General features: G+C 72.4%; 47 protein-coding genes (1 of these 47 running past the window's edge). 15 read left to right on the forward strand and 32 right to left on the reverse strand.

The window, feature by feature from the left end:
- Window positions 1-135 precede the first annotated feature (135 nt).
- The 3 genes from proC to IEY56_RS22045 form a co-directional block, all read right to left on the reverse strand.
- Window positions 136-945: a pyrroline-5-carboxylate reductase gene (proC, locus tag IEY56_RS22035; RefSeq protein WP_189039023.1), complete on the reverse strand. Its 810-nt coding sequence runs from the start codon at window positions 943-945 to the stop codon at window positions 136-138.
- 112 nt (window positions 946-1,057) lie between these two features.
- Window positions 1,058-1,795 (reverse strand): ABC transporter permease, encoded by a 738-nt coding sequence (locus IEY56_RS22040; RefSeq protein ID WP_189039024.1) that lies wholly within the window; start codon window positions 1,793-1,795, stop codon window positions 1,058-1,060.
- A 67-nt stretch (window positions 1,796-1,862) separates the two neighbouring features.
- Window positions 1,863-2,672, reverse strand: a complete 810-nt coding sequence (locus IEY56_RS22045) for an ABC transporter ATP-binding protein (RefSeq protein ID WP_189039025.1) — start codon at window positions 2,670-2,672, stop codon at window positions 1,863-1,865.
- A 724-nt stretch (window positions 2,673-3,396) separates the two neighbouring features.
- Between IEY56_RS22045 and IEY56_RS22050 the strand changes: the two genes are divergently transcribed.
- Entirely contained in the window at window positions 3,397-4,911 is a 1,515-nt protein-coding gene (locus IEY56_RS22050) for a SulP family inorganic anion transporter (protein ID WP_229712108.1), read from the forward strand.
- Between the two features lie 56 nt (window positions 4,912-4,967).
- Here the strand turns inward: IEY56_RS22050 and IEY56_RS22055 are convergent, their stop codons facing one another.
- From IEY56_RS22055 to IEY56_RS22075, 5 genes are all read right to left on the reverse strand, one after another.
- Complete coding sequence (locus IEY56_RS22055; protein ID WP_189039147.1) at window positions 4,968-5,219, reverse strand: hypothetical protein; 252 nt, start codon at window positions 5,217-5,219, stop codon at window positions 4,968-4,970.
- A 254-nt stretch (window positions 5,220-5,473) separates the two neighbouring features.
- Window positions 5,474-7,318, reverse strand: coding sequence for a dihydroxy-acid dehydratase (gene ilvD / locus IEY56_RS22060; RefSeq protein WP_189039028.1), 1,845 nt, complete (start codon window positions 7,316-7,318; stop codon window positions 5,474-5,476).
- A gap of 262 nt (window positions 7,319-7,580) precedes the next feature.
- Entirely contained in the window at window positions 7,581-8,195 is a 615-nt protein-coding gene (locus IEY56_RS22065; RefSeq protein ID WP_189039030.1) for a TetR/AcrR family transcriptional regulator, read from the reverse strand.
- Window positions 8,192-9,037 carry a sugar phosphate isomerase/epimerase family protein gene (locus IEY56_RS22070; protein ID WP_189039032.1) on the reverse strand — a complete coding sequence of 282 codons (846 nt, stop codon included), beginning with the start codon at window positions 9,035-9,037 and terminating at the stop codon, window positions 8,192-8,194. The genes IEY56_RS22065 and IEY56_RS22070 overlap by 4 nt, the downstream gene beginning before the upstream one ends.
- Before the next feature lie 157 nt (window positions 9,038-9,194).
- Complete coding sequence (locus IEY56_RS22075) at window positions 9,195-10,127, reverse strand: Ppx/GppA family phosphatase (protein ID WP_189039033.1); 933 nt, start codon at window positions 10,125-10,127, stop codon at window positions 9,195-9,197.
- Between the two features lie 49 nt (window positions 10,128-10,176).
- Between IEY56_RS22075 and IEY56_RS28650 the strand changes: the two genes are divergently transcribed.
- The gene (locus tag IEY56_RS28650; protein WP_229712109.1) at window positions 10,177-11,310 is read left to right on the forward strand and encodes a DUF3109 family protein; all 1,134 of its coding nucleotides are present in this window, start codon (window positions 10,177-10,179) and stop codon (window positions 11,308-11,310) included.
- Window positions 11,311-11,328: 18 nt separating this feature from the next.
- Here the strand turns inward: IEY56_RS28650 and IEY56_RS22090 are convergent, their stop codons facing one another.
- Window positions 11,329-13,281 carry an RNA polymerase sigma factor gene (locus IEY56_RS22090; RefSeq protein ID WP_189039034.1) on the reverse strand — a complete coding sequence of 651 codons (1,953 nt, stop codon included), beginning with the start codon at window positions 13,279-13,281 and terminating at the stop codon, window positions 11,329-11,331.
- 272 nt (window positions 13,282-13,553) lie between these two features.
- Between IEY56_RS22090 and radA the strand changes: the two genes are divergently transcribed.
- Both radA and disA read left to right on the forward strand, forming a co-directional pair.
- Window positions 13,554-14,975 carry a DNA repair protein RadA gene (gene radA / locus IEY56_RS22095; RefSeq protein ID WP_189039035.1) on the forward strand — a complete coding sequence of 474 codons (1,422 nt, stop codon included), beginning with the start codon at window positions 13,554-13,556 and terminating at the stop codon, window positions 14,973-14,975.
- 70 nt (window positions 14,976-15,045) lie between these two features.
- A complete protein-coding gene (gene disA / locus IEY56_RS22100; protein ID WP_189039036.1) occupies window positions 15,046-16,170 on the forward strand; it encodes a DNA integrity scanning diadenylate cyclase DisA in 1,125 nt (374 codons plus the stop codon).
- Between the two features lie 114 nt (window positions 16,171-16,284).
- Here disA and IEY56_RS22105 read toward each other — a convergent pair whose 3' ends face one another.
- Window positions 16,285-17,133, reverse strand: coding sequence for a hypothetical protein (locus IEY56_RS22105; RefSeq protein ID WP_189039037.1), 849 nt, complete (start codon window positions 17,131-17,133; stop codon window positions 16,285-16,287).
- A 390-nt stretch (window positions 17,134-17,523) separates the two neighbouring features.
- Here IEY56_RS22105 and IEY56_RS22110 point away from each other — a divergent pair, with 390 nt between their 5' ends.
- The gene (locus IEY56_RS22110) at window positions 17,524-18,477 is read left to right on the forward strand and encodes an iron-sulfur binding domain-containing protein (protein WP_189039038.1); all 954 of its coding nucleotides are present in this window, start codon (window positions 17,524-17,526) and stop codon (window positions 18,475-18,477) included.
- Here IEY56_RS22110 and IEY56_RS22115 read toward each other — a convergent pair.
- From IEY56_RS22115 to IEY56_RS22125, 3 genes are all read right to left on the reverse strand, one after another.
- The gene (locus IEY56_RS22115) at window positions 18,470-18,979 is read right to left on the reverse strand and encodes a VOC family protein (protein WP_189039039.1); all 510 of its coding nucleotides are present in this window, start codon (window positions 18,977-18,979) and stop codon (window positions 18,470-18,472) included. The genes IEY56_RS22110 and IEY56_RS22115 overlap by 8 nt on opposite strands.
- 73 nt (window positions 18,980-19,052) lie before the next feature.
- On the reverse strand, window positions 19,053-19,577 hold the full coding sequence (locus IEY56_RS22120; protein WP_308424171.1) for a helix-turn-helix domain-containing protein: 525 nt from the start codon (window positions 19,575-19,577) through the stop codon (window positions 19,053-19,055).
- A 13-nt stretch (window positions 19,578-19,590) separates the two neighbouring features.
- On the reverse strand, window positions 19,591-21,246 hold the full coding sequence (locus tag IEY56_RS22125; RefSeq protein ID WP_189039040.1) for an MDR family MFS transporter: 1,656 nt from the start codon (window positions 21,244-21,246) through the stop codon (window positions 19,591-19,593).
- 111 nt (window positions 21,247-21,357) lie between these two features.
- Between IEY56_RS22125 and IEY56_RS22130 the strand changes: the two genes are divergently transcribed.
- Window positions 21,358-21,921, forward strand: a complete 564-nt coding sequence (locus tag IEY56_RS22130) for a TetR/AcrR family transcriptional regulator (RefSeq protein ID WP_189039041.1) — start codon at window positions 21,358-21,360, stop codon at window positions 21,919-21,921.
- 58 nt (window positions 21,922-21,979) lie between these two features.
- On the opposite strand, the gene IEY56_RS22135 is transcribed toward IEY56_RS22130, so the two are convergent.
- Entirely contained in the window at window positions 21,980-22,702 is a 723-nt protein-coding gene (locus tag IEY56_RS22135; protein WP_189039043.1) for a M23 family metallopeptidase, read from the reverse strand.
- Window positions 22,703-23,070: 368 nt separating this feature from the next.
- Between IEY56_RS22135 and IEY56_RS22140 the strand changes: the two genes are divergently transcribed.
- A complete protein-coding gene (locus IEY56_RS22140) occupies window positions 23,071-25,785 on the forward strand; it encodes an NACHT domain-containing protein (RefSeq protein ID WP_229712110.1) in 2,715 nt (904 codons plus the stop codon).
- 281 nt (window positions 25,786-26,066) lie between these two features.
- Window positions 26,067-28,739 (forward strand): NACHT domain-containing protein, encoded by a 2,673-nt coding sequence (locus IEY56_RS22145; protein WP_189039044.1) that lies wholly within the window; start codon window positions 26,067-26,069, stop codon window positions 28,737-28,739.
- 156 nt (window positions 28,740-28,895) lie between these two features.
- Here the strand turns inward: IEY56_RS22145 and IEY56_RS22150 are convergent, their stop codons facing one another.
- The 10 genes from IEY56_RS22150 to IEY56_RS22195 form a co-directional block, all read right to left on the reverse strand.
- Window positions 28,896-31,424 (reverse strand): ATP-dependent Clp protease ATP-binding subunit, encoded by a 2,529-nt coding sequence (locus tag IEY56_RS22150; protein WP_189039045.1) that lies wholly within the window; start codon window positions 31,422-31,424, stop codon window positions 28,896-28,898.
- A gap of 930 nt (window positions 31,425-32,354) precedes the next feature.
- Window positions 32,355-32,693: a histone-like nucleoid-structuring protein Lsr2 gene (locus tag IEY56_RS22155; RefSeq protein WP_189039047.1), complete on the reverse strand. Its 339-nt coding sequence runs from the start codon at window positions 32,691-32,693 to the stop codon at window positions 32,355-32,357.
- Window positions 32,694-32,875: 182 nt separating this feature from the next.
- Window positions 32,876-33,403 carry an amino-acid N-acetyltransferase gene (locus IEY56_RS22160; RefSeq protein WP_189039049.1) on the reverse strand — a complete coding sequence of 176 codons (528 nt, stop codon included), beginning with the start codon at window positions 33,401-33,403 and terminating at the stop codon, window positions 32,876-32,878.
- A 327-nt stretch (window positions 33,404-33,730) separates the two neighbouring features.
- A complete protein-coding gene (locus tag IEY56_RS22165) occupies window positions 33,731-34,150 on the reverse strand; it encodes a BlaI/MecI/CopY family transcriptional regulator (RefSeq protein ID WP_189039051.1) in 420 nt (139 codons plus the stop codon).
- A gap of 51 nt (window positions 34,151-34,201) precedes the next feature.
- Entirely contained in the window at window positions 34,202-34,372 is a 171-nt protein-coding gene (locus tag IEY56_RS22170; RefSeq protein WP_189039053.1) for a hypothetical protein, read from the reverse strand.
- 258 nt (window positions 34,373-34,630) lie between these two features.
- Complete coding sequence (locus IEY56_RS22175; RefSeq protein ID WP_189039055.1) at window positions 34,631-35,428, reverse strand: type III pantothenate kinase; 798 nt, start codon at window positions 35,426-35,428, stop codon at window positions 34,631-34,633.
- Complete coding sequence (gene nadC, locus IEY56_RS22180; RefSeq protein WP_229712111.1) at window positions 35,428-36,573, reverse strand: carboxylating nicotinate-nucleotide diphosphorylase; 1,146 nt, start codon at window positions 36,571-36,573, stop codon at window positions 35,428-35,430. The genes IEY56_RS22175 and nadC overlap by 1 nt, the downstream gene beginning before the upstream one ends.
- Before the next feature lie 10 nt (window positions 36,574-36,583).
- The gene (locus tag IEY56_RS22185) at window positions 36,584-38,449 is read right to left on the reverse strand and encodes an L-aspartate oxidase (protein ID WP_189039152.1); all 1,866 of its coding nucleotides are present in this window, start codon (window positions 38,447-38,449) and stop codon (window positions 36,584-36,586) included.
- A 56-nt stretch (window positions 38,450-38,505) separates the two neighbouring features.
- Complete coding sequence (gene panC, locus IEY56_RS22190; RefSeq protein WP_229712127.1) at window positions 38,506-39,441, reverse strand: pantoate--beta-alanine ligase; 936 nt, start codon at window positions 39,439-39,441, stop codon at window positions 38,506-38,508.
- A 122-nt stretch (window positions 39,442-39,563) separates the two neighbouring features.
- A complete protein-coding gene (locus IEY56_RS22195) occupies window positions 39,564-40,505 on the reverse strand; it encodes a Rossmann-like and DUF2520 domain-containing protein (RefSeq protein WP_189039057.1) in 942 nt (313 codons plus the stop codon).
- A gap of 257 nt (window positions 40,506-40,762) precedes the next feature.
- Here IEY56_RS22195 and IEY56_RS22200 point away from each other — a divergent pair, with 257 nt between their 5' ends.
- Complete coding sequence (locus IEY56_RS22200) at window positions 40,763-41,932, forward strand: threonine aldolase family protein (RefSeq protein WP_189039059.1); 1,170 nt, start codon at window positions 40,763-40,765, stop codon at window positions 41,930-41,932.
- 168 nt (window positions 41,933-42,100) lie between these two features.
- On the opposite strand, the gene IEY56_RS22205 is transcribed toward IEY56_RS22200, so the two are convergent.
- Together IEY56_RS22205 and IEY56_RS22210 are read right to left on the reverse strand one after the other, a co-directional pair.
- Window positions 42,101-42,787: a response regulator gene (locus tag IEY56_RS22205; protein ID WP_189039060.1), complete on the reverse strand. Its 687-nt coding sequence runs from the start codon at window positions 42,785-42,787 to the stop codon at window positions 42,101-42,103.
- Between the two features lie 89 nt (window positions 42,788-42,876).
- A complete protein-coding gene (locus IEY56_RS22210; protein ID WP_189039061.1) occupies window positions 42,877-44,121 on the reverse strand; it encodes a sensor histidine kinase in 1,245 nt (414 codons plus the stop codon).
- 533 nt (window positions 44,122-44,654) lie between these two features.
- On the opposite strand from IEY56_RS22210, the gene IEY56_RS22215 reads away from it, so the two are divergent.
- Window positions 44,655-45,950, forward strand: a complete 1,296-nt coding sequence (locus IEY56_RS22215; RefSeq protein WP_373292161.1) for an SAM-dependent methyltransferase — start codon at window positions 44,655-44,657, stop codon at window positions 45,948-45,950.
- A gap of 110 nt (window positions 45,951-46,060) precedes the next feature.
- Here the strand turns inward: IEY56_RS22215 and IEY56_RS22220 are convergent, their stop codons facing one another.
- Together IEY56_RS22220 and IEY56_RS22225 are read right to left on the reverse strand one after the other, a co-directional pair.
- Window positions 46,061-47,458, reverse strand: a complete 1,398-nt coding sequence (locus IEY56_RS22220) for a PH domain-containing protein (RefSeq protein ID WP_189039062.1) — start codon at window positions 47,456-47,458, stop codon at window positions 46,061-46,063.
- Window positions 47,459-47,463: 5 nt separating this feature from the next.
- Complete coding sequence (locus IEY56_RS22225) at window positions 47,464-48,081, reverse strand: PH domain-containing protein (RefSeq protein ID WP_189039063.1); 618 nt, start codon at window positions 48,079-48,081, stop codon at window positions 47,464-47,466.
- Window positions 48,082-48,196: 115 nt separating this feature from the next.
- Here IEY56_RS22225 and IEY56_RS22230 point away from each other — a divergent pair, with 115 nt between their 5' ends.
- On the forward strand, window positions 48,197-49,390 hold the full coding sequence (locus tag IEY56_RS22230; RefSeq protein WP_189039064.1) for an NADH-quinone oxidoreductase subunit D: 1,194 nt from the start codon (window positions 48,197-48,199) through the stop codon (window positions 49,388-49,390).
- A 145-nt stretch (window positions 49,391-49,535) separates the two neighbouring features.
- On the opposite strand, the gene IEY56_RS22235 is transcribed toward IEY56_RS22230, so the two are convergent.
- From IEY56_RS22235 to IEY56_RS22250, 4 genes are all read right to left on the reverse strand, one after another.
- Window positions 49,536-51,410 (reverse strand): hypothetical protein, encoded by a 1,875-nt coding sequence (locus IEY56_RS22235; protein WP_189039065.1) that lies wholly within the window; start codon window positions 51,408-51,410, stop codon window positions 49,536-49,538.
- A 122-nt stretch (window positions 51,411-51,532) separates the two neighbouring features.
- Window positions 51,533-52,543 carry an ABC transporter substrate-binding protein gene (locus tag IEY56_RS22240; protein WP_189039066.1) on the reverse strand — a complete coding sequence of 337 codons (1,011 nt, stop codon included), beginning with the start codon at window positions 52,541-52,543 and terminating at the stop codon, window positions 51,533-51,535.
- Between the two features lie 70 nt (window positions 52,544-52,613).
- Window positions 52,614-53,393 carry an ABC transporter permease gene (locus tag IEY56_RS22245; RefSeq protein WP_189039154.1) on the reverse strand — a complete coding sequence of 260 codons (780 nt, stop codon included), beginning with the start codon at window positions 53,391-53,393 and terminating at the stop codon, window positions 52,614-52,616.
- Between the two features lie 2 nt (window positions 53,394-53,395).
- On the reverse strand, window positions 53,396-54,223 hold the full coding sequence (locus IEY56_RS22250; protein WP_229712129.1) for an ABC transporter permease: 828 nt from the start codon (window positions 54,221-54,223) through the stop codon (window positions 53,396-53,398).
- A 252-nt stretch (window positions 54,224-54,475) separates the two neighbouring features.
- Here IEY56_RS22250 and IEY56_RS22255 point away from each other — a divergent pair, with 252 nt between their 5' ends.
- From IEY56_RS22255 to folP, 4 genes are all read left to right on the forward strand, one after another.
- Window positions 54,476-55,684 (forward strand): ABC transporter ATP-binding protein, encoded by a 1,209-nt coding sequence (locus tag IEY56_RS22255; RefSeq protein WP_189039067.1) that lies wholly within the window; start codon window positions 54,476-54,478, stop codon window positions 55,682-55,684.
- A gap of 281 nt (window positions 55,685-55,965) precedes the next feature.
- Window positions 55,966-56,568: a cupin domain-containing protein gene (locus IEY56_RS22260; RefSeq protein ID WP_189039068.1), complete on the forward strand. Its 603-nt coding sequence runs from the start codon at window positions 55,966-55,968 to the stop codon at window positions 56,566-56,568.
- Window positions 56,565-57,047, forward strand: a complete 483-nt coding sequence (locus tag IEY56_RS22265) for a rhodanese-like domain-containing protein (protein WP_189039069.1) — start codon at window positions 56,565-56,567, stop codon at window positions 57,045-57,047. Before IEY56_RS22260 ends, IEY56_RS22265 begins: the two co-directional genes overlap by 4 nt.
- On the forward strand, window positions 57,044-57,671 hold the 5' portion of the coding sequence (gene folP / locus IEY56_RS22270) for a dihydropteroate synthase (protein ID WP_189039070.1). Its footprint extends 311 nt past the window's final position; only the first 628 of its 939 coding nucleotides appear in the window; it begins with the start codon at window positions 57,044-57,046; its stop codon lies off the right edge, out of view. The genes IEY56_RS22265 and folP overlap by 4 nt, the downstream gene beginning before the upstream one ends.

The raw sequence follows: 57,671 nt of genomic DNA on the forward strand, positions 1-57,671 counted from the left end.
CCGGGGAGACAAACAAACCCAGAGACTGCCGACGAACGGCAAGAGCGTCACCACAAGCACCACGGCTTCGCGGCAACTGTTCGAGCTTACACCACGGCTGGAGGCGCCCCAAAACAGAGTCCGGTGCCCCCGCTCTCAGCCCTTCCCGGACGCGAGTTCCCTGCTCCGGTCGCGTGCGGCCTCGAGGGCGTCCAGGACGGCGGCCCGCACGCGGTGGTTCTCCAGCTCCCGGATGGCGTTGATCGTCGTGCCCGCGGGGGACGTGACGTTCTCGCGCAGCGTGACGGGGTGGTCTCCGCTGTCGCGCAGCATCGTCGCGGCACCGACGGCGGCCTGCACGATCAGGTCGTGGGCCTTGTCCCGCGGGAGTCCGAGGAGGATGCCGGCGTCCGTCATCGCCTCCACCAGGAAGTAGAAGTACGCCGGGCCGGAGCCGGAGAGGGCGGTGGCGGCGTCCTGCTGGCTCTCGGGGACGCGGAGGGTCTTGCCCACGCCGTTGAAGATCTCCTCGGTCAGCGCCAGATGTGCGTCCGTGGCGTGGGTGCCCGCGGAGACGACGGACATGGCCTCGTCGACCAGCGCGGGAGTGTTCGTCATGACCCGGACGACCGGCGTGCCGGGCTGGAAGCGCTCCTCGAAGAGGGAGGTGGGGATGCCGGCGGCACCGCTGATGATCAGGCGCTCCGCGGGGGTGTGCGGGGCCAGTTCGTCGAGCAGGGGGCGCATGTCCTGCGGTTTGACCGTGAGGATGAGGGTGTCCGCGTTCTTGGCGGCCTCGGTGTTGCTGACGGCCTCGACGCCGTAGCGGTCGCGGAGCTCCTCCGCGCGTTCGGGTCGGCGTGCGGTGACCATGAGACGGGAGGGTGACCAGCCGCCCCGGAGCATGCCGGAGAGCAGTGCCTCACCGATCTTCCCGGTGCCGAGGACGGCGACTTTCTGGGTCATGGAGCGGTTCACCTCGTCCAGTGCGTACACGTGCTCCGTTCATCCTCGCACCGGAGCGGGGGCCGCGGCCGGAGCGTCCGGCTGGTGGATGCCGGCCCCGCCCCGGCCGGGGTCATGCCGTGCGGCGGCGGAGGGTGGCCGCTCCGAGGCAGAGGACGAGGAGGGCCGATCCGCCCACGATGGTGGCGTCGCGTACGAAGTCGCCGGTGGGGTCCGAGTGCTGGAGGACTTCGTTCATGCCCTCGACGGCGTAGGACATCGGAAGCACGTCGGACACGTACTCCAGGACGGGCTGCATGGTCTCGCGCGGCGCGAAGAGGCCGCACAGCAGGATCTGCGGGAAGATCACCGCGGGCATGAACTGGACGACCTGGAACTCCGAGGCCGCGAAGGCGCTGACGAAGAGCCCGAGCGCCGTGCCGAGGATCGCGTCGAGCAGGGCGACGAGGAGCAGCAGCCAGGGTGACCCCGCGAAGTCGAGGTCCAGCAGCCAGACGGCTACGGCCGTCGCGACAGACGCCTGGACGACGGCGAGTACGCCGAAGGCGAGCGCGTAGCCCGCGATCAGGTCGCCCTTGCCGAGCGGCATCGACAGCAGGCGCTCCAGCGTGCCGGACGTGCGTTCGCGCAGGGTCGCGATCGAGGTGACGAGGAACATCGTCACCAGCGGGAAGATGCCGAGCAGGGAGGCCCCGATGCCGTCGAAGGCGCGGCGGTCGGCGTCGAAGACGAAGTAGAGGAGTACGAGGAGCAGTACGGGGACCAGCAGCAGCAGAGCGACGGTGCGGGGGTCGTGGCTGAGCTGGCGGAGTACGCGCCGGGTGGTGGCGAGGGTGCGGGAGAGCTTCATGGCTGGGCTCCGGGCGGAAGGGATCGGGGGAGGGCGGGCAGTGGCCGCGGGCGGCTGGGGCCGCCGGTCACGGGGTGGCGCCTTCGGCCTCGCGGGCCGCGTCGACGAGGTGCAGGAAGGCGTCCTCGACCGAGCCGGTGTGCGTACGGGCGCGCAGGGCGCCGGGGGAATCGGCGGCGAGGAGGCGTCCGGCGCGCATGAGCAGGAGGTTCTGGCAGCGGTCGGCCTCGTCCATGACGTGGGACGAGATCAGGAGGGTGGTGCCCCGTTCGCCTGCGAGGCGGTGGAAGAGGTTCCACAGGTCGCGGCGGAGGACGGGGTCCAGGCCGACGGTGGGTTCGTCGAGGACGAGCAGTTCGGGTGAGCCGAGGAGCGCGACCGCGAGGGAGACGCGGGAGTGCTGGCCGCCGGAGAGGTTGCCGGTGAGGGAGTCGGCGTGCCCGAGCAGGTCGACGTCACGGAGGGCCCGCGTGACCTGCTCGGCCCGTTCGCGGCGGGGGATGCCGAGGACGGCCGCGTAGTAGTCGAGGTTCTGCCGGGCTGTCAGGTCCCCGTAGACCGAGGGGTTCTGGGTGACGTAGCCGACGCGGGAGCGCAGCTGCCTGGCGCCGGCGGGGCGGCCCAGCACGTCGAGGGTGCCGTCGACGTTGGCCTGGGTGCCGACGATCGCACGCATGAGCGTGGACTTGCCGCAGCCGGACGGGCCGAGCAGTCCGGTGACGGTGGCGGGCGCGACTTCGAAGGACAGGTCGTCGATCACTGTGCGGCCGCCACGGACGACGTTGAGGCCGTCTGCCCGGATGGCCGGGCCCTTCTCGGCGGGTGGAGGGGAGGAGCCGGGCGTGCCGGCGGGCCCGGGCCGCTTGTTATTCATCATGTGATGAATTGTGGGGCCGCGACGCGTGGACCGTCAAGAGAGAGGGGCGCCGGCTCGGCGGCAAGACCTGGCCGGTCACGGCGAGGCATGGCGTGAATCCGCCTTCGAGGCATCGCTTTTCACTCACGGTGCATGTGCCGACTTGCAAACGCACCTCGCCGACTGGACACAATGAGGCTTCCTGTACAGCGAGCTCGCCGAGGGAGCTTCGATGCGGCCGAGCAGGCACGCCGGGCGGACACTCATCGCCGCCGTCGCGCTGCTGTTCGCCACGCTCCTGATCGCCGAGACCGCATACGCCCAGGTCGTTCCGGAGATCACTCAGCCCGTCACGTCCGTGTCGCAGCAGATGCCGGCCGCTGCACCGCACTCCGGAACCGGAGAGGACGACTGCCGGCCGCGGCAGACGGCGCGCCACACGGGGCACGCCCCCGCGTCACCCGTACCGCAAGGACAAATGTGCGGTTGCGATTTCCGTACCGGACAGACGCATGTACCGGCGGATCCGGTCACCATGCGTGACGCCTCCCGGGCAGTGAGATCCACAGCCCTGCCACTCATGCACCGGACGTTGCGCTGCTGAGCTGCACGCCGCGCCGACAGGTGTGAGCCAGCTCAGGCAGAAAGCCGTCCACACAGGGCGCCGGTGAGCGCCCTGGCCCCCCATGCAGCGAACGATCCCCGCCCCGCACACGACGTGCGACGAGGCGGGATGGAGGCGTACATGCGTTTCGAACCGAGAACCCGCGGCACTCTGCGGGCCGACATCACCGCGTCACTCGTGGTCTTCCTCGTCGCGGTGCCGCTCTGCGTCGGCGTCGCCGTCGCCTCGGGCGTGCCGGCCGAGCTGGGCCTCATCACGGGGATCGTGGGAGGTCTCGTCACCGGCTTCCTGCCGGGCAGCAGTCTGCAGGTCAGCGGGCCCGCGGCAGGGCTGACCGTACTCGTGTACGAGGCAGTGCAGGCGTACGGGCCGGAAGTGCTCGGCGTGCTCGTACTGCTGGCCGGGGTGCTGCAGCTGGCCATGGGGGCGCTGCGGCTGGGGCGGTGGTTCAGGGCGATCTCCGTCGCGGTGGTGCAGGGCATGCTGGCGGGCATCGGACTCGTCCTGATCGCGGGTCAGGTTTACACGCTCGCCGACGAGGAGGCGCCGGGCACGGGCCTGGGCAAGCTCGCGGGGCTCCCCGCTCTCGCAGGGACGGTGATCGGCTCCGCGACGGCTGCGACCGCCGCCGCGGTGGGCGTGGGAACGATCGCGGTGCTGGTCGTCTGGCCCCGGTGGAAGCCGGTCGCGAAGGTGCTTCCGGCCCCGCTTGCCGCCGTGGCGCTGGCGACGGCGGTGACGGCGCTGCTCGATCTGCCCGTCGCCCGCGTACAGGTGCAGGGCCTGCTGGACGCCGTACGGCCGCCGGAGGCGGAGGACTTCGCCATGCTCGCGTCGTTCGGCATGGCCGCGACAGTGGTGGCGTTCGCGCTGGTGGCGTCCGCGGAGTCGCTGTTCAGTGCCGCCGCCGTCGACAGACTGCACGACGGTCCGCGTACGCAGTACGACAGGGAACTCATCGCACAGGGCACGGGGAACGCCGTGTGCGGTGTTCTCGGAGCGCTGCCCATGACGGCGGTGATCGTGCGCAGTTCGGCGAACGTCGCGGCAGGGGCACGCACCAAGCTGTCCCGTGTGCTGCACGGGGTGTGGCTGCTGCTGTTCGCGGCGGCACTGCCGGCGGCACTCGGGGTGATTCCGGTGGCGGCGCTGGCGGGTGTGCTGATGCACGCGGGCTGGAAGCTGATCCCGCTGCGCGACCTGGTGCCGCTGTGGCGGGAGCACCGGGCGGAGGCCGTGGTGCTGGGCGTCACCGCTGCCGCGATCTTCATCGTGAACATGTTCGAGGGGGTGCTGATCGGGCTGCTGCTCGCGGTGGTGAAGTCCGCCTGGGAGATCTCGCACGTACAGATCGAGACGGACGACGCGGGTCACGGCCGGCCCTTGCGCGTCCGGGTGCTGGGCAACGCCACCTTCCTGCGACTGCCCAAGCTGCTGGACCAGTTGGAGGCGCTCCCCCAGGACCGTCGCGTCGAGCTGAGCCTCGCGGGGCTGCGGCACGTCGACCATGCCTGCGGGATGGCACTGTCCGCGTGGGAGGAGGAGCACAACGCGCGTGCCGGCGCGGCGGCCCCCTCACCGTCGTCGCAGCAGCCGCCCGAGCATCCGGCGGGGGCGGGGCGGGCTCAGGGGTGACGTCCGGCCCGGAACGGAGCGGGACCCGCAGGTGGTACGGCTCGGCGGAGGCCGGGTCAGTCAGCCTCGTGCAGCGCCTTCCGCTCCGTCGCGTCCTTCTGCTGGATGGCGTTGATCGCCCGCCGGGCAGCGGCGAGCTCGTCGATGTTCCGGCGGTGCAACTCGACGTTGTCCTCCAGCAGTTGCGCGTACTTGTGAGCCAGCTGCTTGTACTGCTCCTCGCGCGACGCCAGCATGCGGGCCCGCCAGGTCGCCGCGATCTGCCAGACCAGCACGATCAGGAGTACGAAGACTCCGCCCGTTCCCATCGCCGCAGCCCACACACCGGCGGGGTCCGCGGCGAGGACGATCAGTTCCAGGCTCACAACGCTGCCCTCTCTCCGTCGCGTCCCGCCGCACGCGGGAGGCCCGTACCCGATCCTGCGGGGCCGGGTAGCGGCGGGAAAGACGAAAGCGCGGATGTGCGGGCTCGTTCAGGGTTCTCCCCGACGCCGAGCGTGCGGCGGTCGGGGTCCCCCTCAGGGTGGCGCCGCGGAAGGGCATTCCGCGGCGCTGTCGCGGGCTACTGGCCGCCGAGCTGGGTCAGGTCCCGCACAGCGCCCTTGTCCGCACTGGTCGCCATGGCCGCGTAGGCACGCAGAGCCGTGGAGACCTTGCGCTCGCGGCCGTGCGGGGCGTACGTGCCGTCCAGCGCAGCCCGGCGGGCCGCCAGGACCTCGTCGTCGACCTTCAGCTCGATGGTGCGGTTGGGGATGTCGATGACGATCTGGTCGTCGGTCTCCACGAGCGCGATCGTGCCGCCGCCCGCCGCCTCCGGGGAGACGTGACCGATGGACAGGCCCGAGGTACCGCCCGAGAAGCGCCCGTCGGTGATCAGAGCGCACGCCTTGCCCAGGCCGCGGCCCTTGAGGAAGGACGTCGGGTAGAGCATCTCCTGCATACCGGGGCCGCCCTTGGGGCCCTCGTAGCGGATGACGACGACGTCGCCCTCCTTGACCTGCTTCTTCAGGATGGCGTCGACGGCCTGCTCCTGGGACTCGCAGACGACGGCGGGTCCGGAGAAGGTGAGGATGGACTCGTCGACGCCCGCCGTCTTCACGACGCAGCCGTTCTCCGCGAGGTTGCCGTACAGGACCGCGAGGCCGCCCTCCGTGGAGTAGGCGTGCTCGACGTCACGGATGCAGCCGCCCGCGGCGTCAGTGTCGAGGGAGTCCCAGCGTTCGGACTGCGAGAAGGCCGACGCCGACCGGACGCACCCCGGCGCCGCGTGGAACAGTTCGAGCGCCGTCGCGGACGGCGAACCGCCCCGGACGTCCCAGTTCTTCAGCCAGTCGGCCAGCGACGGGGAGTGCACGCTGTGCACGTCCTCGTTGAGCAGGCCGGCCCGGTACAGCTCGCCGAGGATGGCGGGGATGCCGCCTGCGCGGTGCACGTCCTCCATGTAGTACGTGCCGTTGGGCGCGACCTTCGACAGGCAGGGCAGCGACCGGGACAGCGCGTCGATGTCCGCCATGGAGAAGTCCAGCTCGGCCTCCTGCGCGGCGGCGAGCAGGTGGAGGATGGTGTTGGTCGAGCCGCCCATGGCGATGTCGAGCGCCATGGCGTTCTCGAAGGCGGCGCGGCCGCCGACGTTGCGCGGCAGGACGGTGTCGTCGTCCTGGTCGTAGTAGCGCGTGGCCAGTTCGACGACGGTCCGGCCCGCGTCCTCGTACAGCGCCTTGCGTGCCGTGTGCGTCGCCAGCACGGAGCCGTTGCCCGGCAGGGCCAGGCCCATGGCTTCGGTGAGGCAGTTCATCGAGTTCGCGGTGAACATGCCGGAGCACGATCCGCAGGTGGGACAGGCGCTGTCCTCGATGCGGCGCATGTCCTCGTCCGAGACGCTGTCGTTGGCGGACTCGGCGATGGCGCTGATCAGGTCGAGCTTGCGGACGGTGCCGTTGACGAGCGTCGCCGTACCCGACTCCATCGGCCCGCCGGAGACGAAGACGGTGGGGATGTTGAGCCGCATCGCGGCCATCAGCATGCCCGGCGTGATCTTGTCGCAGTTGGAGATGCAGATCAGGGCGTCCGCGCAGTGTGCCTCCGTCATGTACTCGACGGAGTCCGCGATCAGGTCGCGGGACGGCAGGGAGTAGAGCATGCCGCCGTGGCCCATGGCGATGCCGTCGTCGACCGCGATGGTGTTGAACTCGCGCGGGATGCCGCCCGCCGCCTTGACGGCGTCGCTGACGATCCGCCCCACGGGCTGCAGGTGGGTGTGGCCGGGCACGAACTCGGTGAAGCTGTTGGCCACCGCGATGACCGGCTTGCCGAAGTCCTCACGCGCTACGCCCGATGCCTGCATGAGGGCACGGGCGCCCGCCATGTTGCGGCCGTGGGTGACGGTGCGGGACCTCAGCTCGGGCATGGTGGCACTCCACTTTGTACGGTGCGTGCGCCTCTTGCGGCGTCACACGGGTGTCCGTCCAGTGCGCGCTGCCGGGCTCGTCTCACAGCGGACGCGGCGTCGCGCACAGTGCGCGGGCCGCGATGTGGAGCGGCGAGGGCAGCTCACACGTTTCGTAGGTTCCCGAGAGTACGCCCCGGCGACCGGAATCTGGACCTTCGGACCACATCTTGAGACCGGACGACCGGTCGGTGGGCACTGCGGAGGGGCTCCTCCCGGAGACTCAGCCGGTCAGATGCCTCTGCACCACGGGCCCCAGACGTCCGGCAAGCTCTTCGACCGGCACCGAGGCGATGGGCTCCAGCTTGATGACGTAGCGCAGCAGCGCCGTCCCCACGAGCTGCGCGACGGCCAGCTCGACGCGCAGTTCCGCGTCCGGAGCGCCCAGATTGCCCGCCACGCGCCGCAGCAGGTTGCGCCCGATGAGTCCGCGGAAGATCGCCGCGGCTGTCTCGTTGGCGACGGCGGAACGCATGATCGCCAGCAGCGGGTCCCTCGTGACCGTGTCCTCCCAGATGCCCAGGACGTAGCCGGCGAGCTGCTCGCCCCACTGCTCGCGGCCGCCGGACAGCAGGTCCGGGATGTCCATCGCGGGGGCGAAGGCCCCCTCGACCGCGGCGACGAAGACCTGCTCCTTGGTCCCGAAGTAGTGGTGGACGAGGGCCGAGTCCACCCCGGCTCCCCGCGCGATCGCCCGGACCGACGCCTTGTCGTAGCCGCTCTCCGCGAACTCGGCGCGCGCGGAACTGAGGATCCGGTCGCGGGTGCCGGGCTCGCCGGCGACCTTCTCCGCCGAGGCGGGGCGGCCGCGTCTGCGGCCGGGCCCGGCGGAGCTCACCGGCGCCTCTGCGGAGGCGTGCCGGCGCCGCCCACCGCGGCGGAGGCGAGGTGGAGCCGCGTGTAGGCCAGCGCCTCGGCCAGGTCGGTCTCCCGTTCGGCCGCCGACATGGCGCGTCGGGTGTTGACCTCGACGACGACGTGACCGTCGAAGCCGCTCGCCCCCAGCCGCTCGAGGACCTCGGCGCAGGGCTGCGTGCCACGGCCCGGAACGAGGTGCTCGTCCTTGTTGGAGCCGTTGCCGTCGGCGATGTGCACGTGCCCGAGGCGGTCTCCCATGCGGTCGAGCATGGCGAGCGTGTCCGTGCGCGACGTCGCCGTGTGCGAGAGGTCGATCGTGAAATGGCGGTAGTCGTCCTGGGTGGGGTCCCAGTCGGGGGCGTAGGCCATCATCTCGCGGTCGCGGTACCGCCACGGGAACATGTTCTCGACGGCGAACCGGACGTCCGTCTCACCGGCCATGCGCCAGACGCCGTCGACGAACTCCCGTGCGTAGTTGCGCTGCCAGCGGAAGGGCGGGTGCACGACGACCGTCGACGCTCCGAGGCGCTCGGCCGCGTGCCGGGCCCGCTGAAGCTTCATCCAGGGGTCGGTGGACCAGACCCGCTGCGTGATCAGGAGGCAGGGCGCGTGCACCGCGAGCACGGGGATCTCGTGGAAGTCCGAGAGCCGCCGCAGCGCTTCGATGTCCTGGCTGACCGGGTCGGTCCACACCATGACCTCGACGCCGTCGTAGCCGAGGCGCGCAGCGATTTCGAAGGCCGTCGCCGTGGACTCCGGATAGACGGAGGCCGTGGACAGGGCGACCTTCGCATCGGGGACGCGCACCGCAGGTTGAGCCACAGCAGACAGCCTAAGGCTCCCGCCGAGTGATCAACCGGGCCGCGGTACGCCCCGGCTCTCCCGGCCCGGGCCTGGTCACACCGCCGGTCACCAGGCTTGCCGTGTCCGCTCCGCGCTCCCGGGGCTCCCGGATGCGCCCCGGCGCCCGTGAGCGATCTCACGCCCTCCGGAGGTGGTCGAGCCGACGGAGGATCACACCCTCGCGGAGCGCCCAGGGGCAGATGTCCACCTCCCGCACGCGGAACAGGTCGAGCGCTCCTTCGGCGACGAGCGCGCCGGCCAGCAGCTGACGGGCCCGCCCCTCGGAGACCCCGGGCAGCTCCGCACGCTCCGCCGCGGGCATGGCGGCCAGCCGCGGCACCCACTCCTCCAGCGAGCTGCGGGTCAACTGCCGCTTCACGTACGGGCCTTCGGCGGACCGCGCGGCACCGCCGATACGGGCCAGCTGCCTGAACGTCTTCGACGTGGCCACGACGTGGTCCGGAGGGTTGAACCGGTTGAACTCCCCTGCGACGCGGGCGATCTCGGCACGGACATGGCGGCGGAGCACACGTACGTCGTCCGGCCCGGGCGGGTCGCCGGGCAGCCACGCGCCGGTGAGCCGCCCGGCGCCCAGCGGGAGCGAGACGGCCGCGTCGGGCTCCTCGTCCTGCCCGTACGCGATCTCCAGCGAGCCGCCGCCGATGTCGAGGAGCAGCAACTGGCCGCTGGACCAGCCGAACCACCTGCGAGCCGCCAGGAAAGTGAGACGTGCCTCGTCCTCGCCGGAGAGGACGTCGAGCTTGACGCCGGTCTCGTCGGCGACGCGGGTGAGCACGTGTTCGGCGTTGGCCGCCTCCCGGACCGCGGACGTGGCGAACGGCAGCAGGTCCTCCACGCCCTGGTCCTCGGAGACCTGGACGGCCTCGGCGACGGTCGCGGCGAGCTGGTCGACGCCCTCGGGGCTGATCGCGCCGTCCGCGTCGAGGAGTTCGGCCAGCCGGAGCTCTGCCTTGTGCGAGTAGGCGGGCAGCGGACGCGCGCCGGAGTGCGCGTCGACGACGAGGAGGTGGACCGTGTTCGAGCCCACGTCGAGGACACCGAGTCTCATGCAGAGCACGCTAGCCGTATCCGCGGAGAGCGCGGTTACGCTGGGGCACGTGGGAAAGACGAAAGCGGCGAAGCTCCAGAAGCAGGACGAGGCGGATGATATGGGACACGAGGTGCAGGCACCCTCACCGGCACCATCCGCCGCGGAGGCAGCGGATCACCGGGCCCCCGTCCCGGAAGGGGCCGCGTCGCCGGGCGCCGGGCAGCACCCCGCCGGGCCCCGGGCCGAGGAGGTCTCCCTCGACTTCCCGCGTGCCTGGGTCGAGTTCCCCGACCCGGCCGACGCGGAGCAGGTCTTCCGCTGCGACCTGACCTGGCTCACCTCGCGCTGGAACTGCGTCTTCGGACAGGGCTGCCAGGGAATCCGGCCCGGCCGGGCCACCGACGGCTGCTGCACGCTCGGCGCGCACTTCTCCGACGAGGACGACGAGAAGCGCGTCGCCTCGCACGTGGCCCGGCTCACCCCGGAGACCTGGCAGTACCACGACGTCGGCATGGCCACGGGATGGGTGCAGGAGGCGGCGGACGCCGAAGACGACGACGATGGTGTCGAGGACGCGGCCGGCGAGGCCGACGTCGACGTGAACGGCGGTGAAGTCGTCGGCTACGAGGGGGAGTCGGAGCAGTCCGACGGCGGCGCCGACGAGGTGGACGACGACTTCGAAGAAGACGTGGACGAAGACGGGGACGAGGAAGAAGACGAGGGCCCGGAGCGGCAGACCCGCCGCATCGACGGTGCCTGCATCTTCCACAACCGCCCCGGGTTCGCGGGCGGTCAGGGCTGCGCGCTGCACATGCTGGCCCTCCGCGAGGGCAGGGAGCCGCTGGAGACCAAGCCGGACGTCTGCTGGCAGCTGCCGATCCGCCGCACGTTCGAGTGGGTGGAACGCCCCGACGGCGAGCAGGTGCTGGTCGTCTCGATCGGCGAGTACGACAGGCGGGGCTGGGGCTCCGGCGGGCACGACCTGCACTGGTGGTGCACGTCGGCGCCGTCCGCCCACGGAGCGGGGAAACCGGTGTACGAGTCGTACAAGCCGGAGTTGACCGAGCTGATGGGTGAGCAGGGATACGAACGGCTGGCCGAGCTGTGCGAGCAGCGGATCGCTACCGCTGCCGCCCCGTCGGGATTCCGCGCCCTGCCGCTGCTCGCCCCGCACCCTGCCGACCCCGCCACCCCCAACTGACCGGCCAGGCGCGCGAGTTCACTCCGGCGGCGTGGTCGGGTCCTCGGGCGGGGGCGGCTCCGAGGGCGGCGGAGTCGTCGGATCCTCGGACGGCGGCGGTTCGGAAGGCGGCGGAGTCGTCGGATCCTCGGACGGCGGGTCGCTCGGCGGTGTCGGGCTCGAACCGCGGCCCTGGATCGTGACGACCGCGCCCGACGGCGCCACCCGGAGGTTCGCCGACCAGGCACGGGACGGTTCCCGGCCGCGGATTACCGACACCCGGACCGTCGTGCTCTGCCCGGGGCGGAGCACGCCGCTCGTGTCGCTGAACGCGAGCCACGAGGCGCCGCCCGACAGCGACCAGCGCACCGGTGAACTGCCGCCCGCCGTCAGCCGGATGAGCGTCGCTCCGTTCACCGACCGGGCGGCGACACGGAGGGCGCCCGCCCGGTCGCCGTCCTTCCCGTCCTTGCCGTCCCCGTCCTTCTTGCCGCGCGAACGGTCGTCGTCCTCACGGGAGTCGGCTCCGGAGCGGCCGCGCCTGTGCCCGTCGTGCGCCTTCCGGTCCTGTGCCGCGTTCTCGTACGGCTGGGCCCTGAGCGAGGAGTCCTCGTCCTGCTCGGAGGCGGAGATGCCCGAGCCGTCCGACTCCCCGGTCATGGGCGCACCGCGGTAGGCCGCCCACAGGGCGAGCACCGGCGCGGCGACGACCGTGGCGACGACCGTGGTCGTCACGGCCCGGCTGCGCAGCCGGTCGCGGCGCGCACTCCGGTCCTTCACCTCGACGGGGAACCCCGTCTTGTCGAAACGCGGCGTGCGGCGGGCGCGCGCCCGGCGCACCGCGAGCACGGCGGCCTCGATCGCCGGCCTCGGCGCTTCGAGCACGGCGAGCACGGCGGTCCCTGCCGGCGCGGTGCCCGGCCACGACACCCCGGCCATCGCACGCTCGGCGGCCCGCCTGCAGTGCGTGCATTCGTCGACGTGCCGGACGAGTTCGCGCCGGAAGGCCGGGCCGAGCAGCAGCTGGTCCTCTCCGGCGAGGCCGGCGACGGCGGCGCAGCCGCCCGATTTCACGACGGCGAGCGCCGCACGTGTCCGCTCCACCTCGCAGGCCGCCTGCGAGAGCAGCACGCTCGCGGCCTCCGTGGTCAGGGAGAGGACGGCCGCGACCTCCGGTGCGGGCAGGCCGTGCCGTACGGCGAGTTCGAGCGCCTCGCGCTGCTCGGGTGTGGTGCCCGCGGCCTCCGGCCAGGCCAGCGCGGCGAGTTCACGCCGGCGCTGGGTACGGGCGGCCTCCGAGAGGTGGGCCGCGGTGGCGGGGACGCCCGGGCCGCGGCCGTGCCGCCCCCCGGCGGACTCCTTCCCGGCCTGCTCCGCGAGGCGGCGCAGGCAGACCCAGCGCGCCAGCGCGTACAGCCAGGGGCGGTGCAGGGCTCGACGGGAGGGGCCGCGTTCCTTCTCGTGCTGCCGCTCGGCGAGGACGAGCGCCTCTCCGAGGGCGCTCGTCGCCGCGTCGTGCTCGCACATGACGGACAGGCAGTACGTGAACAGGCCGTCCAGGTACGGCTCGTAGCGGCTCATGCCGCGCTCCTCGACCGCGGTCGCCGGGCCGGAGGCCGCCATGGACGGGGCGGACGGCACGCCCTCGGTGCCGGCTGCCGTATCGGGAACGCCGGTGGCCGCCCGGACTTCCACGGCCGCCGAGGCGCCGGACGCGGCGCGCCCGGCGGCGAACGCGGGGGCGCCACCGGCGGCGCCGCGGCCGGGCGCCGCGAAGGAGCGTCCGGGTGCGGAGGATGTCGAACCTGCCGCCGTCGGCGAGCCGTTCGCGGAGTTGACGCCTTCGGTGCCCGCCGTCACGGACTTCGCCGAGGCTCCGGTCCTGCTGAAGACCCTTGGCTGGCCGGAGCTCTGGTGCTGCTTCGGCCGCCGCCTCCAGTGCGCACGGTGGGCACCGGTGGCGTGCGTGGAGTGGTCGCGCCTGCTGCTCATCCGGTGACGGTAGGCGGGCGGCATACCCCATGAGGACCCAGTAGCCCACCTTTAATCCTTACGGGTGACCATCTCCCTCGAAAGGGGACGAGGTGCACGTCAACTCCCGTACCCGGCACCACTCTTCGGTGTCGCGGCCGCACCTCCGGCACCGGCCGCGGGCGCACGCGGCACCCCGCCGCTCCCCGCCGGGCAGCTCCGCCACGCGCCCCCGCCGCCCGACGGTGCCCGGCCGGAACCGGCCTGTCGGCGCCGGCGGCTACGGTGCATGCATGGCTGCCCGCAAATCCTCCGGCAAGGACCGACCCGCCTACCGCTGCGCCGAGTGCGGCTGGCAGACGGCGAAATGGCTCGGCCGCTGCCCCGAGTGCCATGCGTGGGGCACGGTCGAGGAGGTGGGCGGGTCCCCCGCGGTGCGCACCACGGCGCCCGGCCGCGTGTCGGCCCCCGCGCTCCCCATCGGCCAGGTCGACGGCACGCAGGCGACGGCACGTAGCACCGGTGTCGACGAGCTCGACCGTGTACTCGGCGGCGGCCTCGTGCCCGGCGCGGTGGTCCTGGTCGCGGGGGAGCCCGGAGTGGGCAAGTCGACGCTGCTGCTGGACGTGGCGGCGAAGGCGTCCGGCCCCGAGCACAGGACGCTGTATGTCACCGGAGAGGAGTCCGCGGGCCAGGTGCGGCTGCGGGCGGACCGCATCGGCGCCCTCGGCGACCATCTCTTCCTCGCCGCCGAGACGGACCTGTCCGCCGTCCTCGGGCATCTGGACGAGGTGAAGCCCAGCCTGCTCGTCATGGACTCCGTCCAGACCGTCGCCTCGCCCGAGCTGGACGGCGCGCCGGGCGGCGTCGCACAGGTGCGGGAGGTGGCGGGCGCCCTCATCCGCGCCTCGAAGGAGCGGGGGATGTCCACGCTCCTCGTAGGTCACGTCACCAAGGACGGCTCCATCGCCGGGCCCCGGCTGCTGGAGCACCTCGTCGACGTCGTGCTGCACTTCGAGGGGGACAGGCACGCGCGCCTGCGCCTCGTGCGGGGCGTGAAGAACCGGTACGGCGCGACGGACGAGGTCGGCTGCTTCGAACTGCACGACGAAGGCATCACCGGGCTCGCCGATCCGTCGGGGCTCTTCCTCACTCGCCGGGCGGAGCCCGTACCGGGCACCTGCCTCACCGTGACGCTGGAGGGGCGCAGGCCGCTGGTGGCGGAGGTGCAGGCCCTCACCGTCGACAGCCAGATCCCCTCGCCCCGGCGCACGACCTCGGGCCTCGAGACGTCGCGGGTCTCGATGATGCTGGCCGTTCTCGAACAGCGCGGACGCATCAGCGCGCTGGGCAAGCGGGACATCTACAGCGCGACGGTGGGCGGCGTGAAGCTGTCGGAGCCGGCCGCGGACCTCGCTGTGGCCCTGGCGCTCGCCAGCGCAGCCAGCGACACCCCGCTCCCGAAGAACCTGGTGGCCGTCGGCGAAGTGGGCCTCGCCGGCGAGGTACGCCGTGTCACCGGTGTGCAGCGCCGGCTCGCAGAGGCCGCCCGCCTCGGATTCACGCACGCTCTCGTGCCCGCCGATCCCGGGAGGATTCCCCCGGGAATGCGCGTCCGGGAGGTCGCCGACATAGGGGAGGCACTCGCGGTACTGCCTGCCCGCGCCACGAGACCTGGCAAGATCGAGTCCGGAGCCGCCGAACCGGCGCAGTAGGGCGCCGCGCACGCCGCCGGTAGACTTTGCCCCGGTCTCGCCCGTACGTACGCACGACCGAAGGAGTGCTGTGGCAGCCAACGACCGGGCAGCACCTCCCGGCAAAACCGGCGGGGGATCCGGTGCCGAGGGCCTGATGCGCGCCACACTGAGCGCGGTCGCGCCCGGCACGGCCCTGCGCGACGGCCTTGAGCGGGTCCTGCGGGGCAACACCGGCGGACTGATCCTCCTCGGCATGGACAAGAACGTCGAGCCGCTGTGCACCGGCGGATTCGTCCTCGACGTCGACTTCACAGCCACGCGCCTGCGCGAGCTGTGCAAGCTCGACGGCGCGCTCATCATCGACCGCGACATCACCAAGATCGTGCGCGCCGGGGTGCAGTTGGTGCCGGACGCCTCGATCCCCACCGAGGAGACGGGCACCCGGCACCGCACCGCGCAGCGGGTGTCGATCCAGACCGGGTACCCGGTGGTCTCCGTCAGCCAGTCGATGCGGCTGATCGCGCTCTACGTCGACGGCCAGCGGCGCGTCCTGGAGGATTCGGCGGCGATCCTCTCCCGCGCGAACCAGGCCCTGGCCACGCTGGAGCGGTACAAACTCCGGCTCGACGAGGTCGCGGGCACGCTCTCCGCGCTGGAGATCGAGGACCTCGTGACGGTGCGGGACGTCTCGGCGGTCGCGCAGCGGCTGGAGATGGTGCGCCGCATCGCCACCGAGATCGCCGAGTACGTCGTGGAGCTGGGCACGGACGGACGCCTTCTCTCGCTCCAGCTCGACGAGTTGATCGCGGGCGTCGAGCCCGAACGCGACCTGGTCGCGCGGGACTACGTGCCGGAACCGAGCGGACGCCGCTCCCGCACGGTCGCCGAAGCGCTCAACGAGCTGGACCGGCTCAGCCACAGCGAGCTTCTCGAACTCCCCACGGTGGCAAGGGCGTTGGGCTACAGCGGCGCCCCCGAGACCTTGGACTCCGCGGTCTCGCCCCGTGGCTACCGGCTGCTGGCGAAGGTGCCGAGGCTGCCGGGCACGGTCATCGAGCGGCTGGTCGAGCACTTCGGCGGCCTGCAGAAGCTGCTCGCCGCGAGCGTCGACGATCTCCAGACGGTGGACGGCGTGGGCGAGGCCCGAGCCCGGTCCGTCCGCGAGGGGCTCTCCCGGCTGGCCGAGTCCAGCATTCTGGAGCGGTACGTCTGAGGCGCCGGCGGGGGCTGCACACGCTCGCGCAGCCGCATGTCATGCGGGCGGCCGGGCCCGGCCCTGCCCCTGAGGGCGCGTGTTCCGGAGGCCCCTGACGGCTTCCGCAGCCGGTCAGTCCTTCAGTTCGAAGGACGCGTCGACCTTCTCGACGCCTTCGAGATCGACCTCGATCTCGTACTTCCCCGGCGTCACCGATCCGGCGGGCGGCGTCCCGCACCCGGCCGAGCTGGGCTTCCGGTACCAGGTGAAGGTGTGCGTCGCGCTGCCGCTGCCGGGCAGCTGGAAGAGGGCCGGCTTCGCCTTCCGCACGCAGTCGTCCGACGCCCAGACCTTCTTGTCGTCGGCGTCCTTGACCGTCACCACCGCGGCCTTACGGCCGAGGTCGAGCTTGCAGGCCGTGCCCCGCTTGTTCTTGACGGTCAGTTCGAATCGGGGCTTCTCCCCCGCCGCGTAGTCCTTGTGCACGGTGCGCAAGGACACCGTGACGTCAGAGCCCTTGCAGCCGGGCAGTTCGGAGCCGGGGGGCACCGCGGCACCGCCGCCCGAGCCGGTGGAGCCACCGCCCGCGCTGTCGCCGCCGTCCGAACCGCCGGAGCCGCTTCCTCCGGGCTCCCAGCCGGAGCCGCCGCCGTCCGCGCCACCGCCGGAAGCGTCGTCTCCGGCCTCGCCTCCGCCGTCCTCTCCTGAGCCGCCGTCGGATTTCCCGCCCTCGTCCGACTCGTCGCGGCCGCCCGGGCGTTCGCCGACCGTGGGCCCCGGATCGGTCGGGCCCGGCCCGATGCTGCTGGCCGGTCCCTTGCCGCCGCCGCCCTTGCCTTCGTCGTGGGAGTCGCGTCCGCCCAGCCCGAGGGCCCAGACGGCGAGCAGAACCAGCAGCGCGAGGATGACAACAGCAACTGCCCTTCGCCGCCAGTAGATGGAGGAAGGGAGCGGTCCGATCGGATTACGCAGAGATCCCACGCGCAAACCTTACGAGACAACGCGGACCCTGCAGACCTTGCCCAGTGCACGATGAGGCAACTTTTATGATGAACGACCGCACCGCGGAACGCCGCTGCTGAATTCCCCGCGCTCAGCGGGCCGATGGCCGGCCCGGAGGCCGGGAGGGCAGACCCTCCTGCGCGGACCGCACCCCGGAAACCGTGGCTCGCCCGACCGAGGACACGCCCGGCCCGGAGGCGTTCCGGCTCCGTCCCGCGATCTGGCGTCCGGGGCGCCCCACTTGGCACCCGCCGCCCCCAACAGGCGCAAGGGGTAAGCGCGCCACGGCGCGAAGAGTCTCAACCGACCGGCCGCCGCCTGTGCGTCGCGTTTCCCGGGCGCGTGCCCACATGTCAGGATCGTCCTGCCATGACTGCGACCACCGAGACTGCACGCACCCCCGAGCCTGAGCGCGAGTCGGCGACCGCCGACGACTCCGTCGCGCGCACCGCTCGCGCCCTCCACTCCCCCGTCGTCGACTGGTTCACCGCACACGCCCGTGACCTTCCCTGGCGCCGCCCCGAGGCGGGCGCGTGGGGAGTGATGGTCAGCGAGTTCATGCTCCAGCAGACACCCGTGAACCGGGTCCTGCCCGTGTACGAGCAGTGGCTGCGCCGCTGGCCGCGCCCCGCCGACCTCGCCGCCGAGCCCCCGGGCGAGGCGGTACGCGCATGGGGCCGGCTCGGCTACCCGCGGCGGGCACTCCGCCTGCACGGCGCCGCGGCCGCCATAGCGGAACGGCACGGCGGCGACGTTCCGCGTGAGCACGCGCAGCTGCTCGCCCTGCCCGGCGTCGGCGAGTACACGGCCGCCGCCGTCGCCTCGTTCGCCTACGGACAGCGGCACGCCGTCCTCGACACCAACGTGCGCCGGGTCTTCGCGCGCGCGGTGAACGGCAAGCAGTACCCGCCGAACGCCACCACCGCCGCCGAGCGCAAGCTCGCCCGCGCCCTGCTCCCCGAGGACGAGGCGACGGCCGCGCGCTGGGCCGCCGCCACCATGGAGCTCGGAGCCCTGGTGTGCACGGCGCGCACCCCGGCGTGCGGGCAGTGCCCCATCGCCCGCCAGTGCGCCTGGCAGCTCGCGGGCGCACCGGAGCACGTGGGACCCGCCCGTCGCACGCAGACCTACGCGGGGACGGACCGCCAGGTACGCGGAAAGCTGCTGGCGGTACTCCGCGAGGCTGTCAATCCCGTGCCGCAGGCCGTCCTCGACCGGGTCTGGAACGACTCCGTGCAACGCGCCCGGGCGCTGGACGGGCTCGTGGCGGACGGGCTCGTCGAACCCTTGCCGGGCGGGGTCTACCGGCTGCCGCTCAACTGACCTCGCCGGTGCCGCCGGCGCCACCGGGCGCGGCGGCACCGTCCGCCTCGTCCTCGACGCAGCCGCTCCAGGGCTTGCTCATGTCGAGGTCGTCCCGGTCCCACCGCTGGGTGAGCGAATACCAGTTGCCCGAGGGGTCGCGGAAGAGCGCTTCGATGCCGTACGGGCGCTCCTGCGGTTCCTGGACGAACTCGACGCCCTTCGCCTTGAGTTCGGCGTACGTGCCCCGGCAGTCGTCGGTGGCGAACGCGCCGGCGCCCAGGACGCCCTTGTTGACCAGGGTCAGGACGGCCTCCCGCGACTCCGGGTCGAGGCCCGGGCCGTCGGGGCGCATCAGTGTGAGCTGGACGTCCGGCTGGCCGGGCGGGCTGACGGTGACCCACCGCATGTCGCCCATGTTCATGTCGGTGCGCTCCGTGAAGCCGAGCGTCTCCACGAAGAACTTCTTGTCCCGCTCCTGGTCGGTCGACCAGACGGTGGCGATCGCCAGACTCTTGATCACTGCGGCCTCCGGGTGTGTGACGGTGAAGGCGGGGGGCGCTGACGCCGCGCTCCGCCGCTTGTGAATCACCATGTCAGGCCCGCTCGCGGCCGGCTTCTCCGTTGTTGCGCTCTTCGGCACCCGCCGCACCCGGTCCGCCGCCGGGCCCGCCCTCCGCGGCGCCCGGCGCCTCCGCCCCACCGGGCCCCGCGGCCGTCCTGAAGCCGCCGGTGAAGAGCATCGCGTAACACCCGGGGATCATTGCGGCGGCCCGGTGCGCGTGACGCTGCCTGTACTCGCTGGGGCTCGTGCCCGTCTGCTTCTTGAAGCGCGCCGAGAAGGTGCCGAGGCTCGTGAAGCCCACCGCCATGCAGATCTCGGTGACCGTGAGATCCGCGCACCGCAGCAGCTCCTCGGCACGCTCGGTGCGGCGGCGGCTGAGGTACTGCCCCGGCGACTCCCCGTACGTCTCCTTGAACGCGCGCACGAAGTGGTAGCGCGAATACCCGGCGCGCGCCGCGACCGCGTCCAGGTCGAGGGCGGGATCGGCCCAGTCGCGGTCCATGGCGTCCTTGGCGAGGCGCATCGCGCGCAGCCGGGCCATGCCGGGGCTGTTCATGCCCGCAAGGTTGTCACACGGGGGTGACACTCCCCGAGGGTTCGGACGAGGGCTCGGCCTGCTCCGGCTCCGTCTCGCCGCCCTTGAGCGGCACCTCCTTGATCCACCAGGAGGCGGCGAAGCAGATCAGGGCGGTGGCGGCGGCGATGAGGAAGACGGTGTGCGTGCCGTCGGCGACGGCGTGCTCGTAGATCTCCCGTACGGAGGCGGGCAGCCGCTCCAGCGAGGCGGCGTCCAGCTGGGCGGGCACCTCGCCGCCGGCACCGGCGGGGGCGCCGGCGGCAGCGGCCTTCTCCGTCATCGTCTCCCGCACGCGGTCCGCGAAGAGGGTGCCCATCAGGGCGACGCCGAACGAGCCGCCGATCGTACGGAAGAGCGTGGTGGTGGACGACGCGACGCCTATGTCCTTCAGGTCGACGCTGTTCTGCGCGATGAGCATCGTCAGCTGCATCAGGAAGCCCATGCCGGCGCCGAGGACGACCATGTAGAGCGCCGAGGTGGTGCGGCTGGTGCCGACGTCCATCTGCGCCAGCAGGTAGAGGCCGGCGGGGATGAGCGCGGAGCCGATGATCGGGTACGCCCGGTACCTGCCCGTACGGGTGGTGGCACGCCCGGTGACGACGGAGACGACCATCATCGGCAGCAGCACGGGCAGGAGCAGCAGCCCCGAGTTGGTGGCGGAGGCGCCCTGGACGCTCTGCTGGTAGAGGGGCAGGAAGGTCATGGCGCCGAACATGACGAAGCCGAGCAGGAACCCGATGAGGGTGACGAGCGAGAAGTTGCGGCTGCGGAAGACGCCCAGCGGCAGCACCGGTTCGGACGCGCGGCGCTCCACCAGCAGGAATCCGGCGACGGACGCCGCGGCCAGCCCTCCGAGCCCGAGGATCATGCCCGACGACCAGTCGTACTCCGTCCCTCCCCAGCTGGTGACCAGGACGGCCGCGGTGATCCCCACGGTCAGCAGGGCGGCGCCCGCGTAGTCGATCCGTCCCTGGGAGCGGTGCCGGGGCAGGTGCAGCAGGGTGGTGACGAGCGTGAGGGCGATCGCTCCGAGCGGGATGTTGATGTAGAAGGCCCAGCGCCAGCCGAGGTGGTCGGTGAGGGTTCCGCCGACGAGCGGCCCGCCGATCATGGCGAACGACATCACCCCGGCCATCATGCCCATGTACTTGCCGCGCTCGCGGGGCGGTACGAGCTCGCCCATGATCGCCATCGCGCCGACCATGAGGCCGCCCGCGCCGAGCCCCTGCAAGGCGCGGAAGCCGATGAGCTGGGACATGGTCTGCGCGGCCCCCGAGGTGACGGAGCCGGCGAGGAAGATCAGGATCGAGGTGAGGAAGACGCCCTTGCGCCCGTACATGTCGCCGATCTTTCCCCAGAGCGGGGTGGAGGCGGCTGTCGTGAGGGTGTAGGCGGTCACGACCCAGGAGAGGTGCTCCAGGCCGCCGAGCTCTCCGACGATGGTCGGCATGGCGGTGCCGACGATCATGTTGTCGAGCATCGCCAGCATGATGGCGATCATCAGGGCGAAGACAGCCAGCCCCGTGCTGCGGGAGCCCGTCTCCGGCCCGGTGTCCTCGCCCTTGTGCGGTGCCGCGGTGCCCTCGCTGCCGCCCCCGCGGCCGTGCTCGCCGCCTTCCGAGGCGCGCGGCTCCCCGTCCGTCACCATGAGACCCCCCGTTTCGTTTACTTGCCGCCCGGCTAGTTGCCTACGATGGGCACGGTAGGACGGTCGCTAGCCGGGCGTCAAGTAAGTTTCTGGGACGAGAGGCCGAGGCTGATGAGCAGGGGCAACACGCGGCAGCGCATCCAGGACGTCGCCCTGGAACTGTTCGCGCAACGCGGTTACGAGAAGACCTCGCTCCGTGAGATCGCCGAGCACCTCGACGTGACGAAAGCGGCCCTCTACTACCACTTCAAGAGCAAGGAGGACATCGTCGTCAGCCTCTTCCAGGACCTGGCGGAGCCCTGCGACGAGCTGGTGGCATGGGCGGAGCAGCAGCGCCCGGCCACCCTGGAGGTGAAGCTGGAGGTGCTGCGGCGCTACAGCGAGGCCCTGTTCAAGGCCGCCCCGCTCTTCCGGTTCATACAGGAGAACCAGGCGACGATGCGCGAGCTCAGCATCGGCGAGACCTTCAAGGAGAGGGTGCGCACCCTGGTGGACGTGCTGCAGATCCCGGACGCGCCGCTGACCGATCAAGTGCGCTGCTCCGCAGCCGTGTTCACCATCCACACGGGGATGTTCAGCCTGCAGGAGACCGAAGGCGACCCCGAGGACAAGCGGAAAGCCGTCCTCGAGGTCGCCCAGGAGCTGGTGACCACGGCGCACCGCGACCGCGGCTGACACCCGGCTCCGCGGAGTGGGCCTGAGGGTGCCCGGCCCGCGGAGCGGACGGGCGGGGTCAGACCTTGACGCCGTGGGAGCGCATCGCGTCGACCGGGTCCTTGCCGGAGCCGTACTCGGCGGTGTTGCGGATCTCGAAGTGCAGGTGCGGGCCCGAGGAGTTGCCGGTGGAGCCCGACAGGCCGATCTTCTGGCCGGTCTGCACCTTCTGACCAGGCTTGACGTTCACCTTCGAGAGGTGGGCGTACTGCGAGTACGTGTTGTCGTCGTGCTTGATCACGATCGCGTTGCCGTACGAAGAGCCGTCGCCCGCACCGTTGGGGCCGGCCTTGACGACGGTGCCGCCGTGCACTGCCTTGACGGGGGTGCCGGTCGGCACGGCGAAGTCCTGACCCGAGTGCTTCTGGGCCCAGCGTCCGCCGCTGTTGCCGTAGCCGGCGCTCAGCTCGTACTTGCCGGACACGGGCTTGGTCCAGGAGTTGGCCTTCTTCGAAGCGGCGGGGCGCTCGGCGCTACGTGACGCCTTGCCGTCCCCGGCACGCTCGGCCGCCTTCTTCTGGGCCTCCGCCGCCTTGGTCTGCTGGTCGGCCTGGGCCCGCGCGGAGTCCGCGAGCAGGGACGCGGTCTTTGACGCGAAGACGTCGCCCTGCTCGGAAGAGTGGGCGGCAACCGCCGAGCCCGCACCCAGCACCAGCGACGCACCGACACCGGCCGCTATTACCGCGGACCTGGCACGAGCACGGCCGAAGGGCTTGCGCGCGTTCTTGGGGGTCTTCGACATACGGGTACTACCTCCGAATGGCTTGGGGGGACCCCGAGCCGTGGGACCTCGGGGGGACAAAACATTGGTAACCCGTCCCATCCGGCATACCAAAGAGCCTTATTACTAATGAGGACGGCGAGAACAGACCGGACAGGAAGTACCCTTAAGGATTATTCGGACAGCATCCAAGCGGCCGTCGTGCTGTGCTCGGCGCTCTGTGCGTTGCCCGTCGGTGGCCCCGGCCTCCGCGGCACAGGACGGTGGGGACCCTCCTAAGTCCGCTCGTAGGCGGCGGAAGGGCTGTGCCTCAGCTCACCTGGAGACGCCCCCGGAGGGCGCCGAACTCCGCTCGTCAGCGGTCCCTGTGTGGTCCAGGTCGCATCACCGTGCGCGCACCGCCGTGCGGCGAGCGTGCGTCCGCGGCGGGTCTGCAACTCCCCAACTCCCGCGCCCGCGGCCCCGGCGTCACCTACGATCCGCCCATGGAGCCCGCCACCATGGCCACGCGACTCGCTTCCAGCGCGGTCGCACCCATCGTCAGGAAGCTCTTCGTGCACGAAGGGGCCGGCGCGGACCTGGTCGACAGGCCGGTCCGGATCTCCGCTCTCGTCTCCTTCAGAGGTGAGCAGCGCACCCTCACGGAACGGGATCTGCGCAAGCTGGCCGGAGAGTTGACCGACAGGGCCGTCAAGGCGGCCGGGCCGCTCGAGGCGCCCGATCCGCCGACGCGGCGCGAGCTTGCCGACGCCCTCGCCACGGCCCTGCACAGCATCGGCGACCTCGACATGGACGACGTGCAGGCCGTGCGCCTCGGCCCGGAAGGCCTCGCCCGCCAACTCACGGCCCCGGCCTCGCTGTCGGAGGCCGCCGAAGCGCGCTTCCGTCCGCTCCTGCACACCGCCTGCCTGCACATCCTGAACTTCTTCAGCCGGCGCTCGACGTTCATCCCCCGCACGCTGATGGAGCAGACCCAGCAGCTCGACCGGCTCGTCAGCATCACCGACCTGCTGATGGAGCGCGTCCCCGCGCGGTCCGCCGAGGACGGGCGCTTCGAGCAGCGGTACGCCGAGCACATCGCCCGCAAGCACGGCGAACTGACCATCTACGGACTGGATCCGGGCCGTGCCCGTGAGTGGCGTCTCGACTCCGCCTACATATCCCTGGAGGCCACCCAGGACGCCGGCGGCTCCCTGCGTACGGCGACCTCCCTCGCCGCCGACCGCGTGCTGGCCGTCCACGACCGCGTCCTGCTGCGCGGCGCCGCCGGATGCGGCAAGACGACGCTGCTGCAGTGGCTGGCGGTGACCGCCGCGCGCCAGACCTACGACGAGCACCTCGCACACCTGCTGGGCCGCGTCCCCTTCGTGCTGCCGCTGCGCCGCGTCGTCCGGGACGGCCTGCCGCCCACGCCGGACCGCTTCCTGCACGCCGTGCGCAGCGGCCTCGCGGGGGCGCAGCCCGCAGGGTGGGCCGAGCGGGTCCTGGGCGCGGGGCGCGGGCTGCTGCTCGTCGACGGGATCGACGAGGTGCCCCAGGCGCACCGTGAGGAGATCCGGCGCTGGCTGAGGGAGTTGATGGGCGACTTCCCGGGGAACCTGTGGCTCGTCACGTCCCGCCCGTCGGCCGTACGGGAGGACTGGCTCGCGGACGAGGGGTTCGCGGAGGTGTCCCTGGCACCCATGTCACGCCACGACGTCGCCGCGTTCATCAGGCGGTGGCACAGCGCCGCCGACGCGGAGCCCGGCCTCGCCGACTCCCTCGTCGCAGCCGTGCGCACCAACCCTGACCTGGGCAGGCTGGCCGTCAACCCCCTCATGTGCGGTCTGCTGTGCACGCTCCACAGGGACCGGCACGGGTCCCTCCCCTACGGCCGCAGGGATCTCTACGACGCGGCCCTGTCGCTGCTGCTGGAGCGGCGCGACCGGGAGCGTGCCGTGGCCGTCCCCGACGAGCTGCGGCTGACGAAGGACGTGCAGATCCAGCTGCTTCAGCGGCTCGCGTACTGGATGATCCGCAACGACCGCGCCGAGATGGAGGAGCGCGACGTCGTGGCCCAGCTCGAGCGCTGCGTCTCGCGGATGGGGTACGTCGGGGCGACGCCGTACGAGCTCTTCCGGCACCTCCTCGACCGTTCGGGGCTGCTGCGCGAACCGGCCCAGGGACGCGTCGACTTCGTCCACCGCACCTTCCAGGACGCCCTCGGCGCCAAGGCGGCCGTGGAGGAGGGCGACTTCCCGCTGCTGCTCGACAACGCCCACAAGGACCAGTGGCAGGACGTCATCCGCATGGCGGTGGCCCATGCCCAGCCCGCTGACCGGGTGCGCCTGCTGCGCGGCCTGGTCGCCCAGGTGCCCGCGGAGGGCGGCGCGGAGGGCGGCCTTTCCGTCGGCGACCACCGGCTGACAACCCGGCGGGGGCCGTCCCGGGACAGCGTCCGCGGCCTGCTGCTGGCCGCGGCCTGCCTCGAGCAGGCCACCGACGTGCCTTCGCAAGTGCGGGCCGAGATCACGGAGCGCACGGCGCGGCTCCTCCCTCCGCGGACGACGTCCGCGGCACGCCACGTGGCCGACATCGGCGGTCCCGTGCTGCTGAGCCTGCTGCCGGGCCCCGAGGGGCTGACGGACGAGGAGGCCGTCCGCACCGTCGTGGCCGCTTCGAGGACGGGGACGGACGCCGCGCTGCCCGTGCTCGCCCGCTTCCGTGACAGCGCGTCGCTCGGTCTCAGGCGCCAACTCGTGTGGGCGTGGCACCGATTCGACACCGACGAGTACGCGCGCGAGGTCATCGCCCACTTGGACGAGTCCGAGCTGTACTTCTCGGCGCACGGGGTGAGCCACCTCCGGGCGCTGGCCGGGATGGGCGGCCGGGAACGCATCCAGATCGTGGGCAGCTACCATCCCCGGCAGCTCGTCGAGCACATCGATCCCGGGCGGCTGACGCACCTGTGGCTCCGGGACGGCTACGCGCGTCACGACGGCGAGGACTGGCTCGCCGCCTTCCCCCGCCTGCGGACTCTCGTCCTGCCGGGGACGACGCCCGGGTACGTGCGGCAGGTCCTTCCCGCCGGCCTCTCCGTCGTGATGGAGGGCGAATTGGTCTGAGAGCACGGGGCGTCCGGTGACCCCCCGGCGCAACTCGGGCTCGGGACGGTTCACTTGAGGGCGAGGACGGGACGTGAGGTCTGTGGCCGCGGGCCCGGGCGCCCGCATAGGCTGGAGGGTGTGTCCGCGGCCTGACGCAGAGTCAGCCACCAAGGCAGGATCGGTTCGACGCCCCTCCCCGGGCTCACGTCGTCCGGTCCGCGTCCGAGGCGGGCGCCGCAGACCGAGCCGCCGCCCACATCAGCCGAGAGCCAGCAGCCCTGCCGGGAGCCCCTCAGCCCATGGAACCCGCCGTACGCCTCGCGTCCTCCGCCGTGGACCCGCTCATCAGCCGGCTCCTCGCCCACGCACCGCAGGAGCCGGCCGGGCCGGCGTCCGGGACGGGCACGCGGCAGGCCGGCGTCCCCGAGGGCCGTCTCATGGCCCGCCTCGTCGCCTTCCGCGGCGAGGACCCGGAGATGGGATGGCAGCAACTCTTCGACGTAGCGGCCGAGTTGGTAGATCTGGGTCTGGAGGCCACCGGACAGCGGCTGCCCGAAGGGGAGGAAGAGGGAGTCGCGGGCGTCCTCGCCCGCACCCTGTGGGTCATCGGCGAGCTGGACACCACGGACACCCAGGCAGTACGGCTCGGCCCCCAGGACTACGCGCGGCGGCTGCGTTCCGCCGTGCCGGGCGCGGACCGCGAACTCTCCTCCGCCGCCGCCTGGTTCCACGACAGCCTGCTCGTCACGGTATGCCTGCACTTCCTGCACCTGCTGATCCAGCGCTTCCCCGGCCTCGCCGAGGGACAGCCGGAACGGAGCCACAGAATCGGCCAGCTCGTCGACCTCAACGACGTCGAAGCACTCCGCGGAAGCAGGCCGCGGCCCGCGGCGCAGGACGCCGAATTCGAGGCTCGGTACCTGCGGCACGTCGCCGAGCAGTACAACCGCGTCACGATCTACGGCATCGACCTGCCCAACCCCAACACGCCGGACAACTGGTCCCTCGACGCCACGTATTTGAGCCTCGCGGCCGAGTTCAGCCCCGGCACCGGCCACGACGGGCCAGCCGAACCGGACCTCCCCTCCGACGCGGCGCCTCAGACCGGCGCCGGTCCGGCAGCCCCGGGAGAGCCCGTCATGACGGCCGACCGCGCGCTGGCGGGTCACGAACGGGTGCTGCTGCGCGGCGTGGCCGGCTCCGGCAAGACCACCCTCATCCAATGGCTCGCCGTGGCGACCGCGCGCTCCGCTCTCCCCGAGGAGCTGGGGACCCTGCAGGGCCGCATCCCGTTCGTCCTGCCCGTGCGCCGCTTCGCCCGCGAGGGCCTTCCCGCGCCGGACGACTTCCTGTCGGCCCTCCGCCATCCCCTCGCCGACGAGGCACCGGAGGGCTGGGTCGTCCGCGTGCTGGCGGCGGAGCGCGCCGTCCTGCTCGTCGACGGCATCGACGAGGCACCGGAAGCCCAACGGGACGCCGTCCGCGGTCAGTTGCGCAGGCTGCTGCGCATCTACTCCGGCACGCTCTGCCTCGTCACGTCACGCCCGCCCGCGGTGGACGCGGACTGGCTCGCCGAAGAGGGCTTCACGGAACTCAACCTCGCCCCCATGAACCGCGACCAGGTCGCGGCCTCCGTCACCGCCTGGCACAACGCGGCCCGCTCCGACGAGGGCAAGGACCACTCCCGGCTGGACGAATACCAGGAGATCCTGCTGCGGTCCATCCCGCTCTACCGCGAACTGCGGGTGCTGGCCACCAACCCGCTGATGTGCGGGCTGATCTGCGCCCTCAACCGGGACAGGTCGGGGATGCTCCCCCAGGGCCGGCGGGAGCTGTACGAAGCGGCGATGGAGATGCTCCTCCAGCGGCGCGACCCGGAACGCCGGGTCCTCTACGCGGACACCGTCGTCCTGCAGCGCGCCCCCCGCGAGAGGCTGCTGCGCAAGCTCGCGTACCGGATGCTCGTCGAGGAGCGGGCTCTGCTCGACCGCGACAGCGCACTCGAGGCGATCAGCAGGAGCGTCACCGCAATCCCGGCCGTCGCGAGCCAGGGCGACCCGCAGGAGATCTTCGACCACCTGCTGCTGCGGACCGGGCTGCTGTGCGAGCAGGCCGACGGCTCCGTCGAGTTCGTCCACCGCACGGTGCAGGACTACCTCGCGGCCAAGGAGGCCGTCGAACAGGGCGACTTCGATCTGCTGCTGGAGCACGCCCACGAAGCGGAGTGGGAAGAGGTCATCCGCATGGCGGTGGCCCACGCCCGTCCCGCCGAGTGCGCGATCCTGCTGAACGGGCTGCTCGCTCCCGGGAGGACCGGGATGAAGCGCAACCGCAGGCGGCTGCTGGCCGCGGCGTGCCTGGAGCACGTCACCGAACTCGATCCCGATACCCACGAGCGGGTGCGCCGCGAGACACGGCACATGGTGCGTCCCGGCACCGTCGCCGCGGCACGCGGACTGGGCTGGGTCGGCCCGATCGTGCTGGAGATGCTCCCCGACCCCACCACCGTCTCCGACGACGAGGCGCACCGTCTTGCCGTCACCGTCACCCGCATCGACGACGACGCCGCAGTGGACTACCTCGCCCGGCTGCGGCACCGCAGGTCGCTGACGCTGCGCGCGGAACTCGCCCGCGGATGGCGGAACTTCGAGACGGAGCGGTACGCCTCGGAGATCATCCGGCACCTGGACGAGGAAGGGCTCTACTTCCCGGTGTCCGACCGCGTGGAACTGGCTGCGCTGGGCGAGATGGGCGGGCGTGACAGGGTGCAGATCGTCGGCCACTTCACCCCGGGGGAGCTCGTCGACGGGCTGGCAGTCGAACGCCTGACGCACCTGTGGCTCGCCTACGACCTCGGCGCGGGCATGAAGATGGAGTGGCTGAGCGCGTTCCCCGCACTGACCACTCTGCGCGTCAACCCCCGCCTGCCGCGGGTCAGCGGCGTCCCTGACGGGGTACGCATCATCGCCTGAGCGGCGCCGCGTACGCCCACGCACCCCGAATCCGATCCCGAAGCCGAAGCGGAATCCCGGCCCGGGCCCGAAACGCCGGAAGCCCCCGCCACTGCGTGGCGGGGGCTTCCGGCTACTGCTCGGTCTTGCGGATGCTGCTCGGCCTCGGCCGGCGGCTCACGCCTCCTTGGAGAGGTTCGGGCCGCCGCCCGCCGCGGACTCAACCGGCGGAGCGTCCGGCAGAGCGGACTTCTCCTCGCCGCGGAAGGTGAACTTCTTGTCCTCGTCGGTCTCGCCCTCGGTGTCCACGACCACGATGTGACCGGGACGCAGATCACCGAAGAGGATCTTCTCGGACAGGAGGTCCTCGATCTCGCGCTGGATCGTCCGGCGCAGCGGCCGGGCGCCCATCACGGGGTCGTAGCCCCGCTTCGCGAGCAGCTCCTTGGCGTCGGTGCTGAGCTCCAGGCCCATGTCCCGGTCCTTCAGCCGCTCGTCCACCTGCGCGAGCATCAGGTCGACGATGCGGATGATGTCGTCGCGGGTGAGCTGGTGGAAGACCACCGTGTCGTCGACACGGTTGAGGAACTCCGGGCGGAAGTGCTGCTTCAGCTCGTCGTTGACCTTGGCCTTCATCCGGTCGTACCCGGCGCTGACGTCACCCTGGCCGGCGAAGCCCAGGTTGAAGCCCTTGGAGATGTCCCGGGTGCCGAGGTTGGTCGTCATGATGATGACCGTGTTCTTGAAGTCCACGACCCGGCCCTGGGAGTCGGTCAGACGACCGTCCTCCAGGATCTGCAGCAGCGAGTTGAAGATGTCCGGGTGCGCCTTCTCGACCTCGTCGAAGAGGACCACCGAGAACGGCTTCCGGCGGACCTTCTCGGTCAGCTGGCCGCCCTCCTCGTAGCCCACGTAGCCGGGAGGCGAACCGAACAGCCGCGAGACGGTGTGCTTCTCGCTGAACTCCGACATGTCGAGGGAGATCAGCGCCTCCTCGTCGCCGAAGAGGAACTCGGCGAGCGTCTTGGACAGCTCCGTCTTACCGACACCGGACGGGCCGGCGAAGATGAACGAACCGCCGGGGCGCTTCGGGTCCTTCAGGCCCGCACGCGTACGCCGGATCGCCTGGGAGAGCGCCTTGATGGCGTCCTCCTGGCCGATGACGCGCTTGTGCAGCTCGTCCTCCATGCGCAGCAGGCGCGAGGACTCCTCCTCGGTGAGCTTGAAGACCGGGATGCCCGTCGCCGTGGCGAGGACCTCGGCGATCAGCTCCTCGTCGACCTCGGCGACGACGTCCATGTCGCCGGCCTTCCACTCCTTCTCCCGCTTGGCCTTCTGCGCCAGCAGCTGCTTCTCCGTGTCACGGAGCGAGGCGGCCTTCTCGAAGTCCTGCGAGTCGATCGCGGACTCCTTGTCCCGGCGGACGTTCGCGATCTTCTCGTCGAACTCGCGCAGGTCCGGCGGCGCGGTCATCCGGCGGATGCGCATCCGGGAACCCGCCTCGTCGATCAGGTCGATCGCCTTGTCCGGCAGGAAGCGGTCGGAGATGTACCGGTCGGCGAGCGTGGCCGCGCCGACGAGGGCGGCGTCCGTGATGGAGACGCGGTGGTGCGCCTCGTACCGGTCGCGCAGGCCCTTGAGGATCTCGATGGTGTGCGGCAGCGACGGCTCCGCGACCTGGATGGGCTGGAAGCGGCGCTCGAGCGCGGCGTCCTTCTCCAGGTGCTTGCGGTACTCGTCGAGCGTCGTGGCACCGATGGTCTGGAGTTCGCCGCGGGCCAGCATCGGCTTGAGGATGCTGGCGGCGTCGATCGCGCCCTCCGCGGCGCCCGCACCGACCAGCGTGTGCAGCTCGTCGATGAACAGGATGATGTCGCCGCGGGTGCGGATCTCCTTGGGCACCTTCTTCAGGCGCTCCTCGAAGTCACCGCGGTAACGCGAGCCGGCGACCAGGGCGCCCAGGTCCAGGGTGTAGAGGTGCTTGTCCTTGAGGGTCTCGGGCACCTCGCCCTTGACGATCGCCTGGGCCAGGCCCTCGACGACGGCCGTCTTGCCGACGCCGGGCTCGCCGATGAGCACCGGGTTGTTCTTCGTACGGCGCGAGAGCACCTGCATGACCCGCTCGATCTCCTTCTCGCGCCCGATGACCGGGTCGAGCTTGGATTCGCGGGCGGCCTGCGTGAGGTTGCGGCCGAACTGGTCCAGGACGAGGGAGGTCGAGGGCGTGCCCTCGGCGGGGCCGCCTGCGGTGGCCGCCTCCTTGCCGCCGGAGTAACCGGACAGCAGCTGGATGACCTGCTGCCGCACCCGGTTCAGGTCGGCGCCCAGCTTCACCAGGACCTGGGCGGCGACGCCCTCGCCCTCGCGGATCAGGCCGAGCAGGATGTGCTCGGTGCCGATGTAGTTGTGGCCGAGCTGAAGGGCCTCGCGGAGCGACAGCTCCAGGACCTTCTTCGCACGGGGAGTGAAGGGGATGTGGCCGGACGGGGCCTGCTGGCCCTGGCCGATGATCTCCTCCACCTGCTGACGGACCGCCTCGAGCGAAATCCCGAGGCTCTCCAGTGCCTTAGCGGCGACACCCTCACCCTCGTGGATCAGGCCCAGGAGAATGTGTTCGGTGCCGATGTAGTTGTGGTTGAGCATCCGGGCTTCTTCCTGAGCCAGGACGACAACCCGCCGCGCGCGGTCGGTGAACCTCTCGAACATCGTTAATCGCTCCTCAGAGCGGTCAGGCAGGAAGGGGACGCTCCCCTCTCTGTCCTTCCGCAGCTTAGTCCCGCGAGCGGGGACCGCTCATTCCAACTGCCGACACCGGTCCGGCTGAACCTCCGGCCGACCCTGCATCCGTGGATAGCACAGCAGAGCCTCCTACCCCGAACAGTCGACAACAGTTCCAACCCGATGGTGCGAGACGATGTTCCCGCAGGCCAGGCGTATCCACCCTGATTCACTACGCCCATGGCGAACGGCCCTTGATCGAAGCGGCCTCCGCTGGCCCTCGTCACCGTTCCCACCCCCGTGCCACCAGGCATTGTCCGGTCTTCACGCTCGGGCCGGGCCCCTGCGCCGGGAAGGGGCAGGACCGGCCTTGGAGCCTTCTTACCCGCTCGTACCGACAGTCCATGCCGGGGCGGGCCGACCCGGGCGGCCGCATCCGCTCAGGGCGAACAGCCGTGCCGGGCGCAGTGCGCGCGTACCGGCACGTACCGCGTGACAGAGCGGGGGTACGGAGTGCGGAGGTGCGGGCCGGCATCGGCGGCGCGGGTGACGCGGACCGGGCGTCGGGTCGCGGCGCGGCACCCGGGGGCAGCGAGGGCGGGGCCGCGGGCGGAGACGGCGGTCAGCGGTGGCGACGGCGGGAGGCCGCGGACCGCGCGGCGCCGGGACCTGGCCCGCCTTCGGGCGCCGGGGCGTCCGGCTGCGGCGGTACGGCCGCGGTGAGCCGGCTCTGCGCGGCCGCGGGCCTCCGCCCTGCGACCGCGTCCTGCTTCCCGGCCCGCGGGAGGCCGCCGCGTGGGTGCGGCCCCCCGAGGCGGGGCGTGGGGCTTATCGCATTCATCTCGCGCGGCCTGCCGGTGCCGGGGGAACGGAATCCCACCGCGCACCCGTACGGCGTGCCGCACGCGACTTCCGGGTTCAGCCGTTGGCCTTCTCGTAGGCCTCGCGGATATTGGCGGGAACACGACCGCGGTCGTTGACGTCGTAACCCTGGTCCTTGGCCCAGGCGCGGATCTTCGCGGTGTCCTGGCTGCTGCCGCCGCCCGAACCGGAAGCGCGGCCCTTTCCACGCGCGGAACGGCCACCGGTACGACGGCCGCCCTTCACATAGGGCTCCAGGACGGAACGGAGCTTGTCCGCATTCGAGGTGGTGAGGTCGATCTCGTAGCTCTTACCGTCCAGTGCGAACGTGACAGTCTCGTCTGCCTCGCCGCCCTCGAGGTCGTCGACCAGAAGAACCTGAACCTTCTGCGCCACCGCTTACTCCCATTCGTCATCGATAACTTCGATTACTGATACTGACGACGAAAGCAAACCGCTTTTCGGGGAGAAACACAAACCCTCTGTTGAGTTTGTCCGCCTCACCGGCGGGATTGGCGGGATCTTTCGGACAAAGCGGCGCGGTGATCCGTGCCCGAGAGGCGTCACCGGACCGTCACTCAGAGATGCAGAAGCATGCGGCTGTTGCCCAAGGTGTTCGGCTTCACCCGTTCGAGACCCAGGAACTCCGCCACGCCTTCGTCAAAGGAGCGCAGGAGTTCGCTGTAGACGTCGCCGTCGACCGGTGTGTCACCGATCTCAGTGAAGCCGTGCTTGATGAAGAAGTCGACTTCGAAGGTGAGGCAGAAAATTCGCCGCACGCCCAGCCACCGGGCGGTGTTCAAGAGCTTCTCCAAGAGGAGATGCCCGACTCCGCTGCCCTTCAGGGCCGGGTCCACCGCGAGCGTCCGGACCTCCGCCAGGTCCTCCCACATGACGTGCAGCGCACCGCAGGCGACGACCTCCGCGTCGTGGTCCCGTTCCGCGACCCAGAACTCCTGAATGTCCTCGTAAAGGGTGACCGTTGCTTTGTCGAGCAGGATGCTGTCGCGCGAGTAGATGTCGATGAGGCGGCGCACGGCGCGGACATCCGAGGTCCGGGCCCGGCGAACGGTTACTTCTGATGCGGAAGAGGGTGCTGACGCCATGAACGGACGCTATCGCCCGCAGCGAAGGGGAACGCCTTCGGGGGCGTGAGGGCTTCGCCGGAGCTTCTGTGCGGGGTTCCGCCACGCCTTCCGCGGCCTTCCCCCACTTCCCGCGAAGCCCTTCCCGCGGGCGTTCCCGTGACTCTTCCGCAGAGGTTCACGCGGCTCTCCGGCAGGGGTTCACGCAGAGGTTCATGCCGGCGTTCCCGTGGGCGTTCCCGTTGCCCTTCGGGTGACTGTTCGAGGGGTTCTCCGGGGTGTTCGCCGAGGCGTCCGCAGAGAGGTCTTCCCGTGCGGGGACTTCCGGAGGACGGCGGGAAGCCGTCTTCAGCGGCCCTCTCCCGGCGTGTTCTCGGACGCCTTCTCGGGGGCCTGCACGCGCACCTCGTCCAGTTGTACGACGCGCAGCGCGTCCCGCAGCGCGTCGAGCTGTTCAGGGGTCATACGCGAGAAGAACTCGACGAGAGCGGCGGCGGCGTTGTCGCTTGAAGCCCAGGCTTCGTTCATCAACGCGGCCGAGTACGCGGCCCGCGTCGAGACGGCCTCATAGCGATAAGCGCGCCCTTCCTGGCGCCGCCGGAGCCAGCCCTTCTGATGGAGGTTGTCCATTACCGTCATCACCGTGGTGTAGGCGATGGCACGGTCGCCCCGCAGATCCTCGAGGACTTCCCTGACGGTGACCGGACGGTTCCACCGCCATACGCGTGTCATGACGGTGTCTTCCAACTCTCCCAATGGCCGAGGCACGCGGTGAATAATAGTCGGAGTTGTCCGAATACCGCAGGCCCCGGCCGCCGGTCAGTCGTCGTTCTTCTGCCGGGCGCTCTCTGCGCGGGCGAAGGCGGCGTCGACGGCGGCGTCTTCCTTGGCCTTGTTGGCGCCGCCCTGGCTCTTGACGATCGTGACGATGAGGGCGGTGAACGCCACCGCCATCACGAAGGGCGGGGTCAGTGCCGCGACGTACTCCATGGCTGTCGGCCTCCTCGGTGAACCGGACGTCCAGCCTACGGCAGGGGTGCGAGGGCCCCGCGGGCCGCTCCCGGGGGCGCGCCCTCGGCGGCCGGGCGGCCGGCGGGGCGCCTCCGGGAGCGTCGGAACCAGGGCGCGCCGTCCGGGAACGACGGGTCCCGGGCCCTGTGACAAAGTGCGCCTTGCTCGCGACGACTGGCACGCACCGTCCGCCGCGAGCACCGCCCGCGCCGGACGACGCCATTCGTCAGACAGCTCCTAGGAGCGGCTGACGTTGCGCTCGTAGACGAGCCGGAGGCCGATGAGCGTGAGCCAGGGCTCGTGCTCGTCGATGGCTCCCGCCTCGCCCAGCACCATCGGTGCGAGCCCTCCGGTGGCGATGACGGTCACGTCGTCCGGGTCGTCGGTCAGCTCCCGCGCGATGCGGTCGACGACTCCGTCGACCTGACCCGCGAAGCCGTAGAGGATGCCGGACTGCATGGCCTCGACGGTGTTCTTGCCGATGACGCTCCTCGGACGGGCCAGCTCGATCTTGCGGAGCTGGGCGCCCTTCACGCCGAGCGCGTCGACGGAGATCTCGATGCCGGGGGCGATGACGCCGCCGACGTACTCGCCCCGCGCCGAGACGGCGTCGAACGTCGTGGCCGTGCCGAAGTCGACGACGACGCACGGCCCGCCGTACAGCTCGACCGCCGCCAGCGCGTTGATGATGCGGTCGGCGCCGACCTCCTTGGGGTTGTCCATGAGGATCGGCACGCCCGTCTTCACGCCCGGCTCGACGAGCACGGCGGGGATGTCGCCGTAGTAGCGACGGGTGACCTCGCGCAGCTCGTGCAGGACGGAGGGGACGGTGGAGCAGATGGCGATGCCCTCGACGTTGTCGCCGAGCTCCTCTCCGAGCAGCGGGTGCATGCCCATCAGGCCCTGGAGCAGCACGGCCAGTTCGTCGGCGGTACGGCGGGCGTCGGTGGAGATGCGCCAGTGCTCGACGATGTCGTCCCCGTCGAAGAGGCCGAGCACTGTGTGGGTGTTACCGACATCGATGGTCAGCAGCATCAGACATCCACCTCTTCACGGTCGTCGTCTGCGTCGTGGGCGGGGCCGCTCTCGCGGAGGTCGAGCCCTATGTCGAGGATCGGGGAGGAGTGGGTGAGCGCACCGACGGCGAGGAAGTCGACGCCTGTGGCGGCGTACTCCGCGGCGTTCTCCAGGGAGAGGCGCCCCGAGGACTCCAGCTGGGCGCGGCCGGCGACCAGTGTGACCGCGGCGGCCGTCTCGTCGGGGGTGAAGTTGTCGAGCAGGATGAGGTCGGCGCCCTCGGCGAGGACCGGCTCGATCTGGTCGAGGCGGTCGACCTCGACCTCGATGGGCACGTCCGGGAACTCGCGGCGCACGAGCCTGAACGCCTCGGCGACCCCGCCGGCCGCGACGACGTGGTTGTCCTTGATCAGCGCGGCGTCGGACAGGGAGAAGCGGTGGTTCGTGCCGCCTCCGCAGCGGACCGCGTACTTCTCCAGGGCGCGCAGGCCCGGCGTCGTCTTGCGGGTGTCGCGCACGCGGGTCTCCGCGCGGGTGGCGTCGGCGGCGGCCGTCGCGGCGCGGCTGAGCACGTCGGTCCAGCGGCGCGTGACGGTGGCGATGCCCGACAGGCGGCAGAGCAGGTTCAGCGCGCTGCGCTCCGCCGTGAGCAGGTCGCGGGTCCGGGTCCGCACGGTCAGCAGCCGCTGCCCGGCCGTGACGCGGTCGCCGTCCTCGACGTGGCGCTCCACCTCGAACTCGTCGGTGCAGACCACGGACAGCACGGCCTCGGCGACGTGCAGTCCGGCGACCGTGCCGTCCTCCCGCGCGGTGAAGTCCCCCGTGGAGACGGCGTCCTCGGGAATGGTCGCCACCGTGGTGACGTCCACACCGTGGTCGAGGTCCTCCTCGATGGCGAGGTGTGCGATGTCCTCGACCTGTACCGGGTCGAGCCCGGCGCCGGCGAGGAGTTCGGCCAGGTCGGGGTCGAGGCCGCAGTCCAGGGGATCGAGGCCGTACGGGCTGTCCGCCCCGGCTGCGTCCGAGCAGCCGCAGGCGTCGCCGCAGCCGCCGCCGGAGCCCGGCGCCATGGCCGGGGTCCCCGGTCCGCCGATCTGGAGCAGGGGCACGTCGACGGGCTGGGGGCGTCGCTCCTCCGGTGAGTCCGGGAAGGGGCTGGTCACGGCTTCTCCATCAAGGGTGTGAGGGTGGCCTGGCCGTGTGGCGGCCGTGCGGCTGTCCGGGTCGGGTCGGCTGGGCGGGGTGGTGTACGGGCTTCACGTGCTGGGCGTCGGGCGGCCGGTCCGCGGGCCGTTCCCGCGACGGCCGGCTCTGCGGAACGGTCGGCGGGAAGGACGTCGTCCGGGTCGTCCGGACGTCGAGACTACGGCCCCCCTCCCGCAGCTCCACGACGAGGTGGCGGGCCCAGGACGCATCGTCCCGTCCGGGATGGTCCTCGCGCCAGTGGCAGCCGCGGGTCTCGTGGCGGCGCAGGGCGGCCGCGACGAGTACGCGCGCGACGAGATGGAGGTTGGCCGTCTCCCAGCTCTCCACGCCTGGGGCGGCCGGCTTTCCGGCCGCTTCGTCGGCGACGGCGTCGAGCTGGGCCGCCGCCTCGGTCAGGCTCACCTCGGAGCGCAGCACTCCGGCACCGGCCGTCATGACGCGCTGGATGACGCGGCGGGCCTCGGGCAGGAGCAGGGGCGTTACGGGCAGGTGACCGGTGGCGCCGGGGCTCTCCGCGGGGAGCGGACGGCCGTCCGCGGCTCCGTCCCGGGCCGATCCGTCGGCGGCCGCAGCGACGGTCTCGGCGATCCGCTCCGCGAAGACGAGCCCCTCCAGGAGGCTGTTGGAGGCGAGGCGGTTCGCCCCGTGCACGCCGGTGCAGGCGACCTCGCCGCAGGCGTACAGCCCGGGGACGGTCGTACGTCCGTGCAGGTCGGTGCGGACGCCGCCGCTGGCGTAGTGGGCCGCGGGCGCCACGGGGACGAGCTGCGTCACCGGGTCGATGCCGTGGCCTCGGCAGGCGTCGAGGATCGTGGGGAAGCGGCTCTCCCACATGGCGGCACCGAAGTGTCGGGCGTCGAGGAACATGTGCTCCGTGCCGGGCTCGGCGCCCTGCTCCGCCGCCCGGCGCATGATCCCCTTCGCGACGACGTCCCGGGGCGCCAGCTCGCCGAGTTCGTGCCGGCCCGTCATGAAGCGCACGCCGCCGGCGTCGACGAGGTGGGCGCCCTCGCCCCGCACTGCCTCCGAGATCAGGGGCTGCTGGCCCTCGGCGTCCGGCCCGAGGTAGAGCACCGTCGGATGGAACTGGACGAACTCCAGGTCGCTGACCTCGGCACCCGCGCGCAGCGCCAGCGCGACGCCGTCCCCGGTGGAGACCGGCGGGTTGGTCGTCGCCGAGAACACCTGGCCCATTCCGCCCGTCGCGAGTACCACTGCCGGGGCGTGCACGGCGCCGACCCCGTCGTGCTGTCCCTCGCCCATGACGTGGAGGGTGACGCCGGCCGCCGCACCGTCCGGGGTGCGGAGCAGGTCGAGCACGAGCGCGTTCTCGACCGTGCGGACGCTCGTACGTCCGTCCCGTACGGCCTCGACCAGTGCGCGGGAGATCTCCGCACCCGTCGCGTCGCCGCCGGCGTGGGCGATGCGGCGCCTGTGGTGTCCGCCCTCACGGGTCAGTTCGATCCGGCCGGTGGTCGCGTCGGTGTCGAACTGCGCGCCGGTGCTGATGAGCCGGCGTACGGCGGCGGGGCCCTCCGTCACGAGGAGGCGCACGGCCTCCTCGTCGCAGAGGCCGGCGCCGGCGACGAGCGTGTCGTCGAGATGCTGGCCGGGGCTGTCGCCCTCGCCGAGTGCCGCGGCGATGCCGCCCTGCGCCCAGCGCGTCGACCCGTCGTCGAGGCGGGCCTTGGTGACGACGACGGTGTCCAGCCCGGCCGCGGCGCAGCGGAGTGCGGCGGTCAGGCCGGCGACGCCGGAGCCGACGACCACGACGTCCGCGTCGATGCGCCAGCCGGGCGCGGGTGCGGGCAGGGCGGCGCGTGCGGAGGGTATGCCGCCCTCCCGTGCCTGCCGGGGGCCCCGGCCGGTCCGGTGGTCCGCGCGGCCAGTCACAGGCGTACCCCCAGGAGCTCCATGGGCAGGGTGACGTTGTCGATGAGCCGGGTGCTGCCGACGCGTGCGGCGACGGCCAGCACGGCCTCGGAGGCGCCGCCCTCGCCGGAGGCCCCGCGTGCGGCGGGCGGTTCCGTGGCCTGGTCCCGCGCCGTCAGCTCCGTGAAGTCGGCGGGGTCGATGAGCGCCAAGTAGTCGACGTTGAGGGGTGGTTCGGCGTGCGCCGCCTCCTCCAGGACCGCGCGGGCGGCTGCCAGCGCCGCGTCGGCTCCGCCGCCCTCCTCTAGGGTGCCGCGGGCGGCGAAGAGGCCCCGGGAGAGGGCGAGCGCGCTCTCCCGTTCGGCGGGTGAGAGGTAGCGGTTGCGGCTGGACAGCGCGAGACCGTCCGGCTCGCGCACCGTGGGGACGCCGACGATCTGCACGGGGAAGTTGAGGTCGCGCACCATCCGGCGGATCAGGGCGAGTTGCTGCGCGTCCTTCTGCCCGTACAGCGAGACGTCCGGCGACGTCAGATGGAGGAGCTTGGCGACGACCGTCAGCATCCCGTCGAAGTGGCCCGGCCTGTACGCCCCTTCGAAGCGCTCGCCCATCGGCCCGGCGGCGACGCGTACCTGCGGACCCGCCCCCCTGGGGTCGGCGGCCGACCCGGGATAGACCTCCTCGACGGACGGGGCGAAGACCACGTCCGCGCCGGCCTCCCCCGCGAGGACGAGGTCGGCGTCGAGCGTCCGGGGGTAGCGGTCGAGGTCCTCCGACGGCCCGAACTGGAGGGGGTTCACGAAGACGGTGACGACCACCTCCCCCCGCGCGCCGACCCGTTCGCGAGCGGTGCGTATCAGGGAGGCGTGGCCGGCGTGCAGCGCGCCCATCGTCATGACGGCGGCCCTGAGGCGGGGCTCGTCGCGGCTCGACCGGGCGGCGGCGTCGCGCAGTTCGGCCGCTGTGCGGACCAGCCGTACGCTCCGGGGGCCCGCCGGGGAGGGCCTGTGCGCGCCCCCGTCCGGCTGCTGCGTCCCGCCTCCCACGGCGGTGCCGGCGTCTCCTGCTGTGCGCTTCACTGGCCTCGGCCTCCTTCGGACAGTACGTCGAGCAGGTCCTCGGCGCGTTCGGGCGCGAGGAGGCCGTGCGCGAGGGCGCGGTCCGCCGTCGCACGGGCCATGGCCAGGTAGCCGGCGACCATGCGGGGTGCGTGGTCGCCCAGTTCGGAGATGTGCGCCGAGACCGTGCCGGCGTCGCCGCGGGCGACGGGGCCGGTGAGCGCGGCGTCGCCGGAGCGCAGGGCGTTGTCGAGCGCGGCGCCGAGCAGCGGCCCGAGCATGCGGTCGGGGGCCTCGACGCCGGACGTGCGCAGCAGCTCCATGGCCTGGTTGACGAGGGTGACGAGGTGGTTGGCGCCGATGGCGAGGGCCGCGTGGTAGAGCGGCCGGGCCTCCTCGGCGATCCACTCGGGTTCGCCGCCCATCTCGATGACGAGCGCCTGCGCGGCGAGCCGCAGCTCCTCCGGAGCCGTGACGCCGAACGAGCAGCCCGCGAGCCGCTGCACGTCGACCGGCGTGCCGGTGAAGGTCATCACGGGGTGCAGCGCGAGCGGCAACCCCCCTGCACGCAGGACGGGTTGGAGGACGGCGGCGCCGTACCGCCCCGAGGTGTGCGCGACGAGCTGCCCCTGGCGTACGGCGCCCGTCTCGGCGAGCCCCGTCACGAGCCCCGGCAGCGCGTCGTCGGGAACGGTGAGCAGGACGAGGTCGGCGCGGGCCAGCACCTCGGCGGGGTCGACGAGCGGCACCCCGGGCAGCAGTTCGGCGGCGCGGCGCCGCGAGCGCTCGGAGACGCCCGACGCGGCCACGGGACGGTGCCCGGCGAGCCGCAGCGCGGCCGCCAGCGCGGGGCCGACGCGGCCGGTGCCGACGACCCCGATGTCGAGGCGGGCGGGACGGTCCTCTGCCCTGGTCCCCCGGTCCGGGCCGGGGGGCGGGGCTGGCTGCTCTGGGTTCACGGGCGGGTAGCCTTCCGTCTTCCGTTCCGGTCCTCGCGGGTACCGGACGTCTCACCGCCATGCTATGCCTTCACGTCGGCGCACAGACGCGCGCGGTTCGCGGCCGTGCACGCCCCCGGTCCGGCAGCGGGCAGTGGGCAGCGGGGGCGTCCGGCGGAGCCCTCGGGCCCGGGGCGCCGGGGGCGACCTAAGCGGGCGCCCTCGGCCGGGCCGAATCCGCTGGTGCCCCGGTCCCCCCAGGCGCGAGGATGCGGCCTATGACGGACACCGATCGGGACAGGCGCGGACGGCAGCTCGACGCATGGGGCGGCGCCACGCGCCTCCTCGCTCCGGCCCCCGGAGGCGAACGCATCGGCGAGCGGCTGGCCCGGCTGGCCGAACAGGGCGCTCAGGCCTACGACTTGGACGGCTGGACCGACCAGTACGGCAACGAGGACGGCATCGTCGGCGAGCTGGAACGGCGGACGGCCGCCGCGCTCGGCACGGAGGCCGCCGCCTTCTTCCCGACCGGGACCATGGCCCAGCAAGTGGCGCTGCGCTGCTGGGCGGGCCGCACGGGGAACGGCGCCGTGGCGCTCCATCCGCTGTCGCATCCGCTGGTCTGGGAGCGGGACGCGCTGCAGATCCTGGCCGGCCTGCGCCCCGTCCGCCCGACGTCGGAACCACGGCTGCCCACCGCGGCCGAAGTACGGGCCCTCGACGAACCGTTCGGCACTCTGATGCTCGAACTGCCCCTGCGCGAAGCGGGGTTCACCCTTCCCACCTGGGACGAGCTGACGGCAGTGGTCGAGGCGGCCCGCGAGCGGGAGGCCGTCGTGCACTTCGACGGTGCCCGGCTGTGGGAGTCCGTCACGCACTTCGGCCGGCCGCTCTCCGCCGTGGCCTCGCTGGCCGACACCGTCTACGTCAGCTTCTACAAGTCGCTGGGCGGCCTGTCCGGGGCGGCTCTCGCCGGTCCCGCGACCGTGATCGAAGAGGCCGCCGCGTGGCGGCACAGGTACGGCGGTCAGCCCTTCCAGCAGTGGCCCGCCGCACTCGCGGCCCTCGCCGGGCTGGACGTCGAACTGCCCCGCCTGCCCGAGTACGTTCGGCACGCGGCGACGGTGGCCGGAGCCCTGTACGAGGCGTTCGCCGGCTCGGACCTCCCGTGGTGGAGGGTGTGGCCGCGGACCCCGCACACGCACCAGTTCCAGGTCTGGCTCCCCTACGAGGCCGACGAGCTGACGGAGGCGGGCGTACGACAGGCGGAGGAGACGGGGACGGTGCTCTTCCGGCGGTGGTCACGGCCGTTCGGCGCGCCGCCCGGAACCGCGATGACCGAGGTGACCGTCGCCCGCCCCGGGCTGTCGTGGAGCGCGGAGGACGTACGCGCGGCGGTCGCGGAGTTCCTCGGCTTCCGGGCGGCCGCGGCCGCCTCCCCGTCCTGACACGGCGGGGACGGGAGCGGCCGGGCGGCGGGGCGCCACGCCTGTGGTGCCGCGGTTACGAGGGTGCGCGGCGTGACGGGGCACGGAGCCCGTCCTCGACGACCACGGCGGCACCGCGGCCGGCGCAGGCCCGGCGGGCCGTCACCCCGGATCACGCGCGTGACGGCGTCACGCGGTGCCGCCTCCGGCCCTGACCAGCCGCGTCTCGTACGCGAGGACCACGGCCTGCACCCGGTCGCGCAGTTCGAGCTTCGCCAGGATGCGGCCCACGTGGGTCTTCACCGTGGCCTCCGACAGCACGAGCTGCGCCGCGATCTCCCCGTTGGAGAGGCCCTGCGCGACGAGCGTGAGCACCTCCGTCTCGCGGTCGGTCAGCCGCTCCAGGCCGCGGGTGAGAGGTCCGGGCGTCGTCGAAGGCAGCACGGTCGAGAAGCGGTCGATGAGGCGGCGGGTGGTGCTCGGCGCGACGACGGCGTCACCGCTGTGCACGGCGCGAATGGCGGCGAGCAGGTCGTCCGGCGGCACGTCCTTCAGCATGAAGCCGCTGGCCCCCGCTTTGAGCGCCGTGAAGGCGTACTCGTCGAGGTCGAAGGTGGTCAGGATGAGCACCTTCGGAGCGCCCGGGCCGCCCTCGCCCTCCGTGCAGATACGGCGGGTCGCCTCGACGCCGTCGACGTTGGGCATCCGTACGTCCATCAGCACGACGTCGACCTTCGTGGAGCGCAGCCGCTCCAGCGCCTCGGCGCCGTCCCCCGCCTCCGCCACGACCTCCATGTCCTCCTGCGCACTGAGGACCATGCGGAAGCCGGTGCGCAGCAGTACCTGATCGTCGACGAGCATCACGCGGATGGTCATGGGTCGTCCCTTCGGGCGGGGGGGCCGAGGTCGGGGGCGGGTCGGGGGCGGGGGGGTCTCGGGCGGGCGGACGCGGGTACCGCCGCAGATCAGGGGACGGCCTTCAGCGGCAGCACCGCGCATATGCGGAAACCGCCCCCGGGACGGGGCCCGGTCTCCAGACTTCCGCCCACCATGCCGACGCGTTCGCGCATGCCGATGAGGCCGTGGCCGAGCCCGTCGGTGCCGCCCTCCTCGTACATCTCGCGCTCCGCGCCCCGTCCGTCGTCCTCGGCGAGCAGCGACAGCTCGTCGGTGCCGTAGCGGAGGCGGACGGTGGCGCCGACGTCCGGCCCGCCGTGCTTGCGGGAGTTCGTCAGGGCCTCTTGCACGACGCGGTAGGCCGTCAGTTCGATGCTGCTCGGCAGCGGGCGCGGCGTCCCCTCGATCGTGAAGCTCACAGCGAGCCCGGCGCCGCGCACCTGCTCGATCAGCTCGGAGAGCTGGTCGACGCCCGGCTGCGGCCCGTACTCCCCGGCGCCCTCGCGGCCGGACGCGCCGTCCGGGCCGCTCTCGCCGGTGCGCAGCACGCCCAGCAGGCGCCGCATCTCCGCCAGCGCCTGGCGGCCCGTGCCCGAGATCGTGGAGAGCGCCTGCTTCGCCTGCTCCGGCGCGGAGTCCAGGACGTACGCGGCGCCGTCGGCCTGCACCACCATCACCGAGACGTTGTGCGCGACGACGTCGTGCAACTCCCGCGCGATGCGGGCGCGTTCGGCCGCCGCCGCGATCTGCGTCTGCGCCTCGCGCTCCTTCTCGAGTCGGGTGGCGCGCTCTTCGAGCTGCGCGTAGTAGGCGCGCCGGGTGCGCAGCGAGTCGCCCAGCACCCAGGCGAGCACGAAGGTGACGGTGAGGAAGATGTCGCCGAGGATCGCCCCGGCGAGGGTCTGGTTCTCGTCGGGCCAGCGGAGCGTCGCGATGGTGGGTGCGGCGACCGCCCCGCCCAGGGCGAAGCGGGAGGCCCAGCGGATGTTGCGGGACGCCACCGTGAAGACGATCACCAGCATGGCGAAGTTCGCGGGCCCCACGTCGACGTGGGTCACGACCTGCGCGACGCCGGTGCCGGTGGCGAGGACCAGCATCTTCTCCGCTGTGCGGCGGCGCAGCGCGACCACCAGGCAGAGCGCGAGGACGATCGGGACCGCCGCGACCTGCTCCTTCGGCCCCTGCGGCAGGCCCTCGGAGTCGGACTCGACGCTCGCGAGGAACCACACCGAGGAGATCATCAGCAGCAGGACAGCCCAGCAGCTGTCCACCCAGGTGGGATGCCGGCGGATGAAGTCGTAGATGCGGTTCACATAACCCAGCGTATGGAGGCCGGGTACGTCCCGGGGTCAGCCCGGCGGCCGATACGGGGGCCGTGCATCTACTCCCCAAGGTGGAGGAGGACGCTCCGGCGCTCTGCCCCAGGCCGTGTCTGACAAAGTGCGCCTTGCTCGCGACGGCTGGCACGCACATCCCCTGCGTAGTCGAATCGACTGAGTAGCCCACTACGAGGACGAACCTCCGCTTCGGGACTGCACACACCGTCCGCCGCGAGCACCGCCCCTGCGGCGGACGACGCCATTCGTCAGACACGCCCTAGCGTGGTCCCGTGAACACGCCCGAGGATCACGCGCCCGAAGATCAGCCTCACCCCCTCCGCCGGACCGGCGGCCCGTCCGGCGGCGAGTGGACGACCTGGCGTGCGGCGGCGGAACGGGCCCTGTACGGGACGAGCGGGGTGGGCGGAACCGGCCCCCGCGACGACGGGGACGGGTCCGCGGCCGGGAACGGAGTCCGCGCGGGGAACGCGGCTGGGAAGGGAGTCGGGGACGGGAACGGCCCCGACTTGCAGCTGCCCGGCTTCTTCGTCCGCGAGCGGCCCGGCGCGCACTTCCGTACGTCCGTCCATGCCTCGCCTCTCTTCGCGCAGGCCGTGGCGCGGCTGCTGCTGTACGTCGACGAAGCGCTCGGCCACCCCGCCGAACTGGCCTTCGTCGACGTCGGGGCGGGGGCGGGCGAGCTGCTCACCGGCGTACTCGCCGCACTCCCCGAGGAGGCCGCCGGACGCGTACGCCCTTACGCCGTCGAACGGGCGCCCCGTCCGGAGGGGCTGGACGAGCGCGTCGTCTGGCTACCCGAACTGCCCGCCGCAGCAGGGCTGTCGGGGTTGCTCTTCGCGAACGAGTGGCTCGACAACGTTCCCGTCGACGTGGTGGAGACCGGGCCCGGCGGAGTGCCCCACACGGTGCTCGTACGGCCGTCCGACGGCGCGGAGCGGCTCGGCGGACCGCCCGAAGGCCCGGACGCCGCATGGCTCGCGCAGTGGTGGCCTCTCGCCCCCGGGGGTCTGCCGGCGACGGCGGACCCCACGCTGTCGTACCCGGAAGCCCGGGAGCCGGAGGTCGGGCTCCGTGCGGAGATCGGGCGGCCCCGCGACGAGGCGTGGGCAGCTGCCGTCCTGACGCTGGAGAGGGGCCTGGCCGTCGCCGTCGACTACGCGCACTTCCGCGAGAACCGCCCTCCCTTCGGCACGCTCACCGGCTATCTCGACGGCCGCGAGACCCGCCCGGTCCCCGACGGGAGCCGCGACCTCACCGCCCACGTCGCGCTCGACGCCTGCGCCGCGGCCGGAGCCCTCGCCGCCCAACGGAGGCGGCGCGCTTCCGGCCCGGCCGACGACCACGCGGTCCGTGGGCGCACAGACGGTGGCCGCGGCCGTCCGGACGACACGGACGTCGAGGCCTCGCACAGCGAGGACGCCGCCGCCGACAGGTACGCAGCAGCCAAGTACGCCGAGGACGGGTACGCACCCGGCGAGTACGCACAAGCCGGGTACACCGGCGAGGGGCGCCTCCCCGGCGGGCGCGCAGACGGTGGCCGCGGCCGTCCGGACGACACGGGCGTGGAACCCTCTGCGCAACCCGTGCTGCTGTCCCAGCGAGACGCCCTGCACGCGCTCGGCGTCCACGGCGCCCGCCCCCCGCTGCGGCTCGCGTCTGCGGAACCGGCCGAGTACGTACGGCAGTTGGCCGCCGCCGGTGAAGCCGCGGAGCTGACCGACCCGGGAGGACTGGGCGCCTTCAGCTGGCTGGTGCAGCCACTGGGCGGTGTCTCGCCGCCGGTCTCGCCGCCCTTTCGCTGAACGAACGGCGCGCACCCGCCGCGGACTCACTTGCTGCGCCGGCCTTGCACGAGGCGCACTCACCCCGCACTGAACGCCTCGCACCCCGGGCCCCTCGCGTCACGCACCCACTACGTCATCCACCGTTCCGGACGCGCCTCGCGCCGCCCCAGCCGCGACCGCTCCGCCTGCGCGTGGACCAGCGCCTCCGCTTCGTCCGCGTCGCGCATGGCGGCCGCGGTCCAGCCGTTCGCTCCATGGTCGACGCAGACGTCCGCGAGACGCATCCGCCGCTGCCACGGGCCCTGTTCCCACCGGACGCTCTGCACCTTCGCATGGGGCACCAGCGTGGTCCGCCTCCTGAGCAGCCCGCTGCGCGTGACGAAGACGGCATCGGTGACCCCGTGCCCGTATCCGCGCCAGAACAGCGGCGTGCACCAGCGCGCACGCCGCGGCACAGGCGTGACCACCTCCTCCACGGCGGCGAGCCCGAGCCCGGGGAGGATCCGGCCGAGCACCGCCGCGACCTCGTCCCGCCGCGCCACGGGTATCAGCACGCCGCCCTTGTCCTTGCCCGCCCCCGCGATCTCCAGGTCGACCCGCAGCCAGCCGCGGCGCCGCCACAGCAGCGGTTCGGTGATCTTGACGGACTGCACCCGCCCCGGCGGTACGGTCGCGTGCTCGCGGTCCAGCAGGCCGTGGTCGAGGCGGAGGCCGTCGGGTGACTCGGCCACAGTCCAGTCGTACTCCTTGAGGAAGCGCCCGCCCGTGCTCGCCCATACGCCGCCCAGCGCGGGGACGAGCACGGCGAGCCCCGCCAGGAAGCTGTCGCTGACCGCGAAGACGACGACGGGCACCGCCGCCATCGCGAGGAGGGCGCCCCAGCCCGTGCCCATCAGCAGCAGGCCCGTCACGAGAGTGCGGGTGTCGACGCGCAGCAGCTCGCGGGAGGGCGCCTCCCCCGCCTCCGGCGCCGCCTCGGGCGCGATCCCCGCGGCGCGCGCGAGGAGTTCGGCACGCAGCTCCACGGCTTCCCGTTCGCTGAGGAAGGCCAGTTCGTCTTTGTCCTCCGTGCCGACCACGTCCAGCTTGAGCTTCGCGACCCCGGCGACACGGGCGAGGAGCGGGCGCCCCACGTCGACGGCCTGGACGCGGTCCAGACGGATGTGCGCGGTGCGGCGGAAGACGAGCCCCGTACGGATGCGCAGCTCGGTGTCGGTGACGAGGTAGCTCGTGAACCACCACGAGAAGAAGCCGTAAGCCGCCGCTGCCGGGAGCAGCACCGCGAACGCGGCGACCAGCCATCCCGTGGTGAGGTGCGAGAACCACTCGCGGGTCCGCTCGAAGTCGTGCACGGAGAACGCGATCAGACCGGCGACCGGCGCCCAGGCCCGCCGCCACGGCGTCGAGGGGTGCAGCCGCCGTCCGGCCTCCCGTGGCTGCAACACCGGGCCGCCGGGCGCCGCATGCGCCCGCGCCTCACCGCCCTCCCGGGCCGGGGGTTCCGCCTCCCGCGTGCCCTCCGGCATGCCGCTCACAGCCCCGCCGACCGCGCGCCGCCCAGCTCCGTCAGACGGTCGCGCAGCCGCTCCGCCTCCTGCGGCACGAGCCCGGGTATGGCGGCGTCCGTCGTCGCGGCCGCCGTGTGGAGCTGGAGGCGGGCCAGGCCGTAGCGGCGTTCCAGCGGCCCGGACGTGACCTCCACGAGCTGCATCCGCCCGTAGGGCACCACCGTCAGCTCGCGCCACAGCACGCCGCGGCTGATCAGCAGGTCGTCCTCGCGCTCCGCGTACCGCCACGAACGCCAGTTGCGCTCGATCGCGCCCCAGCCCCACGCCGCCACCACGAGCGGGAGCAGCGCGAAGGCCGCCCAGCCCGGACCTGCCGTCAGGCCGAGGAGGGCCGCGAGGCCGACTGCCGCCGGCACCATCGTGAACAGCAGGACGAGCCGCCGCACCTTCAGCAGGGCCCGTTCGACGCCCTGCCACTGCTCGGGTGCGCCCTCACTCCGGGAATCGCCCTCGGACGCCCCGCCCGGCGCTCCTCCTGGCGCGCGCCCCGGATCGCCGCCTGCCGCGACCCGCACATCGTCGGACCTCTGCCCCCGGCCGTGCCCCGGTGTCCCGCCCGGACGGCCTGTCCCCGTCGTCATGCGGCCAGCGTAGGCGGCGCCCCGCACGCCGCACAGGCCTGTGGACAACGCCGGGCCGGCGGTGAATTCGCGACCGCCACGAGCCGCCGCGCCAGAGAGTGCGAGACTGAGGCCCATGAGTCAGCGGACGACGACGGGCGACGCCACCGGAACGCCCCGGCCCTCGGGCACGCGGACGACGGTCGGCGTGGGCGGCGCCGCCGAGAGCACCGACATGGTGCTCAACATCGGCCCGCAGCACCCCTCGACGCACGGCGTGCTCCGACTGCGCCTCGTCCTCGACGGCGAGCTGATCAGCGAGGTCGAGCCCGTGGTCGGCTACATGCACCGGGGCGCCGAGAAGCTCTTCGAGGCCCGCGACTACCGGCAGATCATCGTCCTCGCGAACCGCCACGACTGGCTCTCCGCCTTCTCGAACGAGCTGGGCGTCGTCCTGGCGGTCGAACGCATGCTGGGCATGGAGGTCCCCGTCCGCGCCGTGTGGCTGCGGACGCTGCTCGCCGAACTCAACCGCGTGCTCAACCACTTGATGTTCCTCGGCTCCTATCCGCTGGAACTGGGCGGCATCACGCCCGTGTTCCACGCCTTCCGCGAGCGGGAGGAGCTGCAGCACGTCATGGAGGAGCTGTCCGGCGGCCGGATGCACTACATGTTCAACCGCGTCGGCGGCCTCAAGGAGGACCTGCCCGCGGGGTGGCAGGGCAGGGCCCGGCAGGCTGTGGCGGACGTGCGGTCCCGGATGGACGTCTTCGACCGGCTCGTGACGGGGAACGAGATCTTCCGCGGCCGTACGCGCGGAGTCGGCGTACTCGGTCAGGAGACCGTGCAAGCCTACGGAGTGAGCGGCCCGATCGCCCGCGCGTCCGGCGTCGACTTCGATCTCCGGCGTGACGAGCCGTACTTGGCGTACGGGGAGCTCCAGGACGTCCTGAAGGTCGTCACCCGCGACGAGGGCGACTGCCTGGCCCGCTTCGAGGTGCTGCTCGAACAGGCCCACAATTCGCTCGACTTGGCCGACGCCTGCCTGGACCGGCTCGCCAAGCTGCCGCCGGGCCCCGTGAACCAGCGGCTGCCGAAGGTGCTCAAGGCGCCGGAGGGTGCCACGTACGCCTGGACGGAGAACCCGCTCGGCCTCAACGGCTACTACCTCGTCTCCAAGGGCGAGAAGACGCCGTACCGGCTCAAGCTGCGCTCGGCCTCGTTCAACAACATCCAGGCGCTGACCGAGCTGCTCCCGGGCACGCTCGTCGCCGACATGGTGGCGATCCTGGGCTCGTTCTTCTTCGTCGTCGGCGACATCGACAAGTAGCCGTCAAGCAGCGGCGCGGACGGCGGGACGCGTCGGCGCCGCGGCGCGCGACGTCGCAGTACCGCGACGTCGTGGCGCTGCGACGTGGTCGTCCGTGGCGCTGTGACGGGGCCGTATCAGGACGGGACGGGGCCGGACCCGGGGCTCAGCCGGCGTTGCGCACCCTGGCCTGCTTGGAGCCCGACTTCGACGCGGACCCTCCGGACGCCCTGTGCCGGGCCTTGGACTCGCCGGTCCCGGACCTCGTAGCGCCGGCGGCCGTCCCGTTCGCCTTGCCGGCGGAACCGGCCTTCCCGGACTCGGCCGCGTCCTTTGCCCGCCCGGACGGCTTTCCGGCGTCGGGCGCCGCGTCAGGCTCCTCGGCGGACGATGCACCGGGCGCTGCACCGGGCGCTGCACCGGACGCCGCGCTCCCGGACTCCGGGGTTTCCTGCGCCGGTTCGGCGGCCGACGCCGCCGCCGGCTTCCCGGAAGCGTCCTCCGCGGAGTCCGCAGCGGAACGGCCGGTCCCGGAGGTCACGCCGGAGTCACCGGCGCCGCCCGCGGGCTGCGGCTTCTCCTCCTCGTGCCCCTGCTCCTGCTCCCGCTGTTCGCGCTCGGCCCGCGCACCCTCATCCGGCTCGGGGCCGTCGTCCGTCTTCGCGGAGGACGTTTCGACGGTCGTCGCCGCGTCGTCGAGGAACACCGGGGCACCCGCCACCGGCTTCCCGGGCCAGGCCCCCGTAGCCGCCGCGGCCTTGCCGCCAGCGGGCTCCGTCCCGTCCCCGGCCTTGCTCTCGTCCGTCTCCCCGTGGGAGGGACCGGCGGGTGCGGGAACCACTCCCGCCTCCTGCGCCGGCTTCCCCTGCGGGGTGGGTGCGCCTCCGGCTCCGGACGCGCTGCGGCGTGCGGCCCGGCCGGGCTTCTTCCGCCGTTCGTCCGGCTTCGCCGTCGTCTTCGCAGCCCCGACGCCGGTGACGCCCGCGCCGTCAGCACCGTCCACGCCCTCGGCACCGGTGCCGCCCGTGCTGCCGGAACCGCCCGCGTCACCGGAACCGCCCGCGATGTCGACGCCGCCCTCGGGCCGCGCCGCAGCCCGCGCGGGCTCGTCCGGGTTCGCGGGTTCGCCGGGCTGCGTGGGTTCGCCCGGCTTCGCCGGTCCTCCCGCGTCCCGCGTCTGCCTGGGCTCCCGTACGGGGGGCGGCGTGGGCGCGGTCTTCTTCGCGCGCCGCTTCGGCTTGGAGGCGCCGGTGCCGAAGAAGTCGAACGCACCGCCCTCCTGGTCGGTACCGGGCTCGTCCGGCGCCGGCTTCGGCTTCCGGTTGGCCCGCTCCCGCTGCCGCTCCTCCTCGCGCGCCAGCTCGCGCTGCTCCTGCTCGCGGCGCTCCTGCTCCTGCTGCTCCAGCTCCTCCTGCCGGGCCTGCTCCTCGCGTTCGAGCTTCCGGCGGAGGTTGCGGTCCAGGTGCTTCAGCGCCTCGTTGGCCTGCAGGTACGTCAGCGGCGTCGGCGCCCCGGCCGGGCTGCGGTGGTCCGTCGCGGAGGACGTGAGCGCCTTCGCGGGCTCGCCCGACTCGATCTCCAGCCGGCGGCGCACCTCAAGGGCGCTCGCCCGCTCGGTCTCGGCGTGCGCGTACCGCCGGAGCAGATCCGCGTGCTCGCTGCGCAGCTCCGCCAGTTCGGACCGCTTCTCCCGCAGCCGCCCCTGCAGCTTCTCGCGGGCCTCGCGGATCTCCTCGACCTCGGATTCCAGTTCGGCGTACCGCTCCTCGGCGCGCCAGTCGGCGCTGGTCTGCTGCTGCTTGAGCTCGCCGACCCGCCTGCCCGCCGCCCGGTCCCAGGCACGCAGCATCACCGCGCCGGTGACGGCCGCGGCCGCGGCCGCGAGGACGCAGAACCGCAGCAGCACCGTGTCCGTATCGGAGAAGCCCGCCTCGCCGAAGAGCCACGCACCTCCCGCGCAGATCAGCGCGGCGGCAGCGATGCTCGCCGGAGCGAGTGACCGGTGCAGTGGCTGCGATTGGCGATGGCGTCCACGAGGCATGGCCTGGAATGTACCGTGCAAGGCTCCGATCAGGCACCGGCCACGGGGCATTGTTACTACCCCTCCACCCGCGCCTGTCTGCTTCGCCCTCCGCTGTCCTGATCGGAGCCCGCACCCGGGCCCTAGAGCAGGTTCTTCTCCTTGAGGTAGTCCTCCGCGACGTCCTTGGGCTTCTGACGCTCGGCGTCGACCTTGCGGTTGAGGTCCGTCAGGTCCTTCGTCGTGAGCGTCTCGGTCAGCTTGCCCAGGGCGTCCGCGACCTTCTTGCCGCCCGCCTTCTTCGCGTTGACGACAGGCAGCACGTTGTCGGCGTTCTGGAGCCGCTTGTCGTCGTCGAGGAGGACCAGTCCGAAGTCCTCGAGCGTGGCGTCCGTGGTCGTGGTGAGGACGAGCTGGTCGGTGCCGTTCTTGACGGCCTCCTTGGCCTGCGTGGTGCCGACGCCCTTGGGGTCGATGTCCGTGATGTCGATGCCGTACTTCTTCTCGAGACCGGGGCGGCAGAACGGCCGCTCCTCGCACTCGTCGCTCGCGGCGAGCTTGATCTTCTCGCCGGACTTCCCGAGGTCGGAGAGGGTCTTGAGCTTGTGCTTGCCGGCGAAGTCCTTCGTGACGGCGAACGCGTTCTGGTCCACCGCCTCACCCGCCGGAAGCACCTTCAGCCCGCGGGGCTTCGCCAGCTTCTCCAGCGCGGCGACGGTCTCCTCCACGTCGCTGGAGGCGACGGGCTCGGCCTTGGGCCCGTTCTTCTTCGCGTTCAGGAACTCGGCCAGCGTCGCCGCGTACTCGGGTACGACGTCGATGTCGCCCTTCTCCAGGGCCGGTTCGTACAGTTCGCGGTTCTTGAGCTTGCTGATCGACGTCTCGTAGCCCGCCTTGGTCAGCAGCTGCGCGTACAGCTCCGCCATGACCTGCGACTCGGTGAACCCCGCCGAGCCGACGACCAGTTCGCCCTTGGAACCGCCGTCCGCCGAGGCGCCGCCCTCCTTCTCCAGGCTGTTCCCGCCGCAGGCCGTCAGGGCCGCGGCCAGCACGGCGACGCTGCCGCAAGCGGCCACGACGCTGCGCGCACGGCGGGTACGGCGTGCGCCGCGAGGACCGCCGTGCGCCTGCTCGGGCTGTGCTGCCTTGTTCATGAGAGATCCACCATTCGTCGGATGCCGGGTCACGGGGTAACGGAGACCGGAACGCCCGGGCAGCGAGCCGTCAGGCCGTCGGCTGCGCGGGAATCACCTTTTCATCGAACTTGTCGGGCGTCGATCGGGAAGGGGAACCGGATCGCGGACCGTCCGTGGAAGGCTGCGGCTTCCCGCCCCCGCGGCGGCGTCCCCGCATCGGGTCGAGGAACCGCTCCGCCACCACCAGCACGCCCTCGACCAGCAGCGCCAGCGCCGCCACGAGCGCGGCGCCCGCCACGACCTGCGGGGTGTCGTACGTGCCGAAGCCCGCGGTGATGATCCGTCCGAGACCGCCGCCGCCGGGCAGCGCGGCCAGGGTGGCGGTCGCCACGACCTGTACGGCGGCCGAGCGCACCCCCGTCATGATCAGCGGGAACGCGAGCGGCACCTCCACACGGGCCAGGAGCTGCCGGCCGGACATGCCCATGCCGCGCGCCGCCTCCACGACGTCGCGGTCGGTCTCCCGCATGCCGACGTAGGTGTTCGTCAGCAGCGGCGGCAGCGCGAACAGCACCAGCGCGATGATGGTCGGCAGGTCGCCCTGCTTCCCGAGGGGGCTCAGTGTCAGCAGCACCAGAACGGCGAACGTGGGCACCGCACGCCCGGCGTTGGAGATGTTCACCGCCAGCGCGCCGCCGCGCCCCACGTGGCCGAGCCACAGCCCGGCCGGGAGCGCGATGAGGCAGGCGGCCCCCAGGCAGACGGCCGTCAGGTAGAGGTGCTCGCCGAGCCTGTGGACGACGCCGTCGCCGCCGGTCCAGTTGGAGCCGGTGGCCAGCCACGTCCACGCGTCCAGGAAGAAGCCCATCGTCACGCCTCCTTGCCGGCGGCGGCCGGAACGGTGTCCACAGGTCCGCCGGGCTCCGGCCCGCCGGCCCCGCCGTCCTCGCCCGGCCCGCGCCCGGCGTCCCGGCCGCGCCGCGGCTTCCGGGCCCCCGCGCGCACCCACGGCGTCAGCAGCCGCTGCACCCCCAGCAGCAGCACGTCCGCGAGTACGGCCAGCAGCACGCAGATCACGGACGCGGTCAGCACCTGCGCCTTGAAGAAGCTGTCCATGCCCTCGTAGATGAGGTTCCCGAGCCCGCCGAACCCGACGATCGCTCCGACCGTCGTCAGCGCCACCGCCGAGACCGTCGCGATGCGCAGGCCGGCCATCAACGCCGGGAGGGAGAGGGGGAGTTCCACTCCGAACAGCAGCCGGCCCGGCCCGTAGCCCATGCCGCGGGCGGCTTCCCTGGCGTCGTCGGGAACCGACTCCAGCCCGGCCAGGATGTTCCGTACGAGGACGGTGAGCGAGTACAGCACCAGCCCCGTCACCACCACCGACGCGCCCACTCCGAACAGCGGCAGCAGCAGGGCGTACATGGCGAGCGAGGGAACGGTGTAGAGGATCGTGGTCAGCCCCAGCACGGGGCCGTACGCGCGCTGCCAGCGGCGGGCCGCGAGCGCCAGGGGGAAGGCGACGAGCAGCGCGAGCACCACGGAGACGACGGTGATCCACACGTGCTGCGCCGTGGCGTCGGCCAGTTCCTGGCCGCGGGAGGTCACGTACTCGGGGCAGATCCACTCGTTCGCGGAAAGGCAGTCACCACCGGCCTTCCCGGCCGCCCCGGCCAAGGCCGCGTCAGCGCCGTACAACCCGTCCACCCCGCTCACCCCGCTCGCCGTGCACTCGTCCCGCCCTCGCTCGGGCGCCGCCCCTCACGCGGCGCTCGTGCGCGCCCGTAAGCATGACGGGAGACCTTACAGTCCGCTACCGGTGAGCGCCCCGAACTGCCACACTCCTGCAACACAGCCTTCATACGGGCCACGGCACAATCCCCCCGGGGCCCCCGGAACGGGCGAGCGGCACCGGCCCCCGTCCTGCCGACGAGCGACGAGATTGAGACCATGATCCGCTTCGAGAACGTCACAAAGCGCTATCCGGACGGCACCACGGCCGTGCACGACCTGTCACTCGAGGTCGCGGAGGGCGAACTGGTCACGCTCGTCGGGCCGTCCGGCTGCGGCAAGACGACCACCATGAAGATGGTCAACCGCCTCATCGAGCCGTCGTCCGGGCGGATCCTCCTCGACGGCGAGGACATCTCCGCCGTCGACCCCGTCGAACTGCGGCGCCGCATCGGTTACGTCATCCAGCAGGTCGGCCTCTTCCCGCACAAGACCGTCCTCGAGAACACCGCGACGGTCCCCTACCTGCTGGGCTGGTCGAAGGCCGAACGCCGCGAACGGGCGGCCGAGCTGCTGCAACTCGTCGGTCTCGACCCCGCCCGCTACGGCGACCGGTACCCGGACCAGCTCAGCGGCGGGCAGCGGCAGAGGGTCGGGGTGGCCCGCGCTCTCGCCGCCGACCCGCCGGTGCTGCTGATGGACGAGCCGTTCGGCGCGGTCGACCCCGTCGTGCGGGAGCACCTGCAGACCGAGTTCCTGAAGCTGCAGTCGACGCTCCACAAGACCGTCCTCTTCGTCACCCACGACATCGAGGAGGCCGTGCGCCTCGGCGACCGCATCGCCGTCTACGGCGACGGCCGCATCGAGCAGTTCGACCCCCCGGCGAAGGTGCTCGGCGCCCCCGCCACTCCGTACGTGGCGGACTTCGTCGGGGCCGACCGCGGGCTCAAGCGGCTCTCCGTCACCCCGATCGAGCGCGGCGACCTGGAGGCCCCGCCGGTCGTGCACCTCGACGACCCGCTCGACAAGGCCCGTGCCCGTATGCGCGCCGACGGCGCACGCTGGGCCGTGGTCCTCGACGATGCGGACGAACTGCACGGCTGGCTCTCCGCGGAGGCGGCGGGAGCCACTGGTGGGGACGGGGCGGAGGGCGCCACGGCGCAGGACGAGACCGCGGCTCCCGTGACCGTCGCCGACCACGCCCGCCGCATGGAGGCCTGGCTCCCCCTCGGCGCGCCCCTGAAGCAGGCGTTCAGCAGCATGCTCCAGCACGACGCGGGCTGGATCGCGGTGCTCGACGAAGCGGACCGCTTCGTCGGCGTCCTGACCCCCAGCCGCTTGCACGAGGCGCTGCGCCGTTCGATCGACGCGGACGAACGGGACGTGAGCAGGGGCGAAGTCGAGCTGGAGACGGTGGCGGACGCCTGAGCACCCGGCCCGGCCGCCGCCCCCGTCATGCCCTGTAGGGGCCGCGGCACGGGCCGGCCGGGTCGGTCGGCCTGGTCACAGAGCCGGGCCGCCGGTTGACCGCGGGTGGCCGCCGTGCTTCACTCCAGCGCATGAACGGCACCGAGCTGCATCCCTGGCGGAGGGTCCACCTGGACCTGCTCCGCTACGTGGGCTGCCTGTGTCGTCCGTCCTGCTGATCGCTTCCTGCCATCGCGCGCCCGCCGGGCGCCGCACACCGATCACCCGCCAGGACGGTTCCCGTGTCATCTGCGTCTCCCGCACCCGCGTCCCCTCTGCCCGCCTCCGGTCCGCAGCCCGCGCCCGGAGCCGCCGGACCGGACCGCGGCCCCACGACGACGGCACCCGCCGCGGCGCCCAGCGAAGCCGAACTCCTCGACTTCGTACGGGCCACCGCCGCCGACGAGCAGCTCGTCGCCTCCCTCCCCCTCGACCCCGACGGCCGCACCTGGCTCCGCCTCAACGGCCCCGGCGGCAGCGAGGCATGGATCATCGGCTGGCCTCCCGGTACGGGCACCGGCTGGCACGACCACGGCGGCTCACGGGGTGCCTTCGCCACAGCCAGGGGGGAACTGACGGAGGACTCTCTCGCCGCCCGCATCCCCACGGAGGGCTGGAAGACGCTGGAGCTCGCCGACGGCGTGGACCGCGAACGCCGGCTGTCCGCGGGCAGCGGCCGCGCATTCGGCCCGCACCACGTGCATCAGGTGCTCAACGAGTCGGACGGGACGCACGCCGTCTCCGTGCACGCCTACTACCCGCCGCTGCCGCTGATGCGCCGTTACAGCCGCACGGGAGCACTGCTGCGCCTGGAGCAGGTCGAGCGCCCGGGGGAGTGGGAATGACGCGTCCGGAGCCCGCCGGCCACGGGCAGCCCGCCGGTCCCGCCGTGGAGCAGCCGCCCAGCCGCATCGACGCCTTGCTGGAGTCGGCCCGCTCCACCCTCGACGGGCGACTCACCCCGCAGGAGGCGGCAGACGCCCAACGGGAGGGCGCCCTGCTGGTGGACATCCGCTACGCCGCTCTGAGGGACCGCGACGGCACCGTCCCCGGCGCCCTGGTCGTCGAACGCAACGAGCTGGAGTGGCGGCTCGACCCCACGTGCCCGCACCGCTCACCCGAGGCGACGGGCTCCGAGCTGCGGATCGTCGTACTGTGCAACGAGGGCTACGCGTCCAGCCTGGCCGCCCGGTCGCTCCGCGAACTGGGTCTGCACCGGGCGACGGACCTCGACGGCGGCTTCCAGGCGTGGCGTGCGGCCGGACTGCCCCTTCTGCCGCCGGTCCGCCCCGCGAAGGACGATCCGCCTACGCTGGAGACATGAACCCCTCGCGTGGCCACGTAACCGGACTTCCCGAGTGGAACCGCTGTGCGGTGATGGGGGTGGTCAACGTCACCCCCGACTCCTTCTCCGACGGCGGCAAGTGGTTCGACAGCGAGATCGCCGTCAAGCGCGGCCTCGACCTCGTCGCCGAGGGCGCCGACCTGGTCGACGTCGGCGGCGAGTCCACCCGGCCCGGGGCGCCCCGCGTGGACGAGAGCGAGGAGCTGCGCCGGGTGCTGCCCGTCGTCCGCGGCCTGGTCTCGGAGGACGTCCTCGTGAGCGTCGACACCATGCGCGCGTCCGTCGCGGAGGCCGCCGTCGAGGCGGGTGCCGTGATGGTCAACGACGTCAGCGGCGGCCTCGCAGACCCGCGGATGGTGCCGCTGGTCGCGGAGGCGCGGGTGCCGTTCGTGGTCATGCACTGGCGCGGCCAGTCCATCGACATGAACAACCGGGCCGTCTACGACGACGTGACGTCCGAGGTCGTCGGTGAGCTGCGGACGAGCCTCCGGCAGGCCGTCGACGGCGGCATCGCGCCGGAGCGCATCATCGCCGACCCCGGCCTGGGTTTCGCCAAGCAGGCCCAGCACGACCTGCGCCTCGTCGCCGAACTGGCCCGGCTGC

Source organism: Streptomyces daqingensis, assembly GCF_014645895.1.
GTDB lineage: Bacteria > Actinomycetota > Actinomycetes > Streptomycetales > Streptomycetaceae > Streptomyces > Streptomyces daqingensis.

Excerpts from the sequence above, each read along its gene's own strand:
- proC (WP_189039023.1), bottom strand. The coding sequence starts at position 945 with ATGACCCAGAAAGTCGCCGTCCTCGGCACCGGGAAGATCGGTGAGGCA.
- IEY56_RS22040 (WP_189039024.1), bottom strand. The coding sequence starts at position 1,795 with ATGAAGCTCTCCCGCACCCTCGCCACCACCCGGCGCGTACTCCGCCAG.
- IEY56_RS22045 (WP_189039025.1), bottom strand. The coding sequence starts at position 2,672 with ATGATGAATAACAAGCGGCCCGGGCCCGCCGGCACGCCCGGCTCCTCC.
- IEY56_RS22050 (WP_229712108.1), top strand. The coding sequence starts at position 3,397 with ATGCGTTTCGAACCGAGAACCCGCGGCACTCTGCGGGCCGACATCACC.
- IEY56_RS22055 (WP_189039147.1), bottom strand. The coding sequence starts at position 5,219 with ATGGGAACGGGCGGAGTCTTCGTACTCCTGATCGTGCTGGTCTGGCAG.
- ilvD (WP_189039028.1), bottom strand. The coding sequence starts at position 7,318 with ATGCCCGAGCTGAGGTCCCGCACCGTCACCCACGGCCGCAACATGGCG.
- IEY56_RS22075 (WP_189039033.1), bottom strand. The coding sequence starts at position 10,127 with ATGAGACTCGGTGTCCTCGACGTGGGCTCGAACACGGTCCACCTCCTC.
- IEY56_RS22090 (WP_189039034.1), bottom strand. The coding sequence starts at position 13,281 with ATGAGCAGCAGGCGCGACCACTCCACGCACGCCACCGGTGCCCACCGT.
- radA (WP_189039035.1), top strand. The coding sequence starts at position 13,554 with ATGGCTGCCCGCAAATCCTCCGGCAAGGACCGACCCGCCTACCGCTGC.
- IEY56_RS22110 (WP_189039038.1), top strand. The coding sequence starts at position 17,524 with ATGACTGCGACCACCGAGACTGCACGCACCCCCGAGCCTGAGCGCGAG.
- IEY56_RS22120 (WP_308424171.1), bottom strand. The coding sequence starts at position 19,577 with ATGAACAGCCCCGGCATGGCCCGGCTGCGCGCGATGCGCCTCGCCAAG.
- IEY56_RS22125 (WP_189039040.1), bottom strand. The coding sequence starts at position 21,246 with ATGGTGACGGACGGGGAGCCGCGCGCCTCGGAAGGCGGCGAGCACGGC.
- IEY56_RS22130 (WP_189039041.1), top strand. The coding sequence starts at position 21,358 with ATGAGCAGGGGCAACACGCGGCAGCGCATCCAGGACGTCGCCCTGGAA.
- IEY56_RS22135 (WP_189039043.1), bottom strand. The coding sequence starts at position 22,702 with ATGTCGAAGACCCCCAAGAACGCGCGCAAGCCCTTCGGCCGTGCTCGT.
- IEY56_RS22145 (WP_189039044.1), top strand. The coding sequence starts at position 26,067 with ATGGAACCCGCCGTACGCCTCGCGTCCTCCGCCGTGGACCCGCTCATC.
- IEY56_RS22150 (WP_189039045.1), bottom strand. The coding sequence starts at position 31,424 with ATGTTCGAGAGGTTCACCGACCGCGCGCGGCGGGTTGTCGTCCTGGCT.
- IEY56_RS22160 (WP_189039049.1), bottom strand. The coding sequence starts at position 33,403 with ATGGCGTCAGCACCCTCTTCCGCATCAGAAGTAACCGTTCGCCGGGCC.
- IEY56_RS22170 (WP_189039053.1), bottom strand. The coding sequence starts at position 34,372 with ATGGAGTACGTCGCGGCACTGACCCCGCCCTTCGTGATGGCGGTGGCG.
- IEY56_RS22175 (WP_189039055.1), bottom strand. The coding sequence starts at position 35,428 with ATGCTGCTGACCATCGATGTCGGTAACACCCACACAGTGCTCGGCCTC.
- IEY56_RS22200 (WP_189039059.1), top strand. The coding sequence starts at position 40,763 with ATGACGGACACCGATCGGGACAGGCGCGGACGGCAGCTCGACGCATGG.
- IEY56_RS22205 (WP_189039060.1), bottom strand. The coding sequence starts at position 42,787 with ATGACCATCCGCGTGATGCTCGTCGACGATCAGGTACTGCTGCGCACC.
- IEY56_RS22220 (WP_189039062.1), bottom strand. The coding sequence starts at position 47,458 with ATGCCGGAGGGCACGCGGGAGGCGGAACCCCCGGCCCGGGAGGGCGGT.
- IEY56_RS22225 (WP_189039063.1), bottom strand. The coding sequence starts at position 48,081 with ATGACGACGGGGACAGGCCGTCCGGGCGGGACACCGGGGCACGGCCGG.
- IEY56_RS22230 (WP_189039064.1), top strand. The coding sequence starts at position 48,197 with ATGAGTCAGCGGACGACGACGGGCGACGCCACCGGAACGCCCCGGCCC.
- IEY56_RS22235 (WP_189039065.1), bottom strand. The coding sequence starts at position 51,410 with ATGCCTCGTGGACGCCATCGCCAATCGCAGCCACTGCACCGGTCACTC.
- IEY56_RS22240 (WP_189039066.1), bottom strand. The coding sequence starts at position 52,543 with ATGAACAAGGCAGCACAGCCCGAGCAGGCGCACGGCGGTCCTCGCGGC.
- IEY56_RS22245 (WP_189039154.1), bottom strand. The coding sequence starts at position 53,393 with ATGGGCTTCTTCCTGGACGCGTGGACGTGGCTGGCCACCGGCTCCAAC.
- IEY56_RS22255 (WP_189039067.1), top strand. The coding sequence starts at position 54,476 with ATGATCCGCTTCGAGAACGTCACAAAGCGCTATCCGGACGGCACCACG.
- IEY56_RS22265 (WP_189039069.1), top strand. The coding sequence starts at position 56,565 with ATGACGCGTCCGGAGCCCGCCGGCCACGGGCAGCCCGCCGGTCCCGCC.